The sequence below is a fragment of the Nocardia sp. 852002-20019_SCH5090214 genome, assembly GCF_001665865.1.
Classification (GTDB): Bacteria; Actinomycetota; Actinomycetes; order Mycobacteriales; family Mycobacteriaceae; genus Nocardia; species Nocardia nova.
On record NZ_LZMK01000151.1, the window covers coordinates 1 to 55805 of the forward strand.

Sequence of the window (55805 nt, forward strand, 5' to 3'; positions counted from 1 at the left end):
TACGCGTCGTCGGTCGGCGCGTATTCCCCTGCGCACCACGATGATCCCGTCGGCGAGGACTGGCCCACGGAGGGCTGGCCTCCGGCCGGGTACATGCGAGAGAAGGCCTACGTCGAGCGTCTACTCGATCTGTTCGAGAACGAGCATCCGGACCGGCGCGTGGTGCGGATGCGGCCCGCCTTCACGTTCCAGCAGGCCTCCGCGAGCCAGCAGCGCCGCCTGTTCGCGGGCCCGCTGGTTCCGGGCAGTGTGCTGCGCCCGCCGCTGATTCCGGTGCTGCCCGTGCCGGCGGGTCTGCGGCTGCAGGCGGTGCACGCCGACGACATCGGCAGCGCCTACAGTCTCGCCATCGTCGACCCGAGTGTGCACGGCCCCTTCAACCTCGCGGCCGATCCGGTGATCGACCGCGCGAAACTCGGCGTATTGTTCGATGCGCCAACGGTTTCCGTACCACCTGGGGCCGTGCGAGCCGCCTTGGCAGTCGGCTGGCGCCTGCGCCTGGTCCCCGCCCCGCCCGACCTGTTCGACGCGATGATGCGCCTGCCGATCATGGATACCACCCGGGCCAGGCGCGATCTGGGCTGGACGCCGCGCATCGACGCCGTGTCCGCCCTGCGCGAAGTCCTCACCGGTATGAGTCACGGATCCGGCGGCGCCACACCACCATTGGCGTCCGACGCCGGCGGGCGGCTGCGGGTGCGAGAATTCGCCTCCGGTGTCGGCGGCACCGACCCGGTCGACCGCTGGGGCGCGGACCTGTGAGCGTCCCCGCGCGCCCCGACCACACGCTGAACCACGCGTTTCGCCACCGCGTGGCACCGCGTGTTACTTGCTACGAGAGACCTTGCCCCGAAGCCGAGTGTCGCTCGTTCCGCCGTACTCCTCATAGTGATAGGTCGCCGAGACCACCCGGCTACTGCCGTCCTCACACTTCGGATCACGCAGGCGAGTAAACGCGAACCCGCTGCCGGTACCGGGCTGATGCAGCAGCAATTCGGTTGCCGGCGGACCCGACCGAAACGGCAGCTCGTCTCGGAACGACAGCGCGGTCGGCGGGGTGGTTTCGACGCTGCCCGTGCCGTTACGCAGAGTGACCAGGACCCCGAACACGTTGTCCGGCCCGTTCTTCGGCGGAGACCACTGTGTCGCGTCGCCCACATAGACGGTCGCCTGTCCCTCGTCCGTCCAGTCCGACACTTTCCTGCCGCAATGGGAGTTGGTGACGAGCCCGGCCAGGACACCGGACGGGGTGCCGCTGCCCGCGATCAGCGGCGGAATCGTGACCACCGCACCGACGAGAACGGCAACTGCCAGCGCCGCCCCGCCTCGCATCGAGGCGGAACGCGTCCGACCGGATCGGTTGCCGTACAGGTGCAAGAAGGCTGCCGTGAACGCTGCGGCAACGGCGAAGCACGCCGCGGCGACGCTCGTGTCGAGGCGTCCGGGTAGCTCCGGCTTGTAGTCGGACAAGGACAGCTCGGTTCCCACCCACTGAGCGAAGAAACTGGCGATCAGTCCACCCGCGATGGTGCCGCCAGGCGCGAACGGGTAGGGCAACAGCCCGAAAATGGCGGTGACGAACAGCACCGGGCTGATCACGAACAGGAACGGCCAATAGATCGAGAAGTTGACGGCGAATTGGCCACCCGCATCGAGATCCGGTCCCGAGAACAGTCCCCGCCCGATCGCCAGCCACGCCACAGCCAGCGCGCCGACGGCAATGATCTGCCCTGTGTACGCGAGACGGTTCAACCGATTCCACGATGCATCACGAGCAGACACCCGGTCACTATAGTGATTTCCCAAGCCGCAGCAGTGGGCGAATCGTCCCTTTCCCGTTCAGGAATCGAGCGCGCTGTCGGCGCGCCCGGGCACTTCGACCTCGTCCGGCGTCTTGTCCGGCCGCAAGCCGCGCCAGGACGGGTGGCGCAGGCGCCCGTCGCCGGTCCGCTCCGTGAACGACACCTCGCCCACCAGTTCGGGTTCCACCCAGATCGCGTCCTTCACCGGCGCCGCGACAGTGGGGGTCTGCCGCCGCAGCGGACGCAACCGGGCCTGGAGATCGTCGAGCATGGCCTGCGTGAAACCGGTCCCCACATTGCCGATGTAGACCAATTCCCCGGTCTCGTCGTGCACGCCCATGAGCAGTGAGCCGATGCGTCCCGCGCGACGGCCGGCGCCGGGCCGCCACCCGACGATGACGATCTCCTGATCGTTCACGTTCTTGACCTTGGTCCACAGCGGACTGCGCCGGCCCGGCAGATAGGGACTGTCGAGCCGCTTGCACACGATGCCCTCGAGCCCCAACCGTGCCGATTCGGCGAGCACATCGGCGCCGGTACCGGTCAGCCGCGGCGGGATGCGCCAGCTCGGGCCGCGCAGGCCGAGTTGTTCCAGCAGCCCGCGGCGTTGCTCGTACGGCAGGTCGATCAGCGGGCGGTCGCCGATGTGCAGCAGGTCGAAGATGAGGTAGGTGGCGGGTACCGAGCGCATCAGTGCGCGGATCATGGCCGGATTGCGCTGGTGCATCCGCGGTTGCAGGGCGGCGAAGGAGGTGCGGCCGTCGGCGGCGAAGGCGACGATTTCGCCGTCGACGACGATCGGCGGCACCGCGGGCGCGAGGTCGGCGAGCTCCGGCCAGGCGGCGGTGACATCGTTGCCGTTGCGCGAGATCAGCCGCAATTCCCGCTCGACGTAACCGATGGCGCGGATACCGTCGAATTTCACCTCGTACGCCCAGGCCGCACTGTCGGCGGGCAGAGCGCCGGCGGTCGCCAGCATCGCCGCGTATCGCGGCAATCCGCTCATGAGCGCCCACCTTTCGATTAATGGCTATTTCTCGGTTACTACCCTGAAATCCTCCTCTTACAGCGACGATGATGCTGACATTTCAGTCACGACCCGATCTCGCAACCCGCCGATTGACCAGCCGAACGGCAATTTCGTATGGTTGTGCGAGCGACGATTCGAGGAACCCGGTGAAAATCCGGGACGGTCGCGCCACTGTGAGCGTTTCGCCGGGCGGAATGTGAGTCAGATACTCGGATCGCGTGGTAACCACCATCGAGCGGGGACGCGCAATCCCCGGAGGAGAGTCACATGGCGACGTCCTATGTTCCCCGGTCCGGCCTGGAGTCGATTCGGCTCTCCATTCCCACGACGGCCCTGTGGCTGGGCGGCACCACGCTCCTGGCTCTGCTCGCCCTCTACTTCATCGGCATCGATCAGGGCGCGGTCTCGATCTTCGGAGACGATATGCACGTGCACGAATTCGTCCACGACGCACGGCATTTCCTCGGCTACCCCTGCCACTGACCGCGGGATCGAGCCCCCACAATGGAAAAACGAATCATCGCCCGCGGTGTGCTGGTCGGTGCGACCGGCGGGCTGGCGGCCTTCGTCTTCGCGCGGATCCTGGCCGAGCCGATCATCGATCGCGCCATCGACTACGAGGGCGGGCGCGACGCGGCGCACACGACACTCGAAGCGGCCGCAGGACATTCGATGGCCGGCATGGAAGAGAGCGAACTGTTCACCCGGTCGGTGCAGTCGACCATCGGCCTCGGCTTCGGCACGGTCGTCTTCGGCGCCGCGATGGGCGCGCTGTTCGCGGTGGTGTACTGCCTGTTCATGGGCCGTGTCGGCAGTTTGAGCCCGCGCAATCTCGCACTGTGCGTGGCGGGCGGCATGTTCGGCGTGCTGTACGCCGTGCCGTTCCTCAAATATCCGACCAATCCGCCCTCGATCGGCAATCCCGACACGATCGGGCAACGCACCGGTCTCTACCTGTCGATGGTGGTGATCGCCGCGGTCTGCGCGGTGGGCGCCGTGTGGCTGGGGCGGAAACTGCAAGCGCGCCTGGGCAATTGGACGGCGACCATCGCCGCGGGCCTGGCCTTCGTGGTGGTGGTGACCGCGATCGCGGCGTTGCTGCCCGCACTCGGGCATCTGGCCGCCAACCGGGCACCGGGCGACGCGGCCACCGAAACACCCGGGCCGCTCACCGATTCGAGCGGCCGGATCGTCTATCCGGGCTTCCCCGCCGACGATCTGTACTACTTCCGCTTCTATTCCCTTGCCGCGCAGGTCATTCTGTGGTCCGTGATCGGCGTGGGTTTCGCGACACTGGCGCCGCGGTTGTTCCGGCGCGCGGACGAATCGGCCGCGGCCGCGCCGGCAGCGGCGGTATGAGCGCGACCGTCACCCGGCTCACGTTGATCAGCCACGGCATGACCGAGGCGATGCGGACGGCCCGCTTCCCGGTCGATGAACCACTCGACGAGCTTCCCCGCGACGCCGCCTCCCCCACGGCGCCGCGGGCCGACCGGGTCCTGGCCGCGCCGGAACTGCGGACCGCCGCGACCGCCACCCTGCTGGGTCTGCGGGCGACCACCGAACCCGCCCTGCGCGATCTCGACTGCGGCGAGTGGGCGGGCAGGCAGATGGATTCTCTCGACCCGGCCGACCTGATGGCCTGGATGTCCGATCCCGCCTACCGCGACCACGGCGGTGAAGCGATCACCGACCTGCTCGAACGGGTGCGTGACTGGCTCGAATCGATGGTCGCCGACCGAAGCCGGATCGTCGCGATCACCCATCCCGCCGTCGTCCGCGCGAGTGTGCTCCTCGCCCTCGCCGCGCCGCCGGAATCGTTCTGGCGCATCGACATTCCGCCACTCAGCGCCACCACACTGCACGGCCGCGGCGCCGCCTGGACCGTGCGGCACACCGCGAATCCGCTGTGAGCGGGCAGGTGTGCACCCGGCCACCTCAGTGCGACGCCGGCTTCTTCCCGACCAGATCGGCGAGTACGGCCGCCTCGCTGATGTCGATCCGCTTGGTGGCCGACAACAGAGTGAGCATGCCGCGCCCGGCGAGTTCGCGGAGGTGGTCGAGGTCGCCGGCGCGTTCCGGACTTCGGAGCTCCTCGCGGTAGCGGCGACCGAACTCGTCGAATTTGGCGGGATCGTGCCCGTACCAGGTGCGCAACTCGGTCGAGGGTGCGATCGTTTTGCACCACTCGTCGAGGTGGGCGTTCTCCTTGCTCATCCCGCGCGGCCAGAGGCGATCGACCAGCACCCGCATTCCGTCGTCGGGATCGGGATCGTCGTAGATCCGCCGGACCTGAACCCGCGGTCGTGCACTCGCCATCGCGCTGCTCCCTTCGGTCGGCCGTATCGTCCGGCACCCGCGGCGCGGGATCGCCGGTCCCCCGCTTCCCGCATTCGAGGGTAGTCACGGGAGCGGCGTCTTTCGCCGGCTCGCCACGGCCGCTGCGCCCACCTCTGCCTACGCAGCCGTAGGTTACGGTAGCGTAGGTTGAATGAACGTCCCGACCTCGACCGCCGATCCCGTCGTTGCGCCCCCGTCGGTCGAATTCGACAATCGCGATGCCGTCTACGAGTACTACCGCACCCACCGCGCGCCCCGCACCCGCGCGCGCCTGTTCTACGCGATCACCGCGTATCGCAAACGTCCCACGGTCCGCTATGCGGACGGTGCCCGCGCGGCGATCCGGCAGCTGATTCGCGACAACCGCCGCATGATCATCGCGATCAACCATGTCAGCGTGGAAGATCCGCGCACGGTGGCCGCCTTCGCCTGGCGCAGCGTGTTCCGGCCGCGGATCGGCCATATCCGTGTGCTGGCCAAGGACGAACTGTTCACCGAGCCGGAGCAGCGGTCGCGCATCGACATCATGGGCGCCATCCCGGTGTTCCGCGGCAAGGACCACGGCCCACGCGCCGCCTACGCCGCCGGGCAGCAACTGATGGACGTCTGCGTCGGGCGCATGGTCGACGGTGACGACCTCGCGTTGTTCCCGGAGGGCACCTGCAACGAAACCGATCCGGCCCGCGTGCAGACCATCGGCACCGGCATCGGCCACATCGCCGCACGCGCCCGAAAGGCCGGGGCGGCACCGGTTTTCGTCTTCCTCGGCCTGACCTACGGCCCCGACGGCCGCGCCACGTTCTACCTCGACGAGCCGCTGCCGGATTTCCCGGATCGACCGGCCGAAATCACCCGGGTGGTCGGCAGCCGGATGCAGCGCGCACTCGACGGGGCGATCGCGGCCGTCCGGTAATTCGCTTCAACCGGCCGGCAGGGTGCGCACCCCCGACCCCGCGGCCACCGCACCCACCACCGCGCGGAAGAATTCGACATCGGTGGCGGGCGACCGCATGCCCACCGCCTCGAGCGCGTAGGCCTTGAAGGCTCGTGCCGCACGGGTCGGCACGTACTGCGTCGGCGAGGCCTGCGCGAACGATGTGTCGCGGTACTCCGTATCGCCCCAGAACCGGACATCGGTGCGTGCGCTGCCCAGATATCGGTGGGCCCACTCGCGCGCCGGTTCGCCGAGTGCGGACAGATCTCCGGCGACCGCGAAAGCATGCGGTATCGGCACCTGCCGCCGGCAGCGCAGCACACATCCGAGATCCAGGACGCCCAGCCCGAGAATCGTCAGCGGCCGGATGTCGCCGGGCGCATCGACCGCGACGGTGACCTCCCAGCCGGCGACCGCTCGGTCGAACAGCCAGCCGCCGGCGCGCGAGACGACCTCGACAGGATTGTCCGCGACCACGACCAGCTGATATCGCAGCGAGCGCCGGCCGGATTCGGCCACGGCGCATTCGCGCGGAGCTTCCGCCGCGTGGGCGTTCGTTGGGTACCGGTGCGACACAGCAGACATAGCACTTCCGTTCCGATCACAACCACCACTGCCTTCCCCCGCCTCGGGCGGCCCACATCGCCCGAGCAGAGACTAGTTTATTTTCCCCCAGCGGGAGAAAATATTGGCCGAACTCGTATCCATCCACCGGGCGTGTTGTCCGGACCCGCCGCCGGCAGCCGTAGCCTGAGAGGGGTGAGCGGCGGGAATACAACCGGGTCCGGGACTGGAATCGTGCAGACATCGCGGCGCGGCCGCGGGCGTCCGCCCCGGCTGAGCCGGGATCGCATCGTCGCGGCCGCCCGCGCGCTGCCGCCGGAAACACTCACCATGAAAGCGGTCGCCGACGCGCTGGGCGTCGACCGCAAATCGCTGAACTACTACGTCAGCGACCGCGACGGATTGCTGGAACTGGTCGCGCTGGACGCCTTCGAAACCGAGTTCCGCCGCTTGGCCCTGCCCGCCGAGGGCGATTGGCGGCAACTGCTGCGGCTGTTCGCCGCCGCGGTCGCCGAGGCCCTCACCCAGGTCGGCGTCTTGATCTCCTATGTGCGATTCGGTGGCCGAGGCGGCCTGTCGACGCTGGCGGCGATCGAGCGGATATTCCAGTCGCTGGTCGGCGCCGGATTCGAGCCGATGGAGGCCGGGCGCACGCTGCGACTGCTCGCCGATATCGCGTACTCGGCGGCGCGCGAGGCCGCGGAGGCGACCCGGGGCCACGTCGACATCCAGGCCGAACATGTCGCCCGGACCCTGAATTCGGAAGCGGGACAAGAGTTCCCACTCCTGCGCCAGGTCGCGACCACCCGCGAGAGCGCCGCGCGCGTCGGCGAGCAGTTCGAATTCGACCTCGAGCTCGTGATCGCCGGGCTGGAACGCAAGCTCGAGGCACGCGGCCGGGCCTGAGACTGCCGCACCCGCTGCGGGTGCTGGCCGAGAATCTGCGTGCCCGCCACACCAATCGCTACGACTACGCCGCCGACACCGACGACCGACCGGACGACGGAACTCGTTCGTACCGAACCGAATTCGAGTCCCGCTATTTCGAGACCGAACATCCGGTGGTGCACGTCCATCCCGAGACCGGTGAACGCGCCCTGCTGCTGGGCTGCTTCGTCAAGGAGATCGTCGGCCTGTCCACCGCCGAATCGCGCGCGCTGTTTCGCCTGTTCCAGGATCGGGTGACCCGGCTCGAGCACACCACCCGCTGGGATTGGGCGCCCGGCGATGTGGCGATCTGGGACAACCTCGCCACCCAGCACTACGCGATCGACGACTACGACGGCGCCGAACACCGCCGGCTCACCCGCATCACACTGGCCGGTGACATACCCGTCGGCGTCGACGGCCGGGCGAGCACGGTGATCGCCGGTGACGCGCAGGCCTATTCCCGCGTGGAGTCGCTCCCGCGAGCGGCGTGAACCGCGCGGCGTGCGGAACCGGAGCCGTACTGTCATTTAGTCTTTGACACACCGGCGTCCGGCGGCGGCGCGCGGACGGGTGCCGGCAGAGGGCTGACGATGGGAGTCCCGTGAACCTGTGGAATTACATCCGAGGGCGGGGTGACACTCTGGCCTTCCTCACCTATCAGCATGCGTCACTGGCGTTTCAGACGGTTCTCGTCGGCACGATCGTCGCCGTGCTCATCGCGATGGCGGTCTACCGGCTGCCGCTGCTGTCGCAGCTCTCGCTCACCTCGAGCCGGGTCGCGCTGACCATTCCGTCGCTCGCGCTGCTGGCGTTGCTGCTGGTGCCGTTCGGGCTGGGCGTCGTCCCGTCGTTCATCATGCTGGCGTTCTTCGCGGCGCTGCCGGTGATCGGCAACGCGATCGTCGGCTTGCGCTCGGTACCGGCCTCGGTGGTGGAATCCGCACGCGGAATCGGATTCTCCCGCACCCGCATCCTGCTCACCGTCGAACTGCCGATCGCGTGGCCGGTGATCCTGACCGGTATCCGGGTCTCCACGCAGATGATCGTCGGTGTCGCCGCCATCGTCGCCTACGTCCTGGGGCCGGGTCTGGGATCGCTGATCTTCAACGGCCTGTCGCGCCTCGGCGGCGCGAACGCCCTGGAGACGGCGGCCACGGGCACGATCCTCATCGTCATCGTGGCGCTGGTGTTCGACGCGCTACTCGTTCTGCTGGGCCGCCTCACCATCGCAAAAGGACTCTCATGACCGACGCTGTGACCGACCGGCCCGGACCGGCGACGCCGGAACGCAATGTCACCGGGGCCTCCATCGTCCTCGACTCGGTCGTGAAGCGGTACAAGGGCCAGGACAAGCCGGCCGTCGCCCGCCTCGACCTCGAGATCGAGGCCGGACAGATCGTCGCCTTCGTCGGCCCCTCCGGCTGCGGCAAGACGACCACGCTGAAGATGATCAACCGGCTGATCGAACCGACGGAGGGCCGCATCTTCATCGGCGGGCGCGACGTCACCAGCGAGGACCCGGACAAGCTCCGGCAGTCGATCGGGTACGTCATCCAATCCGGCGGCCTGTTCCCGCACTGGTCGGTGCGCAAGAACGTGGGCGCGATCCCGCGAGTGCTCGGCTGGGACAAGAAGCGGATCGCCGAGCGCACCGACTATCTGCTCGAACTCGTCGGCCTGGATCCCGGCGTCTTCGCCGACCGCCTGCCCAAGGACATGTCCGGCGGACAGCAGCAGCGGGTCGGTGTCGCGCGGGCGCTGGCCGCCGATCCCCCGGTGCTGCTGATGGACGAGCCGTTCGGCGCGGTCGACCCGATCACCCGGGTTCGCCTGCAGGACAGCCTGATCGCGATTCAGCACGAACTCGGCAAGACCATCGTCGTCGTCACCCACGATTTCGAGGAGGCCACCAAACTCGGCGACAAGGTGCTCATCCTGTCCGAGGGTGGGCACGTCGAGCAGTACGCGCGGCCCGAGGAGATCCTCACCGCACCGGCCACGCCGTTCGTGGAGGAATTCGTCGGATCCGGCGCCAAACTCGCCTATCTGACCGTGCAGCGGGTGCGCGACGTGGAGTGGGACGACGTGGTCACCGCCCGCATCGGGGAGCCGGCGCAGGCGGTGATCCAGCGCGCGCGGGCCGCCGGGCAGACCTGGGTGGTGGTCGTCGACGATGCCGGACGGCCACGGTCGTGGCCCTCGCTCACCGAACTGGCGAGCAAACCGGAGGTCTCGGACTACCTCGATCGGCGGTTGCCGGTCGTCGCTCGCTCCTCGACCCTCAACGACGCCCTCGACGCGATGCTGGCGGCCAGTCAGGGTGCGGCCCTGGTGACCGACGGACGCGGCGCGGTCGTCGGCTCGATCGGCATCGGCGCGGTGACCGAGACCATCCAGGCCGCACTCGCCGATGTGCGCTCCGAGGAACACGACACCTCGTACGAAACCTACGTCGACGGAACCGATCCCGCGCCCACGCCGGTGGTCGCCGCCGACGACGACGAACACGAATCGGCCGGGCAATCATGACCCGCCTGCGCCGGCTGCCGATGGACGTCTGGTTCGAGCCGCTGATCATCCTCGTCATCGGAATCGGCTACATCGTCTGGTATCGGTCGACCACATTCACCCCGACCGAACAGGCCTCGCTGGCCTGGTCCAACCTGCAGACCACGATCTGGTCGCATATCGAGCTGACCGTGGTGGCCACGGTGATCGTGGTCGTCGTCGCGATTCCGCTGGGTATCGCGCTGACCCGGCCCGCGCTGAAACGCCTGGAGCCGATCGCGGTCAACATCGCCAATATCGGCCAGGCGGCGCCGGCGGTCGGGCTGCTGGTGTTGTTCACCTTCTGGCTGGGCACCGGATTCCGTACGGCGGTCGTCGGTTTGGTGGTGTACGCAATTCTGCCGATCCTGCAGAACACCATCATCGGCCTGCGGCAGGTGGATCAGCGCACCATCGAGGCCTCGCGCGGGATCGGGTTCTCCGCCACCCGCACCCTGGTCCGAGTCGAGTTACCGCTCGCGGTGCCGGTGATCCTCAACGGGGTGCGCACCGCCCTGGTGATCCTGGTCGGCACCGCGACCCTGAGCACCTTCATCGGCGCCACCAGCCTCGGCACGCTGATCACCACGGGCGTCACGCTGTTCCTGCCGAAACTGCTCGTGTCCGGAGCGATCCTGGTCGGACTGCTGGCGTTGATCATCGACTGGCTGGGCAGACTCGTCGAACTGGCCGCGACCCCGCGAGGTGTGTCATGAGATCGGCACGGGCACTGGCGGTGTGCGCGACCGTCCTCGCGGTGTCGATACTCGGCGGATGCGGTCTGGTGAGCTCGTCGGGAACCTTTCACGACGCGAGCCTGCCCGGCGGGCAGCGACCGCTCGACGGCGCGAAACTCGTGGTGACGTCGAAGAGTTTCACCGAGGGCGTGCTGCTGGGCAAGATCACCGCGACCTATCTGGCCGCGGCCGGTGCGAAGGTCACCGACCTGACCGGCGCACCGGGTTCGGCGTCGTCGCGGCAGGCTCAGCTCAACGGCGACGCCGACATCCTGTGGGAGTACACCGGCACCGGCTGGGTCAACTACCACAACGAAACCGAGACGATCTCCGATCCGCAGGAACTCTGGCAGCGCGTGCACGACATCGAGAAGCGCGAGCACAATCTGGAGTGGCTGCCACCGGCGAATTTCAACGACACCTACGCGTTCGGTGTGTCCACGCCGACCGCGCAACGGCTGGGGGTGAAGTCGCTGTCGGATGTGGCAGCCTTGCCGGTGCGCGAGCGCACGTTCTGTGTCGACGACGAATTCTTCAGTCGCGCCGACGGTTTCATTCCGATGTTGCAGAAATACGGCATCCCCTACAACGATCCGAACGGCGTGCCCACCGGCAACGTCACCCGGATGGACGCCGGCGTCGTCTACACCGCCACGGCCAAGAGCTCGCCGTGCAATTTCGGCATGATCTACACCACCGACGGCCGGGTGAAGAATCTGAATCTCGTCGTGCTCGACGACGACAAGAAATTCTTCCTGCCCTACAGCGGCGCCGCCGTCGTGCGCGGTGAGATCCTGGACCGCTACCCGCAGTTGCGACAGCTGCTGGGTACGATTTCCGAACGCCTGACCAATGATCTGATGCAGGAACTCAACGGCCGCGTCGATATCGACGGCGAGGATCCCGCCGACGTCGCCTACGACTGGTTGAAGAGCGAAAAGCTCATCGAGTAGCTCATGGGGTCGACATCTCCCGCGCCGCCTGTGCGGCCGCCAGCCGCGGAATGATGCCGCCGGCCAGGACCGTTTCCACCTGCCGGTCCGAAAGCCGGTGCCGCAGCGGGATATCCACATTCGCGGTGACATCGTGGGCGGTGATCGCGGAACCGGCGGTGAGTGCCGAACGCAGCCCCTCGATGCGCAGCACGTCGCCCACTCCGATGCGGTCGTAATCGGCGGGATCGGCGAATTCGAGCGCGACGATGCCGAAATTGGCCAGATTCTGCCAGTGGATGCGCGCATACGATTTCGCGATCACCGCCCGCAACCCGAGATACCTCGGCGCGATCGCGGCGTGTTCCCGGGACGAGCCCTGCCCGTAGTTGTCTCCGCCCACGATGACATGCCCGGTGGTGGCGGAGATATCGGCCGCACGCCGCGGATAGTCCGGATCGATGCGGGTGAAAGCGAATTCGGCGAGTTTCGGAATATTCGAGCGGAACGGCAGCGCCCGCGCTCCGGCCGGGGAGATGTCGTCGGTGGAGATGTTGTCGCCGACCACCAGCAGGACCGGCGCCTCGATCACGTCGGGCAGCGGATCGAAATCCGGCAGCGCGGAGATGTTGGGGCCCTTCACCAATTCCACCGTGCGCGCCTGCGCCACCGGCAGCGGCGGCACGAGCATCGCGGTGTTGACCGACGCCTGTGCGGGCAGATTCAGCACCGGATAGTCGAGGCCCAGCTCGTCGGCCAGATCGCGCGGATCGGTGATCGTCCCGGTCAGCGCCGATGCGGCGGCGGTCTCCGGGGAGCACAACCACACCGCGTCCTCGTCGGTGCCCGAGCGCCCCGGGAAGTTACGCGGCATGGTGCGCAACGAATTGCGGCCCACGGCCGGCGCCTGCCCCATACCGATGCACCCCATACATCCGGACTGATGGATGCGCGCACCGGCGCGGATCAGTTCGAAGGTGGCGCCCATCTTGGTCAGGTCCTCGAAGATCTCGCGCGAGGACGGGTTGACGTCGAAGCTGACGTCGCTGTGGGTCTGGCGGCCGGAGACGATGGCGGCGGCCATCGCGAAATCACGCAGCCCGGGGTTGGCCGAGGATCCGATCACCACCTGTGCCACCGGCTCGCCGGCGACCTCGCGCACCGGCACCACATCCCCGGGGGAGGACGGCCTGGCGATCAGCGGCTCGATCGTGGACAGATCGATGTGCTCGTCGACGTCGTAGGTCGCGCCCTCGTCGGCCCGCAGTTCGGCGAAGTCGCCGGCGCGGTCCTCGGCGCGCAGGAAGTCGCGCACCGCGTCGTCGGCGGGAAAGACCGTGGTGGTGGCGCCGAGTTCGGCGCCCATATTCGCGATCACGTGCCGGTCCATCGCCGTGAGGGTCGCCAGACCGGGGCCGTGATATTCCACGATCCGGTTCAGCCCGCCCTTGACACCGTGGCGGCGCAACATTTCCAGGATCACGTCCTTGGCCGAACACCAGGGCGGCAGCTCACCGGTCAGTTCGACGCCCCAGATCTGCGGCATGGTGATGTAGAGCGGCTCACCGGCCATGGCGAGCGCGACCTCGAGACCGCCGACGCCGATCGCGAGCATGCCCAGCGATCCGCCGGCCGGCGTATGGGAATCCGAGCCGACCATCGTCGCGCCGGGTCTGCCGAAACGCTGCATATGGGTGGGATGCGAAACCCCGTTGCCCGGCTTCGAGAACCACAGCCCGTAGCGACGGCAGGCCGACAGCAGAAATTCGTGATCCTGGGCGTTCTTGTCGTCGGTCTGCAACAGATTGTGGTCGACGTACTGGGCGCTGAGCTCGGTGCGCACCCGGTCGAGGCCGAGTGCCTCGAGTTCCTGCATCACCAGGGTGCCGGTGGCGTCCTGGGTGAGGGTCTGGTCGATACGCAGCGCGATCTCCTCCCCCGGATGCATTCGCCCCGACACCAGGTGGGAGCCGATCAATTTCTGCGCGACGTTGCGGGGGCCGTCCCCGCGGATCTCCTGATCGGTCATCTGCCCTCCTCTGCGCCGGTCCTGGCGGGATCGCCGGATTCGGGCGCGGTCGTTGGTGCGATGTCCCTTCCAGGATGCGCCGATCCCCGCCGGCTCGCCGCCGTTTCGCCGCCCGCCCCTAAACCCGGCGCGCCCGCGGAGCGCGGTGACCGCGATGCCCCGACGTCGGCGAGCGCTGCGCGGGAACGTCCTGCAGCAATCCGTTCAGCCGCGCCCGCGCCGGAACACCTTGCCGGTCAACGGGTCTCGTTCGGTGAGGCAGTACACCCCGCCCACCGGGTCGTTCATCACCAGCCACTGCGCACCGCGCCGCACACGCCGGGCGCCGAGGGATTCGTGCCAGGCCGCCACCGCCTCGGCATCGGCGCAGGCGATATCGATATGGGCGCCCGGCTCCCGGTCGGCGTCCAAGCGCTGCAGCAGGATTCGGATCGGCAATCGCGCCGGCACGAGCAGCCGGGCGAACTCGGACCGGCCGGTGCGCCGCACGGGCCAGCCGGTGAGCGCGGACCAGAAGGCGGCCTCGCCGTCGTAGCCCGACGGCGGAATGTCGAAACAGAGCTGATCGACGCGGCTGAGGGTGCCGTCCGGCCCGGCCACCGGCGCCGGGATATGCCGCCCGTCACCGGTGGTCAGGCAGAACGGCAGGCCGTGCGGTGAACGCACGAGCGACCAGGTGTCGTGATCGGCGACCAGGGTCGCGCCGAGATCGCGCGCCGCGCGGCGGGCCCGGTCGAGATCGACGACATCGATGTCGAGATGGGCGCCCCCGTCCGCGCCGACCGCCTGCGCCGCCTGGTAGGCGTCGCCGGTCGCCGGGTCGAGGGTCGCGAACTCGGCGTGTTCACCCTGGCGAGCCGACAACCGGGTGCCGGTGACCGCCGACCAGAAGGCGAACGCCTCGTCGAAACGTGCGGCGGGCCGGTCGATGTACATCCAGCTCCAGCGAATCATGCACTCCTCCAGGCTCGTCGGACGGATCAGGCGGGCCGGAAGGGCGGGGTCGCGAGCTCACCGGCGAACACATCGGGCAGATCACGCTCGACGCTGTCGGGGAACTGCGCGGGCCGCTTCTCGAGGAACGCCGAGACGCCCTCGCGGGCATCGGCACTGGCACCGCGCTGGTTGATACCGCGCGATTCGACGCGATGCGAGATCATCGGATGTTCGGCGCCGAGGCCGCGCCACAGCATCTGCCGCGACAGCGCCACCGACACCGGCGCCGAATGCTCGGTGAGCCGTCGCGCCAGTGCCCGGGCCTGGTCCAGCAGATCGGCAACCGGATGCAAGGCGTAGAACAGACCCGCGTCCAAGGCCTCGTCGGCCTCGACCAGCCGGCCGGAGTACACCCAGTCCAACGCGGTCTGCATGGGCACCAGGCGGGGCAGGAACCAGCTCGAACAGGATTCCGGCACGATGCCGCGCCGATTGAAGACGAATCCGATCCGCGCGGTGTCGGCGGCGAGCCGGAAGTCCGCGGCCAGGGTCATCGTGATGCCCACGCCGACGGCGGGTCCGTTGACCGCGGCGATGATCGGCTTCTGCGATTCGAACATCCGCAGCGCCACCTCACCACCGCCGTCACGGAAGGTGTCGGTCGCCTCGGCGGCGAAGGTTTCGGCTCCGGCCGACAGATCCGCACCCGCGCAGAACGCGCGTCCCGCCCCGGTCACGATGATCGCGCGCACCCGGTCGTCGCGGTCGAAGTCGTCGAAGGCGGCGATCAGTTCCTCGCCCATCGCGGTGGTGAAGGCGTTGAGCTGTTGCGGGCGATCGAGCGTGATCGTGGCGATGGAGTCGGAGATTTCCCAGCGGATGTCGGCCATATCGGACAGCATGCCAGCAGCCCCGGGCGGTGACCATCCCCGTCACCGGGCCCCGCCCGGCACCGCGCGCGAATCCCGTTGCGCCGCCTGCTCCTTCGACGCGCGCGCCGCACGGCCCGAACGGCGCCTGCCGAACGGGCGGGCGAGCGGTCTCGGCCACCGGCATCCGCGCAGGCCGAGCCTATACTTGACATGCCAGCGCGACGGGCTCCGCGACAAGCAGTACAGACGGAAACGGTTCCGATGGCCGACAAGGATTCCATGGCGACCCAGCGCGACCGCTCCCTGGTGATCGACGACGGTCTGCGAGCGGCCGGGTTCGCCGATGCCCACATCATCGGACGGGGCGGATTCGGCGTGGTGTATCGCTGCCGCGAACTCGCACTGGGCCGCATCGTCGCGGTGAAGGTGCTCAGCGCCGCAGCCGATTTCGGCGACGAGAGTGTCGAACGATTCCTCCGCGAGCAGCGGGCCATGGGCGGGCTGCCGGAACATCCCAATATCGTCGCGATCCTGCAGGTCGGCACGACCGGCGACGGACGGCCCTATCTGGTGATGCCGTATCACCCGAGGGGCTCGCTGGAACAGCGGATCCAGCACGGCGGGCCGCTGGATATCACGACCGCGCTGCGCATTTCGGTGAAGCTGTCCGGTGCGCTGGAGACCGTGCACCGGGCGGGGATCCTGCATCGAGACATCAAGCCGGGCAACGTTCTTCTCACCGACTACGGCGAACCACAGTTGACCGATTTCGGCATCGCCCGGGTGGAGGGCGGCTTCCGCACCACCACCGGAGTGGTCACGGCGTCACCGGCGTTCACCGCTCCCGAGGTCCTGCGCGACGGCACCCCGTCGGTCGCCTCCGACATCTACAGTCTGGGCGCCACGCTGTTCTGCATGCTCACCGGCCACGCCGCCTACCAGCGCCGCTCCGGTGAACGACTGGTCGCCCAGTTCCTGCGCATCACCGAGGAACCGATTCCCGACCTGCGCCCCGGCGGCATCCCCGACGACATCTGCGAACTCATCGAGGAGAGTATGGCCGCCGATCCGGGCGGGCGCCCGGTCTCCGCGATGGAATTCGGTGAGCGAGCGCAGCAGCTGCAACGTCACCGCGGACTGCGCGTGGACGAGATGGCGATCCCGACACCGGAGATTCCGGCGGCCGAACCCGCGCCCGCCGATCGCGTCGGAGAACCGACCCGACTCGGCCTGCTTCCCCCGGCCGACCTGGTGACGACACCACCGACCGCCGAAACCAAATTCCATCCCGCGCTCTCCCCGCGCCCGCTGGTGCGCCGTCCCCGCCTGCTGGACTCGATGGATCCCGAGCGCTGGCCGCGCCTGATCGTCGTGCACGCGCCTGCCGGTTTCGGCAAGAGCACGCTCGCCGCGCAGTGGGCGCAGCGGATGGTGAATCGCGGGGTCGCCGCATGCTGGCTCAACATCGACGACGACGACAACAACGCGGTCTGGTTCCTGCTGCATCTGATCGAAGCCGTCGGCCGGGCGCGACCCGCCCTGACCACCGAACTGCTGCGCGTGGTCGAGGAACACGGCAACGATGTGATGCGCTACGTGCTGACCACGCTGATCAACCGCATCCACGCCGACGGTGAGCGGCTCGTGATGATCATCGAGGACTGGCATCGCGTCACCGATGCCGATACCACCGCCGCGCTGCGTTTCCTGCTCGACAACGCCTGCCACCATCTGCAACTGCTGATCACCAGCCGCGAGATGATCGGACTACCGCTCTCGGCCATCCGGGTGCGCGACGAGCTGATCGAAATCGACTCCGCCGCCCTGCGTTTCGACGAGTCCGAGACGGCGGACTTCCTGACCCGGGTGGGCGGGCTCGCACTGGACGACGCCGATATCGACCGGCTGCGGACCGGCACCGACGGCTGGGTCGCCGGGCTGCAACTGGCGTCGATCTCGCTGCGCGGCCGCGCGGACCCCGGTTCCGCGATCGCCACCATGTCCGGACGGCACCAGGCGATCAGCGAATATCTGACCGACAACGTGCTCGACGCACTCGAGCCCGGATTGCTGACCGCACTGCTGGAAACCGCTGTCACCGAGAAGATCTGCGGACCGCTCGCCGCGGCGCTGACCGGACGGCCGCAGGGACGGGCGCTGCTCGAGGACATCGAGCGGCGGGACCTATTCCTGCGCCGCCTCGACGACGACGGCGAATGGTTCCGCTATCACACGTTGTTCTCCGATTTCCTGCGGCAGCGGCTGGAGCGCGACCATCCCGAACGCGTGCCGCGGCTGCACCGTCGCGCCGCCGAATGGTTCGCCGCCAACGACATGCTCAGCGAGGCGATCGACCATGCGATGGCAGCCGGGGAACCCGAGCGGGCGGTGGCGCTGGTCTCCGCCCACGCTCGCGAACTCGTGCAGCATTCGCATCTGGCCACCCTGGCGGCACTGGCGGCGAAACTGCCCGTCACCGACGCGGCGGCCGACCCGACCCTGCAGATCGCGCTGGCCTGGGCGGCGGTGTTGTTGCGCCGGCCGAGCCGCATGCACACCGCACTGCAGTTGGCGCTGGCCGCCGATTCGGCGAAACAGCCTCCGGGACATCGGAAATCCGATCTGGCGGTCGAGGCGTCGATTCTGTGCGGAGTGGAGGCGGCGCTCGCCGATCACCTCGACGGCCTCGAGGACACCGTCGAGCAGAGTCGCGCCCGCGCCGATTCGCTGCCGCCGTTCGTATTGGCTGCGGCGGCCAACCTGGGCGCCTTCGCCGCGCTGCACCGATTCGACTTCGACCGTGTCCACGAATGGCACCGGTGGGGCCGGATCTATTTCCGCGACATCACCGGAGCGCTGAGCATCATGTACAGCCACTGCTTCGCGGGGATGGCGGCGCGTGAGCAACTCGCCGAGGAGGCGGCCGAGGAGCATTTCCGCACGGCGCTGCATCTGGCGCGCACCACGACCGGGGAGAGTTCCTTCACCGCCCGCCTGGCCTCGGCCGCACTCGGCGATTTCCTCTACGACCGCGGCGAGATCGCGGAGGCGCACCAGCTGCTCGACGTCGCGGTGGAATTCGGATTCGAGGGCGGCACAGTCGATTTCCTGACCGGGGTCTACGGCACCGGTGCGCGGATCGAGGCGCTGCGCGGGGATCGCGCGGCCGCGCAGCGACTGCTCGCCTCCGGCGCCGAGGTCGCCACCGCACACGCCCTCCCGCGACTGTCGGCACGGATCGAACTCGAGCGGATTCGGCTGGGGATCGGTGAAATCGTGCCCGGCGAGCCGGCCGGCGCCCGCGCAGCGGAGGACGGCGTGGCCACGACGATTCGTGAACTCACCGAGGAAGCGGCCGTCCGGTGGCTGCTGCGGGTCGACCCCGAACGGGCGCCGCACCGCGCCGATGCCCTGCGACAGTCGATCGACGCCGCCGCGCGCCCGCGCGCCGCCCTGTGCGCCACACTGTTGTCCGCGAATTGTCTCGAGACGGTGGGCCGGTCGGAGGAGGCGGAGGCGGTTCTCGCGCCGGCCCTGCGCCGCTGCGTCGAAGTGGGGCTGGTGCGCCCGCTGCTCGACGAGGGCCCGGCACTGCTCGCCGTCGTCCGGCGACTCTCCGCCGGCACGGCGCGAAATACCCTGGGACAGAACGTGATAGCGCTCCCGCGGGCCGTCCTCGACCACCTCGGGTGAATCGGTGACCGGTCAGGAAGGCACGTCGGTGCGAGTCACGGTCAGTCCCGCAGCCCGCGCCAGCCCGGCGAACACCACGGCGTCGTGGACGGCCGCGCCGCCCGGATCGTTGTTGAAGTACACGTAACCGTCGGCGGGACCGAAGGTGTCCGCCAGCCGATGCGCCCATGCGGTCAGGGCGCGCCGGCCGTACCGGGGTTGCGGCCGCGCCAATCCGGAGTGCAGACGCAGATACGACCAGTCGGTGGTGCGCCACAGCGGCGTCACCGGGCGCGAGCGCGCATCCGCCCAGCACAGTGCCGCGCCGCGTTCCTCCAGTACGGTGCGGATGCGCGGTGTCCACCACGACTCGTGGCGCGGTTCGACGGCCACGCGCACGGTCGCGGGGAACTGTCGCAGACAGTCGTCGAGCAGGCCCGCGTCCGCCCGCAGGGTCGGCGGCAGTTGCACCAGGATCGGCCCCAGCCGGTCGCCCAGTCCCGCGGCGTGATCGAGGAGCCGCTGCACCGGCTCGGCCGGCTCGCGGAGGCGTTTGACGTGGGTGAGGAAGCGGCTGGCCTTCACGGCCACGACGAAATCCTCGGGTGTGCGTTCCCGCCAGGCCGCGAAGACCTCACGACTGGGCAACCGGTAGAAGGCGTTGTTGCTCTCGACGGTCGCGAAGGCGGCCGCATACCGTTCCAGCCACAGCCGCTGCGGCACGCCCGGCGGGTAGAGCACTCCGCGCCAGTCGCGGTACTGCCAGCCGGAAGTCCCGACGAACAGGGTCACATCGTCCATCGAACCAGACTCGTCCCGGCTCCGCTCGGACCCGGACGGGCACCGCGCCTATGACGATCGTTATAGTCGGTGGGCCGAGGCCGCCGAGGCCGCACGCATGAGACAAGGAGTACCCGCTCGTGAATCCGACCGATATCGGCACCCACCCGTTCGATCTCGCCACCGCGCCCGCGCCCGCCGGTGCGGGCCGCTATCTGGGCCGCACCACGGCGGAGTACTCGAATATGGTCGGCCCCTTCGGCGGAGTCACCGCGGCCACCGCCTTGCGCGCGGTCCTCGACGATCCGCGGTGCGCGGCCGAACCGGTGTCGATCACCGTCAATTACGCGGGCGCCATCGCCGACGGCCCGTTCACGATCGAGAGCACGCCGGTCCGGACCAACCGCAGCACCCAGCACTGGCTGCTGACGCTGGCCCAGGACGACGCGGTGACCACCACCGCGACCGTCGTCTGCGGTGCCCGGCGGCCCACCTGGTCCGATACCGAGATCGAACCGCCCGCCGCGCCGCCCGCCGAATCGGTGGCCGTGGCGCAACCGCCGGAGTTCCCGGTGTGGATGCGCAACTACGAGATGCGATTCGTCGAAGGCGACGGGCCGATCGCGTCGGATCCGCGGGAACAACCGACCTCCACGACCACGCTCTGGGTGCGAGACCTCCCGGCTCGCCCGGTGGACTTTCCGGCGGTGACGGCCCTGGCCGACGTCTTCATCCCGCGGGTGATGGTGCGGCAGGGCCGGATGGTCGCCGCCAGTACCGTCTCGCTCACCGTCTACTTCCACGCCGATGCGGCCGCTCTCGCCGCCCACGGCGACCGTCCGGTGCTCGCCACCGCGCGGGGACAGCATTTCGGCGGCGGCTATTTCGATCAGTCCGCACAACTGTGGGGCGCCGGCGACAGGCCGCTGGCCACCACGCATCAGCTGGTCTACTTCAAGGACTGAACCGGCATCGCGACGGGCCGCAGCGGGTATGCCCTGAGCATGCAGTGGTTCACGGCGCCCGAGTACTGGTTCGCGCGCGAGGTGTTCCAACGCGGCCTCGCGGTCGTCTATGTGATCGCGTTCGTGGGCGCCGCGCGGCAGTTCCGGGCGCTCATCGGCGCCGGGGGCATGCTGCCGGTGCCCGCCTTCCTGGCCCGGTCGTCGTTCCGGGGCTCGCCGAGCATCTTCCATCTGCACTATTCGGACCGGTTCTTCGCCGGTGTCTCCTGGGCCGGTGCGGCGCTGGCGGTGGCACTGGCGGCGGGGGCGGGCGATCAGGTGCCGCTGTGGGCGGCGATGCTGCTGTGGCTGGCGGCGTGGGTCCTGTATCTGTCGATCGTCAACGTGGGCCAGGCCTGGTATTCGTTCGGCTGGGAATCGCTGCTGCTGGAGACGGGATTTCTGGCGGTCTTTCTCGGCAACGGTCACACCGCGCCACCCATTCTCGTGCTGTGGCTGGCGCGCTGGCTGCTGTTCCGGGTGGAGTTCGGCGCGGGGTTGATCAAACTGCGCGGCGACCCCTGCTGGCGCGATCTGACCTGCCTGTACTACCACCACGAAACCCAGCCCATGCCCGGCCCGCTGAGCTGGCTGTTCCACCACCTGCCCAAACCGCTGCACCGCGTGGAGGTGGCCGCGAACCACATCGCCCAGCTGGTCGTGCCGTTCGCGCTGTTCACCCCGCAGCCGATCGCGAGTGTCGCCGCGGCCGTCGTCGTGATCACCCAGCTGTGGCTGGTCGCCTCGGGCAATTTCGCCTGGCTCAACTGGTTGACGATCCTGCTGGCCTGTACCGCGATCGACGCCCGCTCGGCCGCGACCGTTCTGCCGCTACCCGCTCAGCCCGCCTTCGCGGATCCGCCGATATGGTTCGTCGCGGTGGTCTGCGCCTTCACGGCCGCGGTGGCCGTTCTCAGCTATTGGCCGATACGCAATCTGTTGTCCGGGCACCAGCGAATGAACGCCAGCTTCAATCGGTACCACCTGGTCAACACCTACGGCGCGTTCGGGCGGATCGAGCGCCGGCGATGGGAACTGGTGGTCGAGGGCACCCACGACCGGCACATCACCGAGCAAACCCGTTGGGAGGAATACGATTTCAAGGGTAAGCCCGGCGATCCGCATCGGCTGCCCCGCCAATGGGCGCCCTACCATCTGCGCCTGGACTGGCTGATGTGGTTCGCCGCCATCTCCCCGATCTACGCCCGCTCCTGGCTGGGCCCGTTCCTGCGGCGGCTGCTGATCAACGACCCGGCCACCCTGCACCTGTTGCGGCACAACCCTTTCCCGGACCTCCCGCCGGCCCATGTGCGAGTGCGCCAGTACCTCTACCGATTCAGCACCCGGGAAGAGCTGCGCCGCGACCATGTGTGGTGGCACCGCGACGCGGTCGGCGACTACGTGCCGCCCACCGCCCTCGCCTCCCCGCGGATCCGGCACGGTTGAGTCGTCCGGACGCCGATCAGGTCAGAACGGAGCGCTGCCCAACCCCGACGTATTCGCCGAGTGGGCGGATCAACGCATTCGAGGCGCCCTGTTCGATGATGTGCGCGGCCCAGCCGGTGATCCGGCTCATCACGAAGATCGGCGTGAAGGTCTCGATGTCGAATCCGAGCAGGTAATACGCCGGGCCGGTGGGAAAGTCGAGATTCGGCGCGATCCCGGTGGCCTCGGCCATCGTGCGTTCGAGTATCTCGTATATGCGCACCCACCGGCCGCCGTCGGTGGCAGCGGCGATATCGAGCAATGCCCGCTTCATCGTCGGCACCCGGGAATCGCCGTGCTTGTAGACCCGGTGGCCGAATCCCATCACCTTGTCCTTGTCCGCCAGCTTCTTCCGCAACCATGCTTCGGCTCGCTCGGGCTCGCCGATCTCGAGCATGTCGCGCATGACGGCCTCGTTCGCCCCGCCGTGCAGCGGCCCCTTCAACGCGCCGATGGCGGCGGTGACCGCGCTGTAGATATCCGACTGCGTCGAGGTCACCACGCGCGCGGCGAACGTCGAGGCGTTGAAACTGTGCTCCGCGTAGAGAATCAGCGAGACTTCGAACGCTTTCACCAGCTCCGGCGCCGGCACGGTCCCGAAACACATGTTCAGGAAATTCTGCGCGTATCCCAGATGCGAATGCGGCGTGATCGGATCGAGTCCGTGCCGACGGCGATGGTCGGCGGCCACGATGGTCGGCAGCACCGCCAGCATGCGTAACGCTTTGGCGCGGTTGGATTTCGGCGAATTGTCGTCCTCGAGCGGATCCTCGGCGCCGAGGTAGCTGATCGCGGTGCGCACCACATCCATCGGATGGCAGGTGTCGGGCAGTTTCGTCACCAGCGACAGCAGCGACCGATCGGCCCGTCGCGCCGCGCGTTCCTGCTGGCAGAACCGTTCCAGCTGAGCGTCGTTCGGCAGTTCGCCGTACCACAGCAGATAGGCGACCTGTTCGAAAGTGCAGTGCGCCGTTAGATCCTGGACGGCATATCCGCGGTAGGTCAGCGAATTCGTTTCCGGCACCACCTTGGAAATCGCGGTGGTGTCGACGACGACGCCCGCCAGGCCCTTGTTGATCGCCGGAGTCGCGGACTTCGTCATCACTGGTTCCTTCCGAGAGTGAAAGTGAATATGTCGGAATCGAATTCGTTGTAGCGCTCGTATCGCAGCAGTTCGTAGAGGCGGCTGCGATGTTGCATCCGATCCAGCAGTCCCGCCTGGGTGCCGGTCTCGTGGATTTCGCGCAATCCGGTCTCAGCCGCCCACATCGCCAGGCGCAAAGTGGAGACCGGATAGATCACCGCGTTGTAGCCGATCGATTCCAGGGTCCGCGCCGGCAACAGTTCGGATTTTCCGAACTCGGTCATATTGGCCAGCAGCGGAATCGAGACCGCGGCCCGGAATTTCTCGAAGTCGGCCGCGCCGCTCAATGCCTCGGTGAAAATCAGGTCGGCCCCGGCGTCGGCGTAGGCGCGGGCCCGTTCGATCGCCGCGTCGATGCCCTCGATCCCGGCGGCGTCGGTACGCGCGCAGATGACGAAATTCGGATCACGCCGCGCCGAGACCGCCGCACGCACGCGGCGCACCATCTCGTCGGTGGGCACTACCGCCTTGCCGTCGAGGTGGCCACAACGCTTGGGATTCACCTGGTCTTCCAAGTGACAGCCCGCGAGGCCGGCCTCCTCGAGCAGCGCCACCGTGCGGGCGGCGTTCATCGGTTCCCCGAAGCCGGTATCGGCGTCGACGAGCACCGGCAGATCGGTCACCCGGGCCACCTGAGCGCCGCGGCTCGCGACCTCGGTCAGTGTGGTCAGCCCGATATCGGGCAGCCCCAGTTCCGCCGACACCACCGCCCCCGAGACATAGACACCTTCGAACCCGATGTCCTGAATCAGCTTGGCCACCAAGGGATTGAAGGCGCCGGGGAATCGCTGGATCGACCCCGACGCGAGTCCGGCGCGGAAGGCGACGCGTTTGTCGGCGGCGGAGGTGGCGGCGGCGAGCAGTCCGGTCATCGGAACAATCCCTTCGACAGTTTCGGGGCGCGGGCGAGCACCTCGTCGGACACCGTGAACGTCAGTTGCGGCAGTTCGTCCGCCGACAGCGAGCCCGCCCGCTGCGCGACGTCGAGGAATCGATCCTGTTCGGCCGCGTCGACGATGCCCTCGGCGAGCGTGCGGAATTTGGCGATGTACTGCTCGCGGGCGAACGGCCGCGCGCCGAGCGGGTGGGCGTCGGCGACCGCGAGTTCGTCGACGATCACCTCACCGCTGGTCAGCGTGACCTCGGCGCGGGCGCCGAAGGCCTTCTCGGCGGGATCGGTGGAGTGGTAGCGGCGGGTCCATTCCGGGTCCTCGGCGGTGGAGATCTTGCGCCACAGCTCGATCGTGTCGGGCCGGCGGGCACGGTCGGGCGTGTAGGAACGCTCGTGATGCCAGGTCCCGTCCTGGAGGGCGACCGCGAAGATGTACATGACCGAGTGGTCGAGGGTCTCCCGCGACGCCTCGGGATCGAATTTCTGCGGATCGTGGGAACCGGTGCCGATCACCACGTGGGTGTGGTGGCTGGTGTGCAGCACGATCGAGGCCACCCGGCCGAGGTCCCCGATGCGGTCGCGCATCCGCCGGGCCAGATCGATCGGCGCCTGGCTCTGATATTCGGCCGAATGCTCCTTGGTGTAGGAGTCGAGGATCGCTCGTTTGGGCTCGCCCGGACCCGGCAGCGGTACCGAATACTCGGCGTCGGGCCCGGCCAGCAACCGGGCGATCACCCCGTCCTCGCCCTCCCAGATGGGCGCGGGCGCACCCTCGCCGCGCATCGCCCGGTCGACGGCTTCGATCGCCATCTTGCCCGCGAAGGCCGGCGCGTAGGCCTTCCAGCTGGAGATCTCACCCTTGCGGGACTGCCGGGTCGCGGTGGTGGTGTGCAGCGCCTGACCGATGGCCTGATAGATCGTCTCGGTATCGAGGCCGAGCGCCGTACCGATTCCGGCGGCGGCCGAAGGGCCCAGATGCGCGACGTGGTCGATCTTGTGTTCGTGCAGGCACATCGCCCGCGCCAGATCGATCTGGATCTCGTAGCCGGTGGCCAGGCCGCGGATCAGATCACGGCCGCTGCGTCCGGCATGGTGGGCGGCGGCCAGAATCGGCGGAATGTTGTCGCCCGGATGAGAATATTCGGCGGCGAGAAAGGTGTCGTGGAAGTCGAGTTCGCGCACCGCGACGCCGTTGGCCCACGCGGCCCACTCCGGGGAATACGTGCCGGGAACGCCGAATACCGGGGCACCGGGCCGATACGGGTGCGCCAGTGCCTGCGCGCGGGCGTCGGCCACCGCACGCCGGGTGATCGATGCGGCGGCGACGGCGGCGTTGTCGATGATCCGGTTGACGATCATCTCTTCGGTCTCCGGCGCCACCGCGACCGGATCCGTGGCGACCTCGGCGATGCGCCACGCCAGGTGTTCGGCCCGCGGGAACACCTCGGCGGAGCGGTGCGTGCGAACGAGGTGATTCTTCACAGTCGGGACCTCCCGAGAACGTCGGTGAATCGCATGATTCGGACGCTACTCAGGACGGGTACCCGTCGAAATACGTTGCAACTGCCTAGTTATGCGTTATCGATCCGGCGAAGTTGCGAATATTGCGGACAATGCGCTCGTCCGCGAACCGTTCACCGATCGGCGGTCAAACGGTCCAGCAGACAGCTCAGCGCGAACCGCACCGTCTGCTCGAGCACCTCTTCCGGCTCACCGTCGAATTCGGCCCGGCAGGCGGTGACGGCGGTCTCGGAGGCGGTGGCGAACCAGACCGTGCCGGGCGGTTCGCCGTCACTCGGTTCGGGCCCACCGACACCGGTAACCGCCACCGAATAGCTCGCGCCGAGCAGCTTGCGCACGTTGGCCGCCAACGCTTCGGCCGCCGGCCGCGACACCACGGGGACATCGGGCATATCCAGGACGGTGCGTTTGACCTCCGGGCTGTAGGCGACGACCCCGCCGCGGAACCACTGTCCCGCATCCGGTGCCGCGCCGAGGGCGGAGGCGATCTTGCCCGAGGTGAGCGATTCCGCCACCGCGATCGTCGAACCGGCCGCCGCGGCCAGCTCGGCGATCCGCTCGGCGGCACCCTCGGTCATCGCCCCGCCTCCCGGGCGGCCACGGTGTCCTCCCTCATTCCGCTCCCCGTTCCGTGCCGTCGTCGCCGCTCTCGCGGTACGCCTGCAGCGCGGTGTCGAGTTCGCGTTGCAGCCGTTGCACTTCCGCCTCGTCTCCGGCATCGGACGCAGTGGTGATGTCCTGGCGAAGCTGGGCGATGACGTCGTGTGAAACCACGGGAACCTCCTCCGGCACGGAACGGGTGAACGGTCGGGAAGCTAGCTGCCCTGCTGGTGAGACCGCTGACGCGCCTCGTCGACGTTGGCCTCGGCCCGGGCCTTCTCGGCCTGAGCTTCCTTCTCGGCCGCCTCGCGCTGCGATTCGGCCTTGTCCTGCTGGGCCCGGCCCTCCGACTCGAGGTCGTTGTTGCCGGTGACGATGCCCGCCGCCTCCTTGGCCTTCCCCTTCACATCCTCGACGACGCCCTTGATTCCTTCACGCGGGCCACTGTTGTGGTCGGACACGGAGTCCCCTTCCGTCGCAATTTCCTGACATGCAACGACCTACCCAGCGCAGCGGCGCTCAATCGGACGATTACCCGCTCACGGCTCGGGCCAGGCGGGGCAACTGCCGCAGCGGGTTGTGGTGCTCGACCTCCATCCGCTGGTCGGCGTCGAAAATGTCGCCGAGACCGGGCGCCGGATCGTGGCTGCCCGACTGTGGCAGAGTCAACGCGCTGAACGGCCAATCCGAACCGAAGACGATGTGCTCACGGCCCATCACCGCGGTGGCACTCGCCATCGCGGCGGCCGAGCCGCTCAGCGCGGTGTCGACGTAGAAGGTCGAGATCTGTCGCTGGATGTCGAGCACGGAGGGTTTCGGTAGGTCCTGCGGCCACAACTGCCCCAGCACGGTCTGAGAGGCCACGCTGATCCGGTGCGACAAGAACGGCACCGTGCCGCCCGCGTGGGCCAACTGGAAGCGAATGTTCGGATATCGCTGGGTGACACCGGTGACCATCATCATGGTCGCCGCGCGGGTGGTGTCGAAGGTGAACTCTTCCAGGAAATCCGGTAGCGGCAGTGTGGGTTTGGCGCCGTCGGGAATCGCCGCGGGGTGGACGAAAACGTAGGCGTTGCGCTGGTTCAGCGCGGCCATCAACGGCTCGAATCGCGGATCCCCCAGGTACACGCCGTTGTAGGCGGACAGCAGGATCACCCCGTCGAGATACAGTTCGTCGAGGGCGTAGATCGCCTCCGCGATCGAGGCGGGGATATCGGGCATCGGCAGGACCGCGAAGGCGCCGAACCGCGTCGGATTCGATCGGAACAGGCCGGCGGCATAGGTGTTGCAGTAGCGCGCCATGTCGTTGGCCTCCTTCCCGCTCAGGAAGGACACACCCGGGTCGGACACCGAAAGTGCTTGTGCCTGAATGCCGTAGTAGTCCATGAAGGCCAGCGCCTGATCCGGCGACCACTCCGGTGTCGGGTAACCGCCGATGGTGAGGTGGCCGTGTTCGATCAGGGCGGCACGGTAGTCCGGGGGCAGGAAATGCGCGTGCAGATCGATGCGGTAGGTGCCGGAGGGCGCGGGCCGCTGGTCGCGCACCGGTGCCGCCTGCGCGGCGGGCAACACCGCCGCCGCGGCCGCGGCCACGCCGAGAGTACCGGCGACGGCCGTACCCAGTGCGCGACGACGGCTCATCGCGGAGATGAGGCGAGCGGCGTTCATGGATTCTCACTTTCCGAATCGGCTCTGATCGGTCGCGGGTCGAGCGCGGGCGACTTCGCGCTCGACGGTTGCGAAAGATCCTGTCCGAGAAGCGTTCCGCGGTGTCCTTCCGAGAAAGGCCGTCAACGCCACCGGCAGGTATTGATCAAATCATCAGATACGATCGGCCGCGCTGTCAAGAGTAAATGATGAGATCATCAGAAATTGCCAACCGACCATGGACGACCCGATGGGCATGAGAATCCGGGCTCGACACTGGGGACGACGGCGCGGGTCCCGCCTCATCCGGCCTTGCGCACGGAGGTCGATTCCGCGTCCACCCGCCCGCTCGTCGTCGGCATCCTCGGCGTCGCACGCATCGTCGCGGGCCTGCCGGCCACCGTCTGGGGCCGGCGCAGCGTGTACGCCGTGACGGCAGTCCTCCTCGTCGCGTCGGCGGGCCTGGTCCTGATGCTTCTGCCGGCCGAGGCCCGCGCGGGCCGCCCCGGCTATCGGCAGGTGCTGCGCGGCTCGCGGTCCCTGTTCGGTGACCGGCTTCTGCTCTCGCGCGGACTGATCGCGTTCTGCCTGTCCGCCTCCTTCGGCACGCTGTGGAGCGGCCTGGCGTTGCCACTCGCGGCCTCCGTCGGTTCGGCGTTCGGCGCGGCCGCCACGACCGCCGCGTATTCGGCCGCCGGCTGGACCGGGTCCAGCATTGCCGGCGCCGCCTTCGCGGTCGGCGGCTTCGCGGTATGGGCGATCGCGGACGGCCGCCGGCGACCGGCCGACCGGCGTCCGAGGCGCTCGATCACGCCCGCCACGGAGCCGGGACACGATGTGGTGCAGACGCTCCCAGAGTGATCAGGAATCGAGAAGCGCCGGTCGTGCGATCGCCGATAACGTCTTCGACATGAACATCACCACTGCTCAGAGCACCATCGCATCGGTCATCCTGGAGACCCCGGACCCGGCTGCCGCCGCGGCCTTCTACGAGGCCGCGTTCGGACTCGGCGACCGGCTGCGGGTCCGCAAGTCGGACGCGGAGACCACCGGCTTCCGCGGATACATCCTCTCCCTCGTGGTGTCCCAGCCGAGCACCGTCGACAGCCTCATCGGCTCCGCGGTCGCGGCGGGCGCCACGACGGTCAAGCCGGCCAAGAAGAGTTTCTGGGGGTACGGCGGCGTCGTGCAGGCCCCCGACGGCGCGGTCTGGAAGATCGCCACCTCGGCGAAGAAGGACACCGGCCCGGCCACCCGCGAGATCGACGATTTCGTTCTGCTGCTCGGGGTCGAGAGTGTGAAGGCGACCAAACAGTTCTACGTCGAGCGCGGCTTGACCGTGGCCAAGAGCTTCGGCGGTAAGTACGCGGAGTTCGAGTCGCCGGCCGGGTCGGTCAAGCTCGCGCTCTACGGCCGCAAGGCCGCCGCCAAGGACGCGGGTGTCCCGGCGGAGGGCTCCGGGTCGCATCGGATCGCCGTCACCGGCCCCCTCGGTTCCTTCACCGATCCCGACGGATTCGTGTGGGAGGTCGAGGCCTGAGCCGGGTGGCCCGGCCGGAATCAGGCCGCCCGCAACGGAACTCGCAACGATTTGCGCAGCGACGACGGGCCGACCAGGGGAAGCAGCACGGCGAGGAGCTTCCCCTTGAACGCCCGCGGCGTCCGGGTCAGTTCGACGTCGACACGGCTGCCCTCCGGGGCAGGTGTGGCACGGAAGACCCACCCACCACCGGCGCCGAAGAGTTTGGAATCCCGGGTGGTCACGGTCACCGTGTCGCCCGCCGGGTCCCACTCGTAGCGGGCGCGCTCCCAGGCCGCCTCCGTCCCCTCGGTGACCTCGGCCCACCCCTCGCCCTGCTCGTGCACGACGAAGTGCTCGGCATCGATCGTCGGCCACACCTGCGGCCGGGACGGGCCGAAGTCGGTGAGCACACCCACGACCTCGGCGGGGCTCAGCGTGGAGATGAGATGAAAACGGACCGTGGTCATGGAAACTCCTCGAAACCGGTAGGGCCGCCGGCCGCGGGTTCGCGGTGCCGGACACTCATCGAGCATCGCCGCTGCCGGTGCCGCTACGAATCCGTCGGATGACGCTGCGGTGACGTAATCTCCATGACCTCCATCAGCTGGTTCGCGAACTCTTCGGCCTCGGTGCGCACTCCGTTGTGTGCCCCGGGGAACTCGACCACCTCGAGTCCGAGCCGGGCCGCGATCTCGACCGCGGGCCGATAGGGCAGGCACCCGCGCGTTTCGCGGCCGACCGCGATCACCAGACGGTCCGACACCGCGGCCAGCGCACTGTAATCCGGTGTGTACGAAGTGAATTCACGCAACTCGTGTTCGATCATGAGCGGGCCGTTGGCGGCGAGGCGGGCCCACATCTGCGCGGCACGCTCCGACAACTGCGCAACCTGCGGCGCCGGTTTCATCGCGGGACCGATGCCCGCGAGGAATCTCGCGCCGGCTGCGGCGACGCCCTCGGCGTGGAGCAGGGCATAGACCTCCTCGACCATCGCGAGGTGCCGGTCGGCGTCCGGCAGGACGGCGAAGCAGGGTGGTTCGTGCGCGACCAGTCGGCGCACCCGGTCGGGATGTCTCGCCAGCACGTCGAGTCCGACGATCGCGCCGTTGCTGGTTCCGCAGACGAACGCCGGCTCATCGGACAGATGTGCGAGCAGCCGGGCCACGTCGTCCGCCTGCACCGCCACCTGCTGATCCTCGGGCCCGTGGGCGAGCACGCTGCGCGAACAGCCGCGTGGATCCAGCGCCACGACGGTGAAACGGCGCCCGAGCACCTCGGCCATCTCGTCGAAGACGCCCGCGTCGCCGCCGCCACCGGGGATCAGCAACAGCAGCGGCCCGTCGCCGCGCAGTTCGTAGTACAGCGTGGCGCCGGGGACGGTCAGTGTGTCGGATCTCATTGCGCTACTTCCTCTTCGGTGCCGGACGGCCACTGCGACAGGGCGCGATGCAGGGCCTCGAGAATGCGGTGCCAGCTGGCGTCGATCGCCCGGGAGTGCGCGAATCCGCCGGCCGCCTCCAGGGTGGCGAAACCGTGAAATGTGCTGCGCAGCAAGCGTCCCGCGTCGGTCGCCCCGGGTTCGCTCAATCCGTATCCGCGCAACAGCGCCGCGGTGAGCTCGATACCGCGCAGCAGGGCCGGCTCTCCGGCGACCTCCTCGGGATCCATACGGATCTGCGTTGCCGCGTACCGGCCCGGATGGTCGAGGGCGTAGGAGCGGTACGCGTCGGCGAACGCGAACAACGCCTCGCGCCCGGAGCGCCCCGCCACCGCCGCGCCGATCCGCTCGTTCATCTCCGCCCCGGCCAGCAATCCCACCTGCACCTGCAGATCCCGCAGGTTCCGGACGTGGGTGTACAGGCTCGGATCCTTCACCCCGAACCTGCGGGCCACCGCGGACAGGGTGACGTGGGCGAATCCGACTTCGTCGGCGAGTTCCGCTGCGGCGCGGGCGATTCGCTGCCTGGACAATCCCGCACGGGGGGACATGTACCACTCCTAACCTAGTCTACTTAGGATGTAACCTAAGCATATTAGGATCGGCGCGGCCACATAATTTTCGCCCCGATGTCGAGGGCGATGGATGTCTAATCAGGAGTCGTCCGCGACGGACGCGGCCGCACCGGCAGGCTGCGTGACCACACCCCGGTTGCTGCCGGTCGTGGGCGCCGAAGCGGCCCACGACCTCGCGGCGATGCTCAAGGCACTCGCCGACCCCGTCCGTTTGCGGGTGTTGTCGGCCATCGCGGCGCGCGCCGGCGGGGAAGCATGTGTCTGCGACGTCTCCGACGGCCTCGACGTCACCCAGCCCACCGTCTCCCATCACCTGAAGGTGCTGCGCGAGGCCGGTCTGGTCACCAGTGAGCGCCGCGCCTCCTGGGTGTACTACCGGGTGATTCCCGAAGCGCTGCAGCGCCTTTCGGATCTGCTCGCCGATCAGGCCGGGCTGGGAGTGCACACGTGACCACGACCGAAGAGACCGCGGTCGTCGCCAAGCTGTCGATTCTCGACCGCTTCCTGCCGGTCTGGATCGGCGTGGCGATGGCCGCGGGGCTGCTGCTCGGGCGCCTCGTTCCCGGACTGGGTGACACCCTGTCGGCGGTGCAGGTCGACGGAATCTCGCTGCCCATCGCGATCGGCCTGCTGATCATGATGTATCCGGTGCTGGCGAAGGTCCGCTACGACCGGCTCGGCACCGTCACCGGCGACCGGCGCATGCTGCTCGCCTCGCTGCTGCTGAACTGGGTGGCCGGGCCCGCGCTGATGTTCACCCTCGCGTGGCTGCTGCTGCCGGATTTGCCCGAGTACCGGACCGGGCTCATCATCGTCGGCCTCGCCCGATGTATCGCGATGGTGATCATCTGGAACGATCTGGCCTGTGGCGACCGCGAAGCGGCCGCCGTGCTGGTGGCGTTGAATTCGATCTTCCAGGTCGTCATGTTCGCCGCCCTCGGCTGGTTCTATCTCTCGATCCTGCCCGGATGGCTGGGGCTCGAGCGAACCACGATCGACACCTCGCCGTGGCAGATCGCGAAATCGGTGCTGATCTTCCTCGGCATCCCGCTCATCGCCGGCTATCTCACGCGGCAGCTGGGCGAGCGGGCGCGCGGCCGGCAGTGGTACGAGGGGCGGCTGCTGCCGCGGATCGGCCCGTGGGCGCTGTACGGATTGCTGTTCACGATCGTGATCCTGTTCGCCCTGCAAGGCAACCACATCACCGCCCGGCCCTGGGACGTCGCGCGGATCGCGGTACCGCTGCTGGCGTACTTCGCGATCATGTGGGGTGGCGGCTACCTCTTCGGGTGGGTGGCCGGCCTCAGTTACGCACGCACCACCACCCTCGCCTTCACCGCGGCGGGCAACAACTTCGAACTCGCCATCGCGGTCGCGATCGCCACCTACGGCGCCGCCTCCGGCCAGGCTCTCGCCGGCGTCGTCGGCCCGCTGATCGAAGTCCCGGTTCTCGTCGGCCTCGTCTACGTCTCCCTTGCCCTGCGTCACCGGTTCCCGGCCTCCTCCGACGCTCCCACACCCGCGAAAGGCCCTGCGCGACAATGAAACCAAGCGTTCTGTTCGTGTGCGTGCACAACGCCGGACGATCCCAGATGGCCCAGGGCTTTCTCACCCACCTCGCCGGTGACCGCATCGACGTCCGCTCCGCCGGCACCGAACCCGCCGACCGCATCAACCCGGTGGCGGCGCAGGCCATGCGCGAAGTCGGCATCGATATCACCGCCGGCACCCCGGCCGTCCTGACGCCGGCACCGTCCGCCTCAGCGACATCGTCATCACCATGGGCTGCGGCGACACCTGCCCGTACTTCCCCGGTGTCGACTACCGCGACTGGCAACTGGACGACCCGGCCGGGCGAGACATCGCGGCCGTGCGGCGCATCCGCGACGAAATCCGTTCTCGCGTGGAACAACTGATCGCCGAACTCGTGCCGACGTCGTGAGGCCGCGCGCCCGGCACCGGGGTGCTCACGGTGCCAGCGATTGCGTGCCCAGCACGATCGCCAGGTCGAGACGGGCGGCGTCCTCGGTACCGGGCTCGGCGGTGTAGACGGAAATGCGCAGATCATCGAGAGTGACGATCAGGGTGTCGCAGTCGAGGGTGATCAGGCCGACCGCCGGGTGGTCGATCGTCTTCCGCCTCGACGGGTCCGGCGCGGGCGGTGGCGTCTCGGAGTTCCAGAGGTCGGTGAACGTCGAACCCGCCGCGCCGAGGTCGGTGATGAGGCGCCGCAGGGTGCGGTCGGCGGGATAGCGGGAGGCGGTCAGGCGCAGGTCGGCCACGAGCCGGGCTTCGTGCTCCGCCTGCTCCCGCTCGGAGTGCACGACCCGGGTCGGCATGCGAGTGATGTTGCGCCACACCGCATTGCGCTCCACGCCGCGCCACGCGGTGGTGTCGCCCATCAGCGCGTTGTACGGCGCGTTGGCCATCACCAGCGTCCAGCTCGCGTCGTAGACGACGACCGGCGTGTGCGACAACCGGTCGAGCAGTCGTTGCACGCTCGCGGTGATCCGCGAGGGCACGACGTCCGGGCCCGGTGCGGCATGCCCGGCCAACCGGTAGAGCAGGTCACGTTCGGCATCCGTCAGGCGCAGCGCCCGGGCCAGTGCCTCCACCACCTGCGCCGACGGCGCGGTCGCGCGCCCCTGTTCCAGGCGGGTGAGGTAGTCGGCGGAGATGCCGGCGAGCGCGGCCAGTTCCTCCCGGCGCAATCCGGCGGCCCGGCGCCGGGACCCCACCGGCACGCCGACGGCCTCGGGCGCCACCCGGTCGCGCCAGCGGCGCACCGTCCGGCCGAATTCCCACGCTTCCACGTACTCCAGTCTGCGCGAGCGCGCGCCGGCTTGTCCTGGCCCTGGCAGTCCTACGACAACCGGACGACTGCCTACGGCCCGGCCCGGTCGGCACGCTGGGGACATGACAGAAACCGGAACTGTTCTCATCACCGGCCCGACCCGCAACCTGGGCCGCGCCACCACGCTGGCGATGGCCGGCCGCCCGGTCGGACAGCGTCCCGACCTCCTTCTGGTCGGCCGCGCCGGGCCGGATCTGACCGCGATCGCCGACGAGGCCCGTGCGCGCGGCGCCCGGGTCCGCGAAATCGGTTGCGATCTGGCCGATCTCACCGATGTCCGCGCCGCCGCGACGACCGTGCGCGAACTTCTCTCCTCCGGTGCCGTGCGACCACTGCGCGCACTGATCGCCAATGCCGGCATCATGTCCGCCGACACCCGGCAAGCCACGCCCGACGGTTACGAGACGACCTTCGCCGTCAACTACCTCGCCCACGCCCAGCTCATCGGCGATCTGCTCGACGTGTTCACCGCCCCGGCGCGGATCGTTCTGCTCGGTTCGAACACCTATCACGCCAACTTCTGGCGCAGGCTGCTCCATGTCGCCGAGGCCGAATGGGCCGATCCGCTCGATCTCGCTCGCCCGGCCACCGGCGAGCGGGCGCCGGGCATGACCGCATCGGGGGTCGCGTACTCCAACGCCAAGCTGGCGATTCTGTACTACGCCCACGAACTGCAGCGCCACGCCGGCCCCGAAATCAACGTCTCGGTCTTCGAACCGGGCTGGATGCCGGGTACCGCGCTCGGCCGCGGCGCTCCCGCGCCGGTGCAAGCGATCGGCCGCGCTATCGGCCGGCTCCCCGGCGTCTCGACCCCGCAACGCTCGGGACCGCTCCTGGCCTCGATGGCCCTCGACGAGAAGTGGGCACACCTGCGCGACGGCGCCTTCGTGGTGAAGACCGCGCTCACCGAGGTGCAGCCGGTCGCCCACGACCGTGACCGCGAGCGCCGCCTGTGGGAGGCGACCACCGAGCTGCTCGAGCGCGTGCGGGCATAGGCGGCAATCCCCGCTCGATGGCGGGAAACACGTGGTGGCAGGGGTTTCATGGCGGATTCACACAGGCGCGGCGCGGGTACCTGCCGGGCCGCACCCCGGTCGGTAGGTTGGCCATCATGCGTACCGACGAGGATTCCTGGGATATCAACACCGGTGTCGGATCCACGGCATTGTTCGTCGCGGCCGCTCGCGCCCTGGGCGGCCGCGCGGACGACGCTCCGGCTCGGGACCCGCTCGCCGAGCTGTTCGTCTCGGCCGCGGGCGGCGAGTGGGCGGATCTGATGGCAGGACGACTGCCTGAACATCCCTTGCTGACAACCGATTTCGGCATCCCGTTCCAGCAGCATCAGCTCTTCCGCACCCGCTATTTCGACGACTACCTGGAGGCCGCGGTGTCGTCGGGAATCCGGCAGGTGGCGGTGCTCGCGGCGGGCCTGGACGCACGCGCCTATCGACTGCCGTGGCTGGCGGGCTGCACAGTCTACGAACTGGACCGGCCGCGGGTACTCGAGTACAAGCGCGCGACCCTCGCGCAGGCCGGGCGCGAACCGATCGCGGATCGCCGGGAGGTGGCGGTCGATCTGCGCGGCGATTGGCCGAAAGCCCTGCGCGACAGCGGCTTCGACTCCGACCGGCCGACCGCGTGGTTGATCGAGGGGCTGCTGATCTACCTCACACCCGCCGCCCAGGACCGGCTGTTCGATACGGTTCACTCGCTCAGCGCACCCGGCAGCCGGGCCGCCGTCGAACAGATGGATCCCCTGCCCGCCGAGGCCGCCGAAGCCCTGGCAGCAGACGGAGAATCCGGCTCGGAATGGGTGAAGTTGATCTACAACGAGCCGCGCAGCGAGGCCACCACCTGGTTCACCGACCGCGGATGGAGCGGTGAGCGCGTCTACCTTCCCGACTACATTCGCAGCCTCGGCCACACCCCGGCGGGCCCCGACGGCCGCCAGCAGTCACTGATCAATCTGGCGACCGTCACCCGGCCGTGAGCCGTGTGCGGCAATCGGATTCGCCCACCGAGCCGCTGTCGCACTCCTACCCCCGGTATCCGCTCAGGTTGTACACCGTGACGTTGCCGAGGTGCTGAGCCGGGAAGGTGGCGGTGACCCAGGCGGTGATGTCGGCATGCTGATTGCGGCCGAAACCGCCCGGGCCGCCGCTGTTCTCGGTGGTGTCCGGCTGCGGCTGCCCCGGCGTGCTTCCCGGTGCCGTCTGCTCCCGGCCCCGGCTCGTGGTCGCACCCTCGGCGCGCCCGGTCGTGCCCGGATTCCGGTCGCCGGGCGCGGCCTGCTCCCGCACATCCGCCGGACCTTGGTTGCGACCGTCGGCCTGAACGACGTAGTAGGCGATCTTCCCGTCCTTCACGTCGGCCTGGAACTGCGCCGACGTCGGCACCGGGTCACTGCCGGAGAACCCGCCGATCGCCATCACCGGCCTGCCGCTTTCCAGTTCGAGCGCGGCGGCCGCGGACGAACCGTTGGTCGCCGCCGCCCAGGTCGCGGTCGTCGCCTTCAGCATCGCCGAGAGCTGCGGATCCGGACGCGTCCGACCGAAGTCGCCACGCCCGCCGGCCTGCGCCGGGCCGACGGTCGGTCCGCCGCCGGAGTGCGCGGTGGCGACGGTCGCGAACGAGTAGGCCGCACCGCCCGCCAGAGCACCGATCAGCCCGATCGTCAGGACGACGGCGGCGAGTCGGCGAGACACGTCGTAGGTCCGGGGCAACACCAGTACGACCGCTGCGGCGATCGTCACCACCGCGATCGTCCAGCGCAGCTCCGGATACCAGCCGCTGTTGCGGTGCAGCAGAACGACACTCCACACGCCCGTCACCACCAGCAGTGCGGCCGTGCCGAATCGGCCGAAAGCCGTGTGCCGCCGGTTCCACAGTTCGGCGACGCCGACCGCGAACATTCCGGCGACCGCCGGGGCGATCGAGAGGCAGTAGTACGGATGCACCATGCCGTTCATGTAGCTGAGCACACCGCCGTCGATGACGATCCAGCCGCCGAACACGATGGCCGCCGCACGGATCCGATCGGTGCGCGGGGCGCGGCCGCGCGAGATGAGCACCAGCACCATCGCCAGTAACGCGGCCGGCAGTAACCAGCCGATCTCGAAGCCGAACTCCCCGGTGAACAACCGCTGCACACCGTGCACCTGCCCGCCGAAGCCACCGAATCCGTTGTGCGCGTCCGCGGGCGGGGCCGCGTGGGCCGACGCGGCCGCCTGGGCCGCGGGCGCCGGCGCCGCCCCACCACCGTGATTGCGGCCGAGCACCCGGGCGAAACCGTTGTACCCGAGCACCAGGTTCATGAAGTTGTCGTCGGTCGAGCCGGCCAGGTACGGGCGGCTCGACGCGGGCCACCAGAGCGTGAGCAGCACATACCAGCCGCTGGACACCAGCAGCGCGGCGAGTCCGCCGAGCAGTTGCAGCAGGCGGGTGCGCAGCGACGTCGGAGCGGCCACGAGGTAGGCCACGCCCAGCGCGGGCAGCACCATCAGCCCCTCGAGCATCTTCGCCAGGAACGCGAAGCCCAACGCCGCACCGGCCAGCAGCAGCCACGTCGTGGAGGCGCGGTCGAGTGCCCGCACCGTGGCATAGGCGGCGGCCGTCATGAGCAGCACCATGACCGCGTCCGGATTGTCGAATCGGAACATCAACGCCGCCACCGGTGTCAGCGCCAGCGCCGCGCCCGCGAGCACCGCCGTCCAGTGGTTGTTCGTGATCCGCCGGACCGCGCCGTAGAGCAGGGCGACCGCGGCCACCGCCATCAACGCCTGCGGAACGAGCATGCTCGCGCTGGAGAAGCCGAAGATGCGACCGGACAACCCCATCACCCACTGCGAGACGGGTGGCTTGTCGACGGTGATGAAATTCGCCGGATCCAGGGAGCCGAACAGCATCGCCTCCCAGTTCTTCGATCCGGCCCAGGCGGCGCCGGCGTAGAACTGGTTGCCCATCCCGTTGACGGTGATGTTCCACAGGTACATCACCGCCGTCGCGATCAGGAGCACCGCCAGACCGGCCCGCTCGACGGCTCTGCCGCCGAATCCGGGAGCGGCGCCGGGTTTCGCGAGCTCGGGCGGTACCACCGGCGAATTCTCGAGGAGTGATGTAGTCACGGTGCCTATTCAGCCCGCGCAGCTCCACAGCTACCTGTGAGCGAGCAGTGAGGTTGCGATGAACGCCTAGCGGGCCGGCTTCTGCCCCGCGGCCGCGACCGCCCGGCGCCGGGGACGCTCACCGGGCACGAGCAGCGCGAGGACGGCGACCACCACCGCACCGCCGAACAGGTACAACCCCCACGTGCCGGTGAGAAGATGCTGGTAGTCGTCGCGCAACTGTCTGTCGAACCGCTGATCCAATCGCCAAGCCGGTACCGCGATCGCCGCGATTCCGGCCAGCACCGCCAGCCATCCCAGGACGCGCGAGCCGAACAGCCCCGCCAACAGCATCACCAGAGCGACGAGCAGCAACACCACCGTGTAGGACGCGCGCAGCTGCGTCGCCTGGGCCTGCACCCCGTCCAGCGGGATTCCGGTCGCGAAGCCGTCGCGGATATCGGCGAGCCGGATGTGGCGGGCCTGCACAACTCCGACGAACGGCCCGAACGCTCCGACCGCCATCACGACCCCACAGGCGAACAGCACCAGATGGACGACAGCGCGCATACGTCCACGGTATTCCGGCCGGCCTCGCAATGCACCGACCCCGGCGCGATCGTCGTCGTGTCGCGACCGGACACGCCGACAATTCAGACGCCGGTGGTCGATCCCGGGCGTACGACCATCAGCACCGCGACGATCGCCCACAGCAGGTTGAAGATTCCGGCCGACATGGCCAGGCGCGCGGCCGTGGCATCGACGCGGCCGGCTGCCACGGTCGTGAGCGCGGCGCGTTGGTCGGGCAGGATCATCGTGCCCAGGATCGCGGCGGCGGCAGCGGTGAGGGCGATCGACGTGATCAGCCATCCCGTGCCGAGTACACCCAGGGCGGCGCCGGTGGCCAGCCCGAAGATCGGAACCGCGAGCCCGACGGCCGCGTATACCCGGCAAATGCGGTGCAGTACTTGAAGATTCGCGTTCATGTCGGCCGATCCGGCGGCCCGGCGCAGGGCTGGGGGAAACATACTGGCAGCGACGGCAACCGGGCCGATCGCGATCACCGCGGCCAGAACATGCAGCGACAGCAGCACTTTCGTCACCGGATGTGCTCCGCTCCACCGCGGCGCACGCCGGTGACCTTCGACGCGGGCAGGCGTCCCGCCTTGGCGGTGCCGGTGAGCGCGTCGCCCTCGACGGTCACCGCGAAGGCGAGATTCAGGCGCATCGGTTTCCTGACGGCCTGATTCCAGGTGAGCCGATCACCATCGAGCACGATGTCGTGCAGCGAAACCCGTTCGCCCGCACCGCTTGCCGTGCCGGCGAGGGTGCCGTTCTCGCGATGGATATCGAGTTCGACGGCAATCCTGCCGATCGGGGTGGAGATGGACAGATCCCAAATGCCTTCGGCGGACATGACGCAGTTGTTCCTCGGATGTGTCGTGGGTGAGCAGGTCGGATCAGACGGTGACGGGAACGGGGCCCTGGCGACGCCAGACGATGCCGCGGCGTTCGTGCGCGAACAGCCGCTCGACCGCGTGCGCGATGCGCGGCCCGACCTCGCGTTCGAGCAGATGGAGCCCGAGGTCGAGCCCGGAGGTGACGCCGGCGCCGGTGACGAGATCGCCGTCGTCGACCACTCGCGCGTCCACGGCCTGCACGCCCGTGGCCTCGAGCAGATCCAGTCCCAGATGATGGGTGGTCGCCGGACGCCCCTCCACCAGCCCGGCCATGGCGAGAATCAACGACCCGCCGCAGACGGCGGCAACCGTGATCCGCGGATTCGCCATCGCCGCGCGGAGCAGCTCGGGCAGTCCGGTGGTCAGCGTGCGGCCGAGCAGAACCGGGATCGATTCGTCGCGACGCCACTCGCCGGCGGCCCCGGCATCCTGATCCGGCATCTCCCCCGGCTCGCCGATGCGGCCCGAGGCGCCGGGGACCAGCACCACACCGGGCCGCGCCGGATCGAGCGCCGCGGTAGCGCGCAAGGTCAGGCCGCCGGTGCCGCTCACCACCTCCCGCGGCCCTTCCGCCGAGACCAGTTCGACGCTCACGGCACCGTCGGATGCGGTCCCGCCGGCATAGAGCACCTCGTAGGGGGCGATGACGTCCAGCGGATCGAACCCGTCGAACAGGACGATCTGAGCATGCATGGGAATCCCTTCGAATCCGCCCGGCCGCCCGGGCACGGCCTGACGGTATTCGGGCGGGTACGCGGTTCCCAGTGGCGTTTTCGACAGGTTTCGACGGGAAAACGACATACCTCGAAAAAGTCGCTATCACCTGGAATAAGAGGGCGATGTCCGGAGCATCATGGCGAACATCACAGGCGGCGACGAGGTATGTTCCGGCCATGCACACCGTCGCCGTCCTCGCCCTGGAAGGGGTCGTCTCGTTCGACCTCGCCGCCCCGATCGAGGCCTTCACCCGGACCCGGCTGCCCGACGGCCGCCCCGGCTATCAGGTCCGGGTCTGCGCGGAACAACCCGAGGTCGACGCCGGTGCCTTCAGCTTGCGTGCTCCCTGGGGGCTGGCCGGACTCGAGGACGCCGACACCATCATGGTGCCCGGCACCGCGAACCCGGCCGCACCGATTTCGCCCGCCGTCCGGGACGCGCTGCGTAGCGCGGCCGCGCACGGCACGCGCATCGCCTCGATCTGCTCGGGCACCTTCCCGCTCGCCGCCACCGGACTGCTCGACGGGCTGCGCGCCACCACGCACTGGATCGCCGCCGCCGAGCTGGCGGCCGCGTATCCGGCGATCGAGGTGGACCCGGATGTGCTCTACGTCGACAACGGCCAGATCCTCACCTCGGCCGGCGCCGCCGCGGCCCTGGACCTGTGCCTGCACATGATCCGCCGCGACTACGGTTCGGCGGTGGCCGCGGACACCGCCCGGCTCTCGGTGATGCCGTTGGAACGCGAAGGCGGACAAGCCCAATTCATCGTCCACGGCTTCGCGCCCACGCCGCGCGGCTCCGATCTCGAGCCGCTGCTGAACTGGCTCGAGACCAACCTCGCGGCCGACGTGACCCTCGACGAGATCGCCGCGCGCGCCGGAGTCAGCACCCGCACCCTCCTTCGCCGCTTCCGCGAGCACACCGGCACCACGCCCCTGCAGTGGCTGCATCGCGCCCGCATCCGCCGCGCCCAGCATCTGCTGGAATCCACCACCCATTCGGTCGAACGCATCGGCGCCCAGGTCGGATTCGGTTCGCCCACCACCTTCCGCGAGCGGTTCAAACGCACCACCGGAGTCAGTCCGCACAGCTATCGCCGCAGCTTCAGCTGATCTTCAGCTCACGGTCGCCGCCCCGGCAACTCATTGCTCACGCACAGCTCACACCCAGCCTCGGTCCGCATGCTGGCCTTTCAGAGAGGGCCGACGCGCGTCGGCACAGCACCGAACGAGCAGGTGACCGATATGGGAACGTCACATCCGAACCGCCGCGTGGGCCGGACAGCGGCCGGGGTACTCCTGGCCGTCGGCGCCGTCGGCACCACGACGGCGGCGGTCGTCGCATACGCCGACAACCAGTCCGCCGCGACCACCAACACCAGCATCACCGACAACACCGGCAGCGCGAGCACCGGCAGCGCGAGCACCGATCAGTCCTCCGGCACCGAGGGCACCGTGCCCCAGCTGAGCCCCGGCCAGGGCACCGCGCACGCGCGTTCGAGCGGCTCATGACCTCGACACACGCGGCGGAGACCGCCGCAGCCGAATGGGAGCTGTGGAGCACCACCGCTCGCCTCGTCGTCACCGATCCGGCCGCCCTGGCCGGGGCGCGCCGCCTCGTCGACGCTCACCTGGATCGAGTCGACAACGCCTGCAACCGTTTTCGCGCCGATTCCGAAATCGGCATGCTGACACCCGGCCGCCCGGTCACCGTCAGCGCGTTGTTCGACGAATATCTCGACGCGGCCCTGACCGTCGCTCGCGACACCGACGGCGATGTCGATCCGACGGTCGGCGCCGACCTCGACAACCTCGGCTACGACCGCGATTTCACGCAGATCATCGCCGGGCCGGTGGTCGTCCCGCTGAGCGTCACCCGGCGACCCGACTGGTCGCAGGTGATCCGGTCGCCGCGGTCGGTGACGCTGCCCGCCGGCGTGCGGCTCGACTTCGGCGCGACGGCGAAGGCCCTGGCCGCCGACCGGTGTGCGCGCACGGTCGCCGAGGAACTCGACTGCGGCGTACTGGTGAGCCTGGGCGGCGACATCGCCACCGCCGGGCCCGCTCCCGACGGGCACTGGCAGGTGCTCGTCCAGGACGATGCGACCCAGCCCGCCGCCCTCGTCCGACTGCCCGCGGGTGCGGCGATCGCCACCTCGAGTACGGTGCGACGGCGCTGGATTCGCGGGGGACGGCCGCTGCACCACATCCTCGATCCCCGCACCGGGTGTGCCGCGGAGCCGGTCTGGCGCACGGTGTCGGTGGCCGCCGACTCCTGCCTCGCGGCCAATGCGGCCGCCACCGCCGCGGTCGTGCGCGGGCGTGCGGCACTGCCGTGGCTGCGTTCCGCCGGGCTGCCGGCCCGGCTGGTGGACCGGCACGGGCGAGTCCTCATCCTCGGCGGCTGGCCCGACGAGCCGGACGGAATTCGATGAATACCTCTGCGTTCGACCAGGCATTGTGGGCGTTCGGCCGGGCCGGCGGGATCACGGCACTGATTCTGCTGACCGTCGCGGCCGTCGCCGGGATCGCCGCGCGCTCCGGGCGGGCCGTCCTGCTTCCCCGCGCCGGCCTCGCCGAATTCCACCGCGGCGCGGCACTGTCGGCGACGGCATTCGTCGCGCTGCACGTGCTGGCGATGCTCCTCGATCCGTACGCCCAGTTGCGGCTGCTGACCGTGGTGGTGCCGTTCACCGGCGGCTATCGGCCGCTGTGGGTGGGTTTCGGCACCCTGGCCGTCGACCTGATGGCCGTCGTCGTGATCACCGCGCTGCTGCGACATCGGCTGGGCCCCACAGTCTTCCGCCTGGTGCACTGGTCGGTGTACGCACTGTGGCCGGTGGCCCTGATCCACACGCTCGGATCGGGAAGTGACGTCGACCGGATCTGGATGCTCGTCCTCGTCGGCGCGTGCGTTCTCGCCGTCGCCACCGCCGGCGTCTCGCGGTTCAGCCGCGGTTTCACCGAATTCACCACAGTCCCCGAAAGGAGCCGGCGATGACGGCGACACTGACCGGAAATCCCGCGACTCCACCCGCCCCGGCCGGCACCGACCGATTGCTGGCGGCCGGCGATTCCAGCCTTTCCGCGCATGCGGCCTCCTACGGCCCCGCCCGCGCGGTCGGCAGCGAGTTCATCGACGTGGTGGCTGCTGCCGGTCTCACCGGTCGCGGGGGCGCGGGCTTCCCGGTGGCGCGCAAACTCGCGGCGGTGGCCGACGGCCGGGGCGCCGTCGTGGTCGCCAACGGCGCCGAGGGCGAGCCGGCCAGCGACAAGGACGCGGTATTGCTTTGGCGCGCACCGCATCTGGTGCTCGACGGACTGTCCGTGGCGGCCGCCGCCGTGGGGGCGCGGCGATGCCACCTGTACGCACCGGAGCGACTGCTCGACCCGATTCGGCACGCCCTCACCGAGCGGCAGTCCACCGGCTACGACACGCGGCGCGTGGATCTCACCCCGGCCGCCGACGGCTTCCTGGCCGGGGAGAAGAGCGCGGTTCTGGAGCGGCTGGCCGGTCGCGCACCGATACCGCGGGACAAGCCGGTCAGCACCTCTCGATCCGGGCTGAACGGCCGCCCGACGCTGGTGCAGAACGTGGAGACGCTCGCGCATCTGGCACTGCTGGCCCGATTCGGCCCGGCCTGGTTCCGCTCTGCCGGAACCCCCGACGAACCCGGCACCATGCTGGTCACCCTGTCCGGCACCACCGCATCCGGCGTCGTGGAGATCCCGATCGGCACCGGCCTGATCGAATTGATCCAGCGGTTCGGGCGCACCGATCCGGCCCAGGTCCAGGCGGTGCTGATCGGCGGATACCACGGCACCTGGCTGCCGGGCAGCGCACTGGCCGGCGCGGCAATGTCCCGAAACGCCCTGCGACACCGGCACGCATCGCCCGGCGCCGGGGTTGTACGCGTACTCCGCCACGACGAATGCGGGCTGCGGGTCACCGCGGACATCATCGCGTACCTCGCCGCCCAGAGCGCCGGACAGTGCGGGCCGTGCCGGAACGGATTACCGCAGCTGGCCCGCACCGTCGGCGATCTGGCGGCCCGCGGCCGCACCCGGCCCCAAGACGTCGCCCGCATCGCCGATCTGGTCGACGGTCGCGGCGCCTGCCACCACCCCGACGGGACCGCACGCCTGGCACGTTCGGCCCTGGCTGTCTTCGCCGAGGAAATCGCCCGCCACCGGCACGGTTCCTGCCGTGCCCGTTCCCGGGGAGCCGCGCTGTGACCGCACCCGATCGCCCCACCTGGCGCCTGCACATCGATTGGACTCGCTGCGACGGCCGCGGCCTGTGCAGCGAACTGCTGCCCCATGCCATCGCCCGCGACGACTGGGGCTTTCCGCTCACCCGCGACCACCGCGATCCGGTCCTCGACAGCGGTGCGGCCGCCGCGGCCCGCGACGCGGTGAGCCTGTGCCCGCGCCTGGCCCTGTCGCTGCGGCGGATCGGGTGAGCTGCGGCGGATCCGATGACCCGGGTTGAAGACGACCATCCCGGGTAAGGGCTCGGTATGGAATTACTGGTGATCGCCGGTTTGGTAGTCCTGGTCGCGGCGGTGGTGCTGTACCGCACGATCCACAATCACCGGTCGGGTCCGACGGAGCCGCCGGACAAAGAGGGCAACCTGCGGTGACGAGGCGCGCGGAACGACAGGAGGCTGGTTCGGTGACATCTCTGTGGCTCGATCGAACGCCCGTCTCGGTCCCGGTGACTCCGGATCCCGGCGGGGAGTACGACGTTGTGGTCGTCGGCGCCGGGCTCACCGGTCTGGTGACCGCGTTGCTCTTCGCGCGCGCCGGGAGCACGGTCGCGGTCCTCGAGGGCCGCACGATCGGCGCGGCCGCGACCGGCAACACCACCGGCAAGCTCAGCTTGCTGCAGGGCACCCACCTCTCGGCGATCACCGCGAAGCATTCGACGGCCACGGTGCGCAAATACGTCGACGCGAATCTGGAGGGCCAGCAATGGCTGCTGCGGTTCTGCGCCGAGAACGACATCGCCACCCAGCGCGCCGACGCGATCACCTACGCCGGTACCGAAGCCGGAACCGACTCGGTGCGCAAGGAATTTCGCGCCTGTGAGCGAGCCGGTCTCGACGTCGCGTGGTCCGACGACACCGCCCTGCCGTTCCCCACCTACGGCGCCGTGCGACTGGCGGACCAGGCGCAGTTCGATCCGATGGACGTCCTCGAGGGACTGACCCTGCAGGCCTGCCGGCACGGTGCGACGATCTTCGAACACACCCGCGTGCACGCCGTCCACGGCGATACGGTGTCGACCGACCGCGGCGATATCCGCGCCGGAACCGTCGTGCTGGCCACGGGCACACCGATTCTCGACCGCGGCGGGTACTTCGCGCGACTGGAGCCGCACCGCTCCTACGCGGCCGCGTTCCGGGTGCCCGGCGTATTCCCGCACGACATGTACCTGTCTGCCGACCAGCCCACGCGGTCGCTGCGGTACGCCCCGCACGACGGGGAGGATCTGCTGCTCGTCGGCGGCAGCGGGCACGTCGTCGGCCGCACCCGCTCGGAGAAGGCGCACGTCGCCGACATGTACACCTGGACGCGCACCCACTTCCCCGACGCCGAGCTGACCCACCGCTGGTCGGCCCAGGACTATTCGGCCATCGACGAACTGCCCTACGCCGGACCGCTGCTGCCGGGCAGCGATCACATCCTCGTCGCCAGCGGCTACGCGAAATGGGGAATGACCAATGCGGTGGCGGCGGGCCTCGCGCTGGCCGGCACCGTGCTCGGCGGCCATCAGCCGTGGGCGCAGGCGTATCGCACCTGGCGCGGCAGCGAAGTGACCGGGCTGGTGAAGGCCGCGTCGATGAATCTCCAAGTCGCACGGCATCTGACGACCGGCTGGCTGAGCGCGGCCTTCGGCGGTGGCGACACCCCCGCCGAGGGCGAGGGCAGAGTGGAGCGCCGCGGAATCCGGCCCGCCGGAGTCTGCACCGTCGACGGCACCACTTCGGCCGTCTCACCGATCTGCCCACATCTGCACGGCATCCTCAACTGGAACGACGCCGAGCGTTCGTGGGATTGCCCGCTGCACGGCTCGCGATTCACCCACGACGGAAAACTGCTGGAGGGACCGGCAACTCGCGATCTCGATCAGCTGTGACGGTCCGGCTACGCCGGACCCCTCACCGGCCTAGGGCGTCACGATGGCGAAGTCGGGGTCGGGGGCGTCGAGATATCCGACCAGTTCGATCAGCTTCGACACGTCGCCCTCGACGGTGACCGCGCCGTCGGCGATCAGCTGCCGCATATCCTTCGCACCGAGCAGGGCCGCGTGCAGATCGGCGTCGGACAGGGTGAATGTGGCGTCCGGGGTGGGCATATCCGTGCTCGCGTCGAAGTGGACGAGGACGCCGTTGCGCAGCTGGGTGCGGTGCACGAGATTCCGGTCGGAGACGTTCCAGTCGATGGTGATGGCGGCCGACCAGGCCTTGGGACCGTCGATCCGCAGCGCGATGGCGTCGAAAAGCTGTTCCACCGTGAGCGCGGCCGCGATGTCGGGTGCGTCCGAGGCGGTCGGTGTACCGACCGATCCGTGGCGCAATTCGTAGGCGCCCATCAGGAAGAAGTTGCGCCAGGTACCGTTCTCCGCGCCGTAGCCGAGTTGTTCGAACGTGTCGGCCTGCAGCTCCCGCGCCTCGCGGTTGTCCGGTTCGGCGAAGATCACGTAGTTCAGAACCTGTGCGACCCAACGGAAATCGCCGGCGGCGAACGAGTCGCGCGCCTTGTTCAGCACCTGCTCGGCACCGCCCATGTAGTCGACGTGCCGCTTCGCCGATTCGGTCGGCGGATGCTCCCACAGGGTGGCCGGATTACCTTCGAACCATCCCATGTAGCGCTGGTATATCGCCTTCACGTTGTGGCTGACCGAACCGTAGTATCCGCGCGCATGCCAGGCCGCGGCGACGGCCGGGGGCAATGCGATGGTTTCGGCGATTTCGATACCGATGGCGCCCTTGTTCAATGCGCGCAATGTCTGGTCGTGCAGATATCCGTACAGATCACGTTGCAGCGCAAGGAATTCCGTGAGGTTCTCGGTGCCCCACGTCGGCCAGTGGTGCGAAGCGAACAGCACATCCGCCCGCGCAGCATAGCGATTGATCGACTCCGTCAGATATTTCGACCACACATGCGGATCGCGCACCAGGGCTCCGCGCAACGTCAGCAGATTGTGCAAGGTGTGCGTCGCGTTCTCCGCCATACACAATGCACGCCGGTCGGGAAAATAGAAATTCATCTCCGACGGCGCCTCGGTGCCCGGAGTCATCTGGAATTCGATGCGCACACCGTCGACGACCTCGGTCTGCCCGGTGTGGGTGATGTCGATCGTGGGTGGGATCAGGGTCGGGGTTCCGGTCGAGGTCGTCGGCCCCAAACCGGCGCCGACCGCGCCCTTCGGGCCGCGCGCCAGGGCCGCGCCGTACATATAGGCGGCGCGCCGGCCCATGGCGGTGCCGGCGTAGACGTTCTCCTCGACCGCATGTTCCACGAATCCCGCCGGCGCCAGAATCGGGCAGCGGCCCGCCGCGACATCGTCCGCCGTGGTCACGCCTTTGACGCCGCCGAAGTGATCGATATGCGAATGCGAATAGATCACCCCCGTCACCGGCCGGTCACCGCGATGAGTGCGATAGAGCGCGAGTCCCGCGGCGGCGGTTTCCAGCGAGATCAACGGATCGATCACGATGACACCGGTATCGCCCTCGACCACGGTCATATTCGACAGATCGAGCCCGCGAATCTGATAGATCCCCTCGGTCACCTCGAACAAACCCTGAATGGCACACAATTTCGACTGCCGCCACAGGCTGGGATGCACGGTGGGCGGGCATTCCGCGTCGAGAAAGGAGTATCCGTCGCTGTCCCACACCACATCGCCCGCCGCATTCTCGACCACTCCGGGTTCCAGCGCCGCGATGAACCCGCGCCGCGCGTCCGCGAAATCCTGATCGTCCCCGAAGGGCAGCGCCCGGGTCGCCTCCTCGTTCTGTGTCCGCACACTGCCGGAAACGTCGCCCTGGCCGCTCATGGCACGCACCCCAATCCGCACGAAGGCTGTGGTTGTGTCGACTCGCCTGCGACCCTGCCAGCGGCGTCTGGAAATCACCTCACCCGAGACGGGTGAGCATGACCGCCGCGGCCGCATCGCCCGATGCACGCACCGGTCCGAGCGGAGATCACCTCCTACGGGTGAAGCCGGCACGCCTCGCACCCGAGATCATCGGCTCGACGGCATGCGGCGCTGCCGCCTCGGCAATCGTGTCACCGACGAGTACCAGGAGGACGCTATGGATCGGGCCGCGAAACCTTCCCTGCTGTCACGCATTTCGGCGCGGCAGTGGGTGGCGATCGTGCTGGCGGTGCTGACCGTCATCTTCGTCGCGCAGAACCATCATCGCGTCGACATCAACATCCTCACCGTCACCATCCGGTCGCCGATGTGGCTGGTGCTGCTGATCATGTTCCTCGTCGGCTGGGTCGCGGGCCTGCTCACCCGGCGCAGCCGGCGCTGACCGGTCAGAGTCCGCCGATTCCCTTTCCCAGGACGACGGCACCCATCACCAGCAGCACGATCGCCATCACGACGTGGTTGTCGGCCTGCAACCATCGCCGGGCGCTGTCGAGCGGTTCCCGCAGCCGATCGGCGGCCACCAGATATCCGATCACCACCGCCAGCACACTGGCCGCCGCGATCACCGTGAACACCACCACCGCGATCGCCTGCCGGCCACCGCCGATCCCACTCGTGCCGATGGCCACCCCGGCCGAGATGCACAACAGCAGATTCTTCGGATTCACCGCCGAGAGCATCGCGCCCAGACCGACCGCGCCCACCGCGCTCAACGTGTCGATCGCACGCATCCACCCGGGAACGTCGGTTTCCGAGCGAGACCGCCACTGCCTCGCGGCCAGACCCAGCAGCACGATACCCAGCACGATCTTGATCCACGCGGTCACCGTCGACGGATGCTCGTTTTCCGAATCCGACATCGTTCCCGACAACAACACGAAGATCGTGGTGACGACGACGATCCCGAGGAGCCAGCCGATCGCGAAGCCGGTCCCGGCCCGCGCGGCATTCGCCGAGAGAATGATCAGGATGGCGGCCACGATCGGGATCGGCGAGATCGCGACACCGACCGCCAGGGGCAGCAGATCGCCGATGACAGCGCCCATCTGCGCATCACATCTGCGGGCGCCAGGTGGCGACGGCCCAGATGACGACGATGTCGAGGGCGATCACGGTCAGCGACCACCACGGATACCAGGGCAACCACAGGAAATTCGCGATGATCGACAGGGCCGCGATGCCGATCGCCGCACCGCGGCCCCACGCGGTTCCGGTCATCAGGCCCAGCGCACACACCACGAGCACGATCCCGAGTCCGATGTGGACCCACCCCCAGGTGGTGAGGTCGACCTTGTAGACGTAATCGGGCCCGGCCACGAACAGGGTGTCGTCGGCCACGGCCGAAATCCCTTGCAGGATCGACAGAATGCCGACCGTGACGAGCAGGATCGCGGCGCCGATCGAGGTACCGGCGGCGAAGCCCTGCCGCACGGGGTGGCTGTGGGCCGGCGCCCGGTGCTGCGACGAGGTTGTCATCTCCGACTCCTTCCGAGCAGGGTTGCCGATGACTGTCGCGCAGGTGAACCCGGCTCACCTCACCCGAATCGGATGAAGTGCGAGCTACTTCCCGGTGGCGACCGCGCCGCCGTCGTTCTTGTGCCGACCGGCGAGATGGTCGATACCGAGTTTCTCGGCGAACAGATGGCGCTGCACGATCCAGCCCGCCGCCGAGAGCGCGATCCAGGCCAGCGCCGAGAAGATCTGTTCCCAGGTGGAATCCGGCGCCCGCAGGAACGACAGATGATCGTTCGTGCGACCGATCCCGCTCAGCACCATGCTCGCGCCGCCGATCGAGGTCAGCCACAGCAGTGCCCGGGCCCGGAATCGGTCGGCGAGGAAACCGCCGGCCACGCCGACCGCCAGGATCACGATCATGCTCAGCGCCCAGTTCTTGTCTCCCGGTTGCAGCACCGACGCCAGTTTGGCGCCGACCATCGCGCCGGTCAGCCCGCCGATGACATACGACGCGAAACGGAAGACCAGCGAGGTCACCACCCACGAGGAGAGCGCGCCGATCGCTCCGAACAGCAGCAACCACAGAAACGACGGATTGAACAGATCCGCGACCAGCCACCCGATGCCGAATCCGATCGCCAGGATCCCCAGATGCACCGATCTGATGCCGTAGAAGCAGAGCAGAGCCCCGACGAGCGCAACCACGATGCCGTTCATCACGACCCCTTTCGACCGTGAACCGCGTGCGCGACGATGCCGCAGCTTCACAGTAACCGCCCAGTTACCGGCGAGCACGGGGAACGTGCGAGGGAATTCCGGCACCCGCGGGCCCGCTGCCGGGCCTCGTGCCGCTACAGCATGCGCTCCCGGCCGTAGGTCGCGAATTCGGCCTCCCACGCCTGCTTGTCCGCCGGCGTCATGCGGTCGTACGCGGGTTCGCCGCGGCCGATCCAGCGATAGACGGCATCGTCGGTGCGCCACGCCTGCTCCTGCAGTCGGCGCTTGAGAACCTTGTTGGACCCGGTGACCGGCAAATTCGCCGACACCCGAAGCAGTCGCGGGGTACCCTTCGTGCCGAGGTCCCGTTGCGCGGTAAGGAATTCGGCGAATTCGCGCATATCGAACGAATCCGGATCGGCGACCTCCACGGCGGCCATGACCTGGTCACCGGATCGCGGGTCGGGGACGCCGAACACGGCGGCGGCGACGATCGCGGGATGGCGGCGCAGGACCTGTTCGATCATCAGGGCGGAGGTGTTCTCACCGTCGACGCGAATCCAATCGCCCTTGCGGCCCGCGAAATACAGGAATCCCTCGGTATCGATGTAGCCGAGATCTCCGGTCCAGTACCAGCCGTTGCGAATGCGTTCGGCATCGGCGGCGTCGTTCTTGTAATAGCCCTCGAAGGCCAACGCGCCGGCTTTGTCGATCATCTCGCCGATCGCCTCGTCGGGATTGCGGACCCGGCCGTATTCGTCGAGTTCCGCACGCACACATTCGCGCAGCGTATCCGGATTCACCACCGCGACACCGGCATGCGCGGGACGGCCGAGGGCGGCGGGCGGGGCATTCGGATCCAGCGCCGCCAACGTCGCGCCCTCACTGGAACCGTAGCCCTCGAACAATTCGGCGCCGAACCGGCGCCGGAATTCGGCCTGATCGGCCACCGACGCCTCGGTGCCGAAACCGCGCACCAGACTGTTGTCGCCGTCCTGCGGTGTTTCGGGGGTGACGAGCAGATATCCGAGCGCCTTGCCGACGTAGGTGAAGAAGGTCGCGCCGAAATATCGAACATCGGGAAGGAATTGGGAGGCAGAGAATTTCGGTGTGAGACATACCGTCGCGCCGACCGTCAGCGCGGGCGCCCACAACGCCATGATGGCATTGCCGTGGAACAGCGGCATACAGCAGTAGTCGACATCGTCGCGCACGTGACCGAATTTGTCCCGCGCCGCGTACGCGATCATGGCCAGGCGGCGCTGACTGCATTTCACCGCCTTCGAGGTTCCGGTGGTGCCGGAGGTGAACAGCAACAGCATCAGCGCGTCCGGGCCGCCCGCGGCCACCGGTTCGCCGCGATGGGCGTCGACGAGCGCGGCATAACCGGGGTCGTCGACCTGCAGATACCGGTCGCCGGGAAGGTCGAGATCCAGTTCGCGCAGTCGCGCCATCCCGGCCGCGTCGGTGACGATCAACTGGCAATCGACGTATCGGATATCCGAGGCCAGCTGAGCGTCTCCGCGGGTGGGATTCAGGCCGGCGACCGTGGCGCCCGCCAAGGCCGCCGCACCCAGCCAGAACACGAAGTCGGGAACATTGTCCAGCAGCACCCCGATATGGAAGGGCCCGTCGCGGCGCAGGGAGCGCGCCAGCTCCGCTCGGGCGGCCGATTCCCGAACCACCGCGTCCCAGGTCCAATCCCGATCGCGGGTGCGCAGTCCGAGCCGCTCGTCTCCGAGCCGGTCGAGCAGCATGGTCGCGATATCCGTGCGGCGCACGTCCGCGGTCGCATGGGAGAGTTCAGTCATTTCCGTATCGCCTTCCATCAGCCGAGTCTGGCCGTTTCACGCCTTCGAGTGCACGAGTTCGATGTATTCGCCCGGCAATTCGTCGAAACTCAGTTTGCGGATCTCGACCGGACCCGAGTGATACGAGTCCTCACCGACGATCCGTCCTTCCGCGTCGACGGGCCACAGCAGTAGCTGCCGGAAGACGACCAGATAGTCGGCCGCGGTGTCGTCGACGGGGATGCCGATCTGCGCGGCGTACGCGCCCGGTGACTGCCATGTCGAAACTCCTTCTGTCGCTGCCGATCATGGCCGAACCGAGTGATCCGGATCACCCGCCGCCCGTCGCCGGATGGGCCGCATTCATCCGACACGCGTCGGATCGGCACGCCCGGCCGCTTCCGGATCCGCGGCGAGTTCGGCCGAGGACAAGGCGATGCGTCGCACCATCAGCGCCAGCGTGGCCATGAAGCGGTCGAGCGCCTCGTCGACATCCCAGCCCATCACCGCCTCGACCTGCGCGATGCGCGCGGCCACGGTGCTGTGATGCAGATGCAGTTCCGCGGCGGTGCGGCGCAGCGATCCGAAGACACAGAACGCCTCGAGCGTGTCGACGGCGAGCGCGCCGGCCTCGGTGGCGGCGAACTCGTTGACCCGCAACACATCCGAGATGCCCAGCAGGCGCTGCACCGGAAGCTCACCGAGCAGGACCAGCGACCCGAGCCGTTCGTACGCGACAACTCGGCGCCCGTGCCAGGTCGAGGAGGCGAAACGCAACGCCCGCCGCGCCTGCTCCCACGACGTGGCGGCCGCGTAGGCCGGCAACCGCTCCCCCATCCCCACCCACGGCCCACACGCACCCCGGCGCGACGCCGGAAATTTGTGCACCACAGCCGAATTCAACACATCCGACAGCTCCCGGCAGCCTTCCCGGTCCTGGATCAGCACCGCGGTGGTCGCGCCGATCGGCGCCGAACGCACCAGCCGCACCCGGGCGCCGATGATCCGGACCGCTTCCACCGCACCGGGTCCCGATACCGCGAGCACCCGCATCGGCTGCGCCGGGTCGATGCCGAGCAGGCGCATGGCCCGCACGCGATCCTCGCGCCGCTGCTTCTCCGACAACACCACCTCCAGCAGCGCGGGATCGTCCAGACCCGTCGGCCCCGCCACCGAACCGCGCACCGCCACCACCCGCAGACAGTGCCGCAGCCGATCCACCAGGACCGCGTCGAGGGCGTGCGCGGCGCCGGCCCGCTCCAGCCACACCGCCGGCTCGCCGATCACCTCCGGCGGCGGCATCACCGCCGGCAGCGCACGCCCCGCCGCGTCGTAGCGAATCGTGGTGCCGGACGGCCACCTCGCCCCCGCCGGACATTCGGCCAGTAGCGCCGCGGCGCGGACCACCGCATCCGCGTTGGCGTCGGATTCGTCGAAACCGTCGAAGTATCGGATCAGCCGCAGCACGGCGTCCGGGTCCGCACCGAGTTCGAGCAGTCTCGGCGCCTCGGCACCCGGCTCGTCCATTCGCCCACCTCCACTCCGGCGAGTCCTCCGCTCAGAATGGCAAGAGTGTGGCGGCACGCCGGGTCCTTCCGGCGAATCCTCCCGCTGGGTGGGCCTCAGGCGATGGCGCCGTTGGCGAAGAGGACCTGGCCGTTGATCCAGCGGCCGGGGCCCGCGAGGAAGGCGACCGCTTCGGCGATGTCCTCGGGCGTGCCGAGTCGTTCCAGCGGAGACTGCGCGGCGAGGCGGTCGACGGCCTCCTGATCCTTTCCGTCGAGGAACAGGGGCGTGGCGGTCGGGCCCGGGGCGACCGCGTTCACGGTGATGTCGCGGCCTCGCAGTTCGCGGGCCAGGATCAGGGTCATCGCCTCGACCGCCCCCTTGCTCGCGGCGTAGGCGGCGTACCCGGGAGGTGCCAGGCGGGTCACCGAGGTGGAGAAGGTGATGACGGCGCCACCCGCGCGCACGCGCCGCGCGGCCTGCTGGGCGACCACGAAGGTGCCGCGAATGTTGATGCGGTGCATGCGATCCAGGGCGTCGAGATCGAAGTCTGCGACCGGCCCCAGCGTCATGATCCCGGCCGTGTCGACGACCACATCGATCCCGCCGAAGGCGGCCTCGACGGCGTCGAACGCGGCGGCCATCGCGTGTTCGTCGGCCACGTCGCCGCCCACCGCGAGGGCTCGGCCGCCGCGCCCTTCGAGTTCGGTCACGAGTTCGTCGGCCGCGGCCTTGTTGCCGGCGTAGTGCACGCCGACGGCCATCCCGTCGGCGGCGAGGCGCCGGGCGACGGCGCGACCGATGCCGCCCGAGGCTCCCGTCACCAGTGCGACGCGCGTGTGTTCGGCCATGATGCCTCCTCGAAACTTATGAACTCCGCGTCCATATAAACAGATTGTGGACGCTGCGTCCATATGTCACGCTGAGAACGTTCGGAAAAGGAGGGTGAGGATGCCGGAACAAGACGACGTGGCACGCCCGCGACGAGGCCGTGGCCGCCGTCCGGCCGCCGAAGTGCGCGCCGAGGCGCTCGACGCCGCCGGCGCGCTGCTGCTCGAGTCGGGGATGGGCGCGTTCACCATCGAGGCGGTCGCGGAG

General features: G+C 68.9%; 59 protein-coding genes, 3 pseudogenes and 1 riboswitch (1 of these 63 running past the window's edge). Of the genes and pseudogenes, 30 read left to right on the forward strand and 32 right to left on the reverse strand.

The features are described 5' to 3' along the window. On the forward strand, positions 1-762 hold a 762-nt coding region (locus tag A5780_RS40885), incomplete at its 5' end, for a hypothetical protein (RefSeq protein WP_064908510.1). A gap of 63 nt (positions 763-825) precedes the next feature. On the opposite strand, the gene A5780_RS12520 is transcribed toward A5780_RS40885, so the two are convergent. Continuing rightward, on the reverse strand, positions 826-1782 hold the full coding sequence (locus tag A5780_RS12520) for a hypothetical protein (RefSeq protein WP_156769478.1): 957 nt from the start codon (positions 1780-1782) through the stop codon (positions 826-828). A gap of 57 nt (positions 1783-1839) precedes the next feature. Then, on the reverse strand, positions 1840-2808 hold the full coding sequence (ligD, locus tag A5780_RS12525; RefSeq protein ID WP_064908512.1) for a non-homologous end-joining DNA ligase: 969 nt from the start codon (positions 2806-2808) through the stop codon (positions 1840-1842). A gap of 113 nt (positions 2809-2921) precedes the next feature. Next, positions 2922-3065, forward strand: a riboswitch (cobalamin riboswitch). Between the two features lie 34 nt (positions 3066-3099). Between ligD and A5780_RS12530 the strand changes: the two genes are divergently transcribed. From A5780_RS12530 to A5780_RS12540, 3 genes are read left to right on the forward strand one after another with little or no spacing between them, the layout of a single operon-like run. Beyond that, positions 3100-3315 carry a CbtB-domain containing protein gene (locus A5780_RS12530; RefSeq protein ID WP_030513821.1) on the forward strand — a complete coding sequence of 72 codons (216 nt, stop codon included), beginning with the start codon at positions 3100-3102 and terminating at the stop codon, positions 3313-3315. 21 nt (positions 3316-3336) lie between these two features. Beyond that, on the forward strand, positions 3337-4191 hold the full coding sequence (locus A5780_RS12535) for a CbtA family protein (RefSeq protein WP_064908513.1): 855 nt from the start codon (positions 3337-3339) through the stop codon (positions 4189-4191). After that, a complete protein-coding gene (locus tag A5780_RS12540) occupies positions 4188-4745 on the forward strand; it encodes a histidine phosphatase family protein (RefSeq protein WP_064908514.1) in 558 nt (185 codons plus the stop codon). Before A5780_RS12535 ends, A5780_RS12540 begins: the two co-directional genes overlap by 4 nt. 25 nt (positions 4746-4770) lie before the next feature. Here the strand turns inward: A5780_RS12540 and A5780_RS12545 are convergent, their stop codons facing one another. Further along, positions 4771-5151 carry a DUF488 domain-containing protein gene (locus A5780_RS12545; protein ID WP_064901244.1) on the reverse strand — a complete coding sequence of 127 codons (381 nt, stop codon included), beginning with the start codon at positions 5149-5151 and terminating at the stop codon, positions 4771-4773. Between the two features lie 172 nt (positions 5152-5323). Here A5780_RS12545 and A5780_RS12550 point away from each other — a divergent pair, with 172 nt between their 5' ends. Further along, positions 5324-6085 carry a 1-acyl-sn-glycerol-3-phosphate acyltransferase gene (locus A5780_RS12550; protein ID WP_063015549.1) on the forward strand — a complete coding sequence of 254 codons (762 nt, stop codon included), beginning with the start codon at positions 5324-5326 and terminating at the stop codon, positions 6083-6085. Positions 6086-6091: 6 nt separating this feature from the next. Here A5780_RS12550 and A5780_RS40890 read toward each other — a convergent pair whose 3' ends face one another. Then, the gene (locus A5780_RS40890; protein WP_169812422.1) at positions 6092-6691 is read right to left on the reverse strand and encodes a hypothetical protein; all 600 of its coding nucleotides are present in this window, start codon (positions 6689-6691) and stop codon (positions 6092-6094) included. A 213-nt stretch (positions 6692-6904) separates the two neighbouring features. On the opposite strand from A5780_RS40890, the gene A5780_RS40895 reads away from it, so the two are divergent. From A5780_RS40895 to A5780_RS12585, 6 genes and pseudogenes are all read left to right on the forward strand, one after another. Further along, complete coding sequence (locus A5780_RS40895) at positions 6905-7576, forward strand: TetR/AcrR family transcriptional regulator C-terminal domain-containing protein (protein ID WP_063910822.1); 672 nt, start codon at positions 6905-6907, stop codon at positions 7574-7576. Positions 7577-7578: 2 nt separating this feature from the next. Further along, a pseudogene (locus A5780_RS12565) lies at positions 7579-8091 on the forward strand (TauD/TfdA dioxygenase family protein); the annotation flags it as partial. 110 nt (positions 8092-8201) lie between these two features. Further along, on the forward strand, positions 8202-8846 hold the full coding sequence (locus A5780_RS12570) for an ABC transporter permease (RefSeq protein WP_063015547.1): 645 nt from the start codon (positions 8202-8204) through the stop codon (positions 8844-8846). After that, a complete protein-coding gene (locus A5780_RS12575) occupies positions 8843-10129 on the forward strand; it encodes an ATP-binding cassette domain-containing protein (protein ID WP_063015546.1) in 1287 nt (428 codons plus the stop codon). Before A5780_RS12570 ends, A5780_RS12575 begins: the two co-directional genes overlap by 4 nt. Continuing rightward, positions 10126-10863, forward strand: coding sequence for an ABC transporter permease (locus tag A5780_RS12580; RefSeq protein WP_030513812.1), 738 nt, complete (start codon positions 10126-10128; stop codon positions 10861-10863). Before A5780_RS12575 ends, A5780_RS12580 begins: the two co-directional genes overlap by 4 nt. Next, positions 10860-11837 (forward strand): glycine betaine ABC transporter substrate-binding protein, encoded by a 978-nt coding sequence (locus A5780_RS12585; protein ID WP_063015545.1) that lies wholly within the window; start codon positions 10860-10862, stop codon positions 11835-11837. Before A5780_RS12580 ends, A5780_RS12585 begins: the two co-directional genes overlap by 4 nt. A 1-nt stretch (position 11838) precedes the next feature. Here the strand turns inward: A5780_RS12585 and A5780_RS12590 are convergent, their stop codons facing one another. The 3 genes from A5780_RS12590 to A5780_RS12600 form a co-directional block, all read right to left on the reverse strand. Further along, complete coding sequence (locus A5780_RS12590) at positions 11839-13845, reverse strand: aconitate hydratase (RefSeq protein WP_064908515.1); 2007 nt, start codon at positions 13843-13845, stop codon at positions 11839-11841. 204 nt (positions 13846-14049) lie between these two features. Next, complete coding sequence (locus tag A5780_RS12595; protein WP_064901254.1) at positions 14050-14799, reverse strand: VOC family protein; 750 nt, start codon at positions 14797-14799, stop codon at positions 14050-14052. 26 nt (positions 14800-14825) lie between these two features. Continuing rightward, a complete protein-coding gene (locus tag A5780_RS12600) occupies positions 14826-15671 on the reverse strand; it encodes a crotonase/enoyl-CoA hydratase family protein (protein ID WP_063015585.1) in 846 nt (281 codons plus the stop codon). Positions 15672-15914: 243 nt separating this feature from the next. Between A5780_RS12600 and A5780_RS12605 the strand changes: the two genes are divergently transcribed. Further along, positions 15915-19346, forward strand: a complete 3432-nt coding sequence (locus A5780_RS12605; RefSeq protein WP_064908516.1) for a serine/threonine-protein kinase — start codon at positions 15915-15917, stop codon at positions 19344-19346. Between the two features lie 12 nt (positions 19347-19358). On the opposite strand, the gene A5780_RS12610 is transcribed toward A5780_RS12605, so the two are convergent. Beyond that, the gene (locus A5780_RS12610) at positions 19359-20117 is read right to left on the reverse strand and encodes a DUF72 domain-containing protein (RefSeq protein ID WP_063015584.1); all 759 of its coding nucleotides are present in this window, start codon (positions 20115-20117) and stop codon (positions 19359-19361) included. Between the two features lie 128 nt (positions 20118-20245). Here A5780_RS12610 and A5780_RS12615 point away from each other — a divergent pair, with 128 nt between their 5' ends. After that, positions 20246-21070: an acyl-CoA thioesterase II gene (locus tag A5780_RS12615; protein WP_064908517.1), complete on the forward strand. Its 825-nt coding sequence runs from the start codon at positions 20246-20248 to the stop codon at positions 21068-21070. A gap of 39 nt (positions 21071-21109) precedes the next feature. Beyond that, on the forward strand, positions 21110-22555 hold the full coding sequence (locus A5780_RS12620; RefSeq protein ID WP_064908518.1) for a lipase maturation factor family protein: 1446 nt from the start codon (positions 21110-21112) through the stop codon (positions 22553-22555). Between the two features lie 16 nt (positions 22556-22571). Here A5780_RS12620 and A5780_RS12625 read toward each other — a convergent pair whose 3' ends face one another. The 7 genes from A5780_RS12625 to A5780_RS12655 form a co-directional block, all read right to left on the reverse strand. Then, positions 22572-23696 carry a bifunctional 2-methylcitrate synthase/citrate synthase gene (locus A5780_RS12625; protein WP_064908519.1) on the reverse strand — a complete coding sequence of 375 codons (1125 nt, stop codon included), beginning with the start codon at positions 23694-23696 and terminating at the stop codon, positions 22572-22574. Next, entirely contained in the window at positions 23696-24610 is a 915-nt protein-coding gene (gene prpB, locus A5780_RS12630; protein ID WP_064908520.1) for a methylisocitrate lyase, read from the reverse strand. Before prpB ends, A5780_RS12625 begins: the two co-directional genes overlap by 1 nt. Continuing rightward, positions 24607-26112, reverse strand: coding sequence for a 2-methylcitrate dehydratase PrpD (gene prpD / locus A5780_RS12635; RefSeq protein ID WP_064908521.1), 1506 nt, complete (start codon positions 26110-26112; stop codon positions 24607-24609). The genes prpB and prpD overlap by 4 nt, the downstream gene beginning before the upstream one ends. Before the next feature lie 152 nt (positions 26113-26264). Then, positions 26265-26729, reverse strand: coding sequence for a CinA family protein (locus A5780_RS12640; RefSeq protein WP_064901266.1), 465 nt, complete (start codon positions 26727-26729; stop codon positions 26265-26267). 34 nt (positions 26730-26763) lie between these two features. Continuing rightward, complete coding sequence (locus A5780_RS12645) at positions 26764-26925, reverse strand: hypothetical protein (RefSeq protein WP_156055505.1); 162 nt, start codon at positions 26923-26925, stop codon at positions 26764-26766. A 41-nt stretch (positions 26926-26966) separates the two neighbouring features. Next, positions 26967-27212 carry a CsbD family protein gene (locus A5780_RS12650; RefSeq protein WP_030513798.1) on the reverse strand — a complete coding sequence of 82 codons (246 nt, stop codon included), beginning with the start codon at positions 27210-27212 and terminating at the stop codon, positions 26967-26969. A gap of 70 nt (positions 27213-27282) precedes the next feature. Beyond that, the gene (locus A5780_RS12655) at positions 27283-28419 is read right to left on the reverse strand and encodes an amidohydrolase family protein (RefSeq protein WP_104362704.1); all 1137 of its coding nucleotides are present in this window, start codon (positions 28417-28419) and stop codon (positions 27283-27285) included. 291 nt (positions 28420-28710) lie between these two features. On the opposite strand from A5780_RS12655, the gene A5780_RS12660 reads away from it, so the two are divergent. After that, positions 28711-29259, forward strand: a complete 549-nt coding sequence (locus A5780_RS12660) for a hypothetical protein (RefSeq protein ID WP_064908522.1) — start codon at positions 28711-28713, stop codon at positions 29257-29259. A 49-nt stretch (positions 29260-29308) separates the two neighbouring features. After that, positions 29309-29938, forward strand: coding sequence for a glyoxalase (locus tag A5780_RS12665; protein ID WP_030513796.1), 630 nt, complete (start codon positions 29309-29311; stop codon positions 29936-29938). Between the two features lie 20 nt (positions 29939-29958). Here the strand turns inward: A5780_RS12665 and A5780_RS12670 are convergent, their stop codons facing one another. From A5780_RS12670 to A5780_RS12680, 3 genes are all read right to left on the reverse strand, one after another. Further along, positions 29959-30387: a hypothetical protein gene (locus A5780_RS12670; RefSeq protein ID WP_064901272.1), complete on the reverse strand. Its 429-nt coding sequence runs from the start codon at positions 30385-30387 to the stop codon at positions 29959-29961. 83 nt (positions 30388-30470) lie between these two features. Further along, positions 30471-31319: an alpha/beta hydrolase gene (locus A5780_RS12675; protein WP_064908523.1), complete on the reverse strand. Its 849-nt coding sequence runs from the start codon at positions 31317-31319 to the stop codon at positions 30471-30473. After that, positions 31316-31909, reverse strand: coding sequence for a TetR/AcrR family transcriptional regulator (locus tag A5780_RS12680; RefSeq protein WP_063012717.1), 594 nt, complete (start codon positions 31907-31909; stop codon positions 31316-31318). The genes A5780_RS12675 and A5780_RS12680 overlap by 4 nt, the downstream gene beginning before the upstream one ends. A gap of 94 nt (positions 31910-32003) precedes the next feature. Between A5780_RS12680 and A5780_RS12685 the strand changes: the two genes are divergently transcribed. Then, on the forward strand, positions 32004-32384 hold the full coding sequence (locus A5780_RS12685; protein ID WP_082976437.1) for a metalloregulator ArsR/SmtB family transcription factor: 381 nt from the start codon (positions 32004-32006) through the stop codon (positions 32382-32384). Then, a pseudogene (gene arsB / locus A5780_RS12690) lies at positions 32381-33875 on the forward strand (ACR3 family arsenite efflux transporter). Before A5780_RS12685 ends, arsB begins: the two are co-directional and overlap by 4 nt. A 25-nt stretch (positions 33876-33900) precedes the next feature. On the opposite strand, the gene A5780_RS12700 reads toward arsB, so the two are convergent. Beyond that, a complete protein-coding gene (locus A5780_RS12700; RefSeq protein WP_064908526.1) occupies positions 33901-34746 on the reverse strand; it encodes a helix-turn-helix transcriptional regulator in 846 nt (281 codons plus the stop codon). 103 nt (positions 34747-34849) lie between these two features. Here A5780_RS12700 and A5780_RS12705 point away from each other — a divergent pair, with 103 nt between their 5' ends. Continuing rightward, positions 34850-35782 carry an SDR family NAD(P)-dependent oxidoreductase gene (locus A5780_RS12705; RefSeq protein WP_064908527.1) on the forward strand — a complete coding sequence of 311 codons (933 nt, stop codon included), beginning with the start codon at positions 34850-34852 and terminating at the stop codon, positions 35780-35782. A 116-nt stretch (positions 35783-35898) separates the two neighbouring features. Continuing rightward, positions 35899-36777, forward strand: a complete 879-nt coding sequence (locus A5780_RS12710; RefSeq protein ID WP_063012732.1) for an SAM-dependent methyltransferase — start codon at positions 35899-35901, stop codon at positions 36775-36777. A 46-nt stretch (positions 36778-36823) separates the two neighbouring features. Here the strand turns inward: A5780_RS12710 and A5780_RS12715 are convergent, their stop codons facing one another. The 5 genes from A5780_RS12715 to A5780_RS12735 all read right to left on the reverse strand — a co-directional run bounded on the left by A5780_RS12715 (position 36824) and on the right by A5780_RS12735 (position 41043). Beyond that, positions 36824-38920 carry a glycosyltransferase family 39 protein gene (locus A5780_RS12715; protein ID WP_064908528.1) on the reverse strand — a complete coding sequence of 699 codons (2097 nt, stop codon included), beginning with the start codon at positions 38918-38920 and terminating at the stop codon, positions 36824-36826. Between the two features lie 57 nt (positions 38921-38977). Further along, entirely contained in the window at positions 38978-39460 is a 483-nt protein-coding gene (locus A5780_RS12720) for a hypothetical protein (RefSeq protein WP_064908529.1), read from the reverse strand. 83 nt (positions 39461-39543) lie between these two features. Further along, positions 39544-39993, reverse strand: coding sequence for a hypothetical protein (locus tag A5780_RS12725; protein ID WP_064901288.1), 450 nt, complete (start codon positions 39991-39993; stop codon positions 39544-39546). Then, positions 39990-40307 (reverse strand): hypothetical protein, encoded by a 318-nt coding sequence (locus A5780_RS12730; protein ID WP_064901290.1) that lies wholly within the window; start codon positions 40305-40307, stop codon positions 39990-39992. Before A5780_RS12730 ends, A5780_RS12725 begins: the two co-directional genes overlap by 4 nt. Positions 40308-40350: 43 nt before the next feature. Then, positions 40351-41043 carry a DJ-1/PfpI family protein gene (locus A5780_RS12735; protein WP_064908530.1) on the reverse strand — a complete coding sequence of 231 codons (693 nt, stop codon included), beginning with the start codon at positions 41041-41043 and terminating at the stop codon, positions 40351-40353. A 200-nt stretch (positions 41044-41243) separates the two neighbouring features. Between A5780_RS12735 and A5780_RS12740 the strand changes: the two genes are divergently transcribed. The 8 genes from A5780_RS12740 (at position 41244) to A5780_RS12770 (ending at position 47211) form a co-directional block, all read left to right on the forward strand. Further along, positions 41244-42182, forward strand: coding sequence for a GlxA family transcriptional regulator (locus tag A5780_RS12740; protein WP_064908531.1), 939 nt, complete (start codon positions 41244-41246; stop codon positions 42180-42182). Between the two features lie 132 nt (positions 42183-42314). Further along, positions 42315-42581: a hypothetical protein gene (locus A5780_RS12745; protein ID WP_156769479.1), complete on the forward strand. Its 267-nt coding sequence runs from the start codon at positions 42315-42317 to the stop codon at positions 42579-42581. Next, positions 42578-43504: an FAD:protein FMN transferase gene (locus A5780_RS12750; protein ID WP_064908533.1), complete on the forward strand. Its 927-nt coding sequence runs from the start codon at positions 42578-42580 to the stop codon at positions 43502-43504. Before A5780_RS12745 ends, A5780_RS12750 begins: the two co-directional genes overlap by 4 nt. Further along, positions 43501-44070, forward strand: a complete 570-nt coding sequence (locus tag A5780_RS12755) for a ferric reductase-like transmembrane domain-containing protein (RefSeq protein WP_064908534.1) — start codon at positions 43501-43503, stop codon at positions 44068-44070. Before A5780_RS12750 ends, A5780_RS12755 begins: the two co-directional genes overlap by 4 nt. After that, entirely contained in the window at positions 44067-45305 is a 1239-nt protein-coding gene (locus A5780_RS12760; protein WP_064908535.1) for an NADH-ubiquinone oxidoreductase-F iron-sulfur binding region domain-containing protein, read from the forward strand. Before A5780_RS12755 ends, A5780_RS12760 begins: the two co-directional genes overlap by 4 nt. After that, the gene (locus tag A5780_RS40900) at positions 45302-45532 is read left to right on the forward strand and encodes a ferredoxin (protein WP_063012752.1); all 231 of its coding nucleotides are present in this window, start codon (positions 45302-45304) and stop codon (positions 45530-45532) included. Before A5780_RS12760 ends, A5780_RS40900 begins: the two co-directional genes overlap by 4 nt. 57 nt (positions 45533-45589) lie before the next feature. Then, positions 45590-45712 carry a hypothetical protein gene (locus tag A5780_RS42515; RefSeq protein ID WP_255359447.1) on the forward strand — a complete coding sequence of 41 codons (123 nt, stop codon included), beginning with the start codon at positions 45590-45592 and terminating at the stop codon, positions 45710-45712. 32 nt (positions 45713-45744) lie between these two features. Beyond that, a complete protein-coding gene (locus A5780_RS12770) occupies positions 45745-47211 on the forward strand; it encodes an FAD-dependent oxidoreductase (RefSeq protein ID WP_064908536.1) in 1467 nt (488 codons plus the stop codon). Between the two features lie 30 nt (positions 47212-47241). Here the strand turns inward: A5780_RS12770 and A5780_RS12775 are convergent, their stop codons facing one another. Next, positions 47242-49137 carry an alkyl/aryl-sulfatase gene (locus tag A5780_RS12775; RefSeq protein ID WP_082976438.1) on the reverse strand — a complete coding sequence of 632 codons (1896 nt, stop codon included), beginning with the start codon at positions 49135-49137 and terminating at the stop codon, positions 47242-47244. Positions 49138-49396: 259 nt separating this feature from the next. Between A5780_RS12775 and A5780_RS12780 the strand changes: the two genes are divergently transcribed. Further along, complete coding sequence (locus tag A5780_RS12780) at positions 49397-49621, forward strand: lipopolysaccharide assembly protein LapA domain-containing protein (RefSeq protein ID WP_030513774.1); 225 nt, start codon at positions 49397-49399, stop codon at positions 49619-49621. Between the two features lie 4 nt (positions 49622-49625). Here A5780_RS12780 and A5780_RS12785 read toward each other — a convergent pair whose 3' ends face one another. The 7 genes and pseudogenes from A5780_RS12785 to A5780_RS12810 form a co-directional block, all read right to left on the reverse strand. After that, positions 49626-50285, reverse strand: coding sequence for a GAP family protein (locus tag A5780_RS12785; protein WP_064908537.1), 660 nt, complete (start codon positions 50283-50285; stop codon positions 49626-49628). A gap of 7 nt (positions 50286-50292) precedes the next feature. After that, the gene (locus A5780_RS12790; RefSeq protein ID WP_030513772.1) at positions 50293-50715 is read right to left on the reverse strand and encodes a hypothetical protein; all 423 of its coding nucleotides are present in this window, start codon (positions 50713-50715) and stop codon (positions 50293-50295) included. Between the two features lie 84 nt (positions 50716-50799). Then, positions 50800-51411 carry a hypothetical protein gene (locus tag A5780_RS12795; RefSeq protein ID WP_063012756.1) on the reverse strand — a complete coding sequence of 204 codons (612 nt, stop codon included), beginning with the start codon at positions 51409-51411 and terminating at the stop codon, positions 50800-50802. A 134-nt stretch (positions 51412-51545) separates the two neighbouring features. Continuing rightward, positions 51546-53222 (reverse strand): AMP-binding protein, encoded by a 1677-nt coding sequence (locus A5780_RS12800; RefSeq protein ID WP_064908553.1) that lies wholly within the window; start codon positions 53220-53222, stop codon positions 51546-51548. Between the two features lie 36 nt (positions 53223-53258). After that, positions 53259-53498: pseudogene (locus A5780_RS41825) on the reverse strand (nuclear transport factor 2 family protein); the annotation flags it as partial. A gap of 66 nt (positions 53499-53564) precedes the next feature. After that, a complete protein-coding gene (locus A5780_RS12805; RefSeq protein WP_064908538.1) occupies positions 53565-54728 on the reverse strand; it encodes a CdaR family transcriptional regulator in 1164 nt (387 codons plus the stop codon). 95 nt (positions 54729-54823) lie between these two features. Next, entirely contained in the window at positions 54824-55558 is a 735-nt protein-coding gene (locus tag A5780_RS12810; protein ID WP_063012760.1) for an SDR family oxidoreductase, read from the reverse strand. Between the two features lie 163 nt (positions 55559-55721). Here A5780_RS12810 and A5780_RS12815 point away from each other — a divergent pair, with 163 nt between their 5' ends. Then, positions 55722-55805 carry the 5' portion of a TetR/AcrR family transcriptional regulator gene (locus tag A5780_RS12815; protein WP_231982930.1) on the forward strand. It continues 492 nt past the right edge of the window, so the window shows 84 of its 576 coding nt (coding positions 1-84); the start codon lies at positions 55722-55724; its stop codon lies off the right edge, out of view.

Coding starts and splice junctions, on each gene's coding strand:
- ligD (WP_064908512.1), bottom strand. CDS start 2,808: ATGAGCGGATTGCCGCGATACGCGGCGATGCTGGCGACCGCCGGCGCT.
- A5780_RS12530 (WP_030513821.1), top strand. CDS start 3,100: ATGGCGACGTCCTATGTTCCCCGGTCCGGCCTGGAGTCGATTCGGCTC.
- A5780_RS12535 (WP_064908513.1), top strand. CDS start 3,337: ATGGAAAAACGAATCATCGCCCGCGGTGTGCTGGTCGGTGCGACCGGC.
- A5780_RS12540 (WP_064908514.1), top strand. CDS start 4,188: ATGAGCGCGACCGTCACCCGGCTCACGTTGATCAGCCACGGCATGACC.
- A5780_RS12545 (WP_064901244.1), bottom strand. CDS start 5,151: ATGGCGAGTGCACGACCGCGGGTTCAGGTCCGGCGGATCTACGACGAT.
- A5780_RS12550 (WP_063015549.1), top strand. CDS start 5,324: ATGAACGTCCCGACCTCGACCGCCGATCCCGTCGTTGCGCCCCCGTCG.
- A5780_RS40890 (WP_169812422.1), bottom strand. CDS start 6,691: ATGTCTGCTGTGTCGCACCGGTACCCAACGAACGCCCACGCGGCGGAA.
- A5780_RS12575 (WP_063015546.1), top strand. CDS start 8,843: ATGACCGACGCTGTGACCGACCGGCCCGGACCGGCGACGCCGGAACGC.
- A5780_RS12580 (WP_030513812.1), top strand. CDS start 10,126: ATGACCCGCCTGCGCCGGCTGCCGATGGACGTCTGGTTCGAGCCGCTG.
- A5780_RS12585 (WP_063015545.1), top strand. CDS start 10,860: ATGAGATCGGCACGGGCACTGGCGGTGTGCGCGACCGTCCTCGCGGTG.
- A5780_RS12590 (WP_064908515.1), bottom strand. CDS start 13,845: ATGACCGATCAGGAGATCCGCGGGGACGGCCCCCGCAACGTCGCGCAG.
- A5780_RS12595 (WP_064901254.1), bottom strand. CDS start 14,799: ATGATTCGCTGGAGCTGGATGTACATCGACCGGCCCGCCGCACGTTTC.
- A5780_RS12600 (WP_063015585.1), bottom strand. CDS start 15,671: ATGGCCGACATCCGCTGGGAAATCTCCGACTCCATCGCCACGATCACG.
- A5780_RS12605 (WP_064908516.1), top strand. CDS start 15,915: ATGGCCGACAAGGATTCCATGGCGACCCAGCGCGACCGCTCCCTGGTG.
- A5780_RS12620 (WP_064908518.1), top strand. CDS start 21,110: ATGCAGTGGTTCACGGCGCCCGAGTACTGGTTCGCGCGCGAGGTGTTC.
- A5780_RS12625 (WP_064908519.1), bottom strand. CDS start 23,696: ATGACGAAGTCCGCGACTCCGGCGATCAACAAGGGCCTGGCGGGCGTC.
- prpB (WP_064908520.1), bottom strand. CDS start 24,610: ATGACCGGACTGCTCGCCGCCGCCACCTCCGCCGCCGACAAACGCGTC.
- A5780_RS12640 (WP_064901266.1), bottom strand. CDS start 26,729: ATGACCGAGGGTGCCGCCGAGCGGATCGCCGAGCTGGCCGCGGCGGCC.
- A5780_RS12655 (WP_104362704.1), bottom strand. CDS start 28,419: ATGAACGCCGCTCGCCTCATCTCCGCGATGAGCCGTCGTCGCGCACTG.
- A5780_RS12665 (WP_030513796.1), top strand. CDS start 29,309: ATGAACATCACCACTGCTCAGAGCACCATCGCATCGGTCATCCTGGAG.
- A5780_RS12670 (WP_064901272.1), bottom strand. CDS start 30,387: ATGACCACGGTCCGTTTTCATCTCATCTCCACGCTGAGCCCCGCCGAG.
- A5780_RS12675 (WP_064908523.1), bottom strand. CDS start 31,319: ATGAGATCCGACACACTGACCGTCCCCGGCGCCACGCTGTACTACGAA.
- A5780_RS12680 (WP_063012717.1), bottom strand. CDS start 31,909: ATGTCCCCCCGTGCGGGATTGTCCAGGCAGCGAATCGCCCGCGCCGCA.
- A5780_RS12685 (WP_082976437.1), top strand. CDS start 32,004: ATGTCTAATCAGGAGTCGTCCGCGACGGACGCGGCCGCACCGGCAGGC.
- A5780_RS12705 (WP_064908527.1), top strand. CDS start 34,850: ATGACAGAAACCGGAACTGTTCTCATCACCGGCCCGACCCGCAACCTG.
- A5780_RS12710 (WP_063012732.1), top strand. CDS start 35,899: ATGCGTACCGACGAGGATTCCTGGGATATCAACACCGGTGTCGGATCC.
- A5780_RS12720 (WP_064908529.1), bottom strand. CDS start 39,460: ATGCGCGCTGTCGTCCATCTGGTGCTGTTCGCCTGTGGGGTCGTGATG.
- A5780_RS12730 (WP_064901290.1), bottom strand. CDS start 40,307: ATGTCCGCCGAAGGCATTTGGGATCTGTCCATCTCCACCCCGATCGGC.
- A5780_RS12735 (WP_064908530.1), bottom strand. CDS start 41,043: ATGCATGCTCAGATCGTCCTGTTCGACGGGTTCGATCCGCTGGACGTC.
- A5780_RS12740 (WP_064908531.1), top strand. CDS start 41,244: ATGCACACCGTCGCCGTCCTCGCCCTGGAAGGGGTCGTCTCGTTCGAC.
- A5780_RS12745 (WP_156769479.1), top strand. CDS start 42,315: ATGGGAACGTCACATCCGAACCGCCGCGTGGGCCGGACAGCGGCCGGG.
- A5780_RS12750 (WP_064908533.1), top strand. CDS start 42,578: ATGACCTCGACACACGCGGCGGAGACCGCCGCAGCCGAATGGGAGCTG.
- A5780_RS12755 (WP_064908534.1), top strand. CDS start 43,501: ATGAATACCTCTGCGTTCGACCAGGCATTGTGGGCGTTCGGCCGGGCC.
- A5780_RS12760 (WP_064908535.1), top strand. CDS start 44,067: ATGACGGCGACACTGACCGGAAATCCCGCGACTCCACCCGCCCCGGCC.
- A5780_RS42515 (WP_255359447.1), top strand. CDS start 45,590: ATGGAATTACTGGTGATCGCCGGTTTGGTAGTCCTGGTCGCGGCGGTG.
- A5780_RS12775 (WP_082976438.1), bottom strand. CDS start 49,137: ATGAGCGGCCAGGGCGACGTTTCCGGCAGTGTGCGGACACAGAACGAG.
- A5780_RS12780 (WP_030513774.1), top strand. CDS start 49,397: ATGGATCGGGCCGCGAAACCTTCCCTGCTGTCACGCATTTCGGCGCGG.
- A5780_RS12785 (WP_064908537.1), bottom strand. CDS start 50,285: ATGGGCGCTGTCATCGGCGATCTGCTGCCCCTGGCGGTCGGTGTCGCG.
- A5780_RS12790 (WP_030513772.1), bottom strand. CDS start 50,715: ATGACAACCTCGTCGCAGCACCGGGCGCCGGCCCACAGCCACCCCGTG.
- A5780_RS12795 (WP_063012756.1), bottom strand. CDS start 51,411: ATGAACGGCATCGTGGTTGCGCTCGTCGGGGCTCTGCTCTGCTTCTAC.
- A5780_RS12800 (WP_064908553.1), bottom strand. CDS start 53,222: ATGACTGAACTCTCCCATGCGACCGCGGACGTGCGCCGCACGGATATC.
- A5780_RS12805 (WP_064908538.1), bottom strand. CDS start 54,728: ATGGACGAGCCGGGTGCCGAGGCGCCGAGACTGCTCGAACTCGGTGCG.
- A5780_RS12810 (WP_063012760.1), bottom strand. CDS start 55,558: ATGGCCGAACACACGCGCGTCGCACTGGTGACGGGAGCCTCGGGCGGC.